This is a genomic window from Flavobacteriales bacterium, from assembly GCA_016699575.1.
Taxonomy (GTDB): Bacteria; Bacteroidota; Bacteroidia; order Flavobacteriales_F; family PHOS-HE28; genus PHOS-HE28.
Genome location: CP064979.1, coordinates 1325100 through 1382770 on the forward strand (window position 1 = coordinate 1325100; position 57671 = coordinate 1382770).

Below are 57671 nucleotides of genomic sequence, written 5' to 3' on the forward strand. Positions count from 1 at the left end.
GTGTACGGGGCAGGGTTCAATGAGAACCCGTTCGGCAGATTCGGGGCCCAGTTGCTCAACGGATTGAACCCGATCAGTTCCGCGTCCGAAATGTCCAAGAGCGTTCCTCGACGCGCCGGGTCGGTGAATAATGGGTTGTCAATCGTCAAGTCCAGAACCGAGTACTCCAAGTCGTACGGTGCCAGCAGGGTCCCTGACTCACTGGAGAAGATGTACCATAGCCCGCAGCGCCCCGGTACAGGATACACCACCACTTCGGTGATGCCTCGGAAAAGCTCGGCAGTGGCACCGCCTCCATTGACGTCCGCCATCAGATATCCGTCCTTATCATAAAGTCTGCCGTCAATGATGAAGAACAGGATCCGACCGAGGTCGTCCATCTCTACGAATTGTGAGTATTCAGCAAGCTGACCTTGGTACTGCAGATCAGGATCCTCATTGGGATCATTTGGCTCCGGAAGTTCGAGCAATGAAAGCTGCGGAGCGCCCGAAGTTGGCTGCACCAGCACTTCGTTACCGATCAACCATGCTGGGCTTTGCGCATGTAAGGTTGGGGCCAGCAACATCAGGACCACAACACACTTTACCAAGCGCACAACGACCATTCTGTTCAACCGCGCATTAGCTTCCATTGGTCTTGGGGTATATGGCGAACGTAGTCATTCTGCTTGGCAAGAAATTAGCATACCGCCGGCCTTTGTCTACCAGTCCGGTCGACCCAGGCTCGCTACTTTATACACCAGCGGGGGCCTTGGCCCCCGCTGCTGCTTTATGACGAAGCGAGAAGTGCCTTACGCCCTGAACGGCTCCTGGTAGTGCACCAGGTCGTAGTAGCGGTCCCACACGCCCAGCACCAGTTCATCGTTGAGGGAGGCCACCACGTTGGTGGCGTGCAGGGGGCCGGTGCCCAAGGGCTCCATAATGTGGTTGTTGTTGCGCAGCAGGAAGCGGCCCGCCAGCGCGATGGGGTTGCGCTGCCCCTCGGTGGTGCGCATGCAGTGTTCCCACAGCTCGGCGCCGAAGTGGTGGGCGGTGCCGCCGTCCAGTGAAAGGAGCAAGGCGTTCTGCCGTTGGTCCATGCGGCGGTAACGCAGCAACCCGGCCACGTGCAGGCCGTCGGCATCGCGGTGCACCAGGAAGGTCCACGGGTTGCCGATGGCGCTGGTGAGGGGCAGCAGCATTTCGTTGCCTATCGCACACGGGTGCGCAGCCAGGTGCGCATGCACGGCGGGCAGCAGCTGGGCCACATCGTGGTGGGCCTGCTCCAGCACCTCGGCGGGGGTCATGGTGGGCACCAGGCAACGCGGGGCTTTGCGCAAGCGGCCCACCACACGGCGGGTGCGGGTGCGCAGCTTGGCCAGGTGCGAAAGGTCCGGCTGGGGGTTGTTGTTGGTCATGGTCAATGTGCGTTGTGCGGTGGCTTGGAACGGACGACCAGACGCAATGGTTACGCGGTTCACGGTTCGTGCATGCCGTATGCTGTTTTGGCAGTCATGGGTATTACTATCGTGCATGTCGTACATTGAGCATGCCGGATGACATTTTGGCACCGGTATTCGACCAAGCTATGCGACCTTATGATGCATGACCACGGGTGCTTGATGCATCAGCGGTGTTCCTCGACTACTTGCCTCTACCTTTTGATGAATGAACGGGGGTCTGCGGTATCGAAGAGTGCTGATGAATGACCACGGAACACCGATGCGCGATAAAGCGCCAACGCTTTGTTATCAACGGTTGCGGCGCATTGAGCGAGTATTGCCACCCCGCGACCGCGCAGCACGGACCTTTCATCAAGCCGTGGCGCTGAGCAGTGCCGCAAGCGGCCGCATTGGTCGCCGAACCGGACCGATGTGTCAAAGAACATCGGCAATGGGTCGGGTTGGTTGACGCACGCCAAGCATATACCCAGCAGGCGTTGTGCTGCTCTTACCATGGGCATATTACCAGCCTGGCGCCGTCGTACGGAAGACGTGTATAGAATGCGTATTATATGGACGTGACGAACGGTTATTGACACTCTCAAGCGTAGTAGAGCAAGCTAAAGATAAGTCCGTGGCAGCATATCGGTTTATGATGCTGACATACTATCAACAGAATAATGAACCAACAACGTAACCCTGTGCCATCGTGCAGCGTTGAAGCACCGTCAAACACAACGAGCCATGCTCACAACGAACCTCCGCTACGCCACCCAGTGCAGCTACCCCGCACCATGCGGCCCCTGCACTTCCGAAATTCTACGCTAAAGCCATGGCAATCTTGAAAGCAGGCATCAGCGGTTTGAAGGACGGAGCCTTGATAGCTAAGTCACGCAACGTTGTGGCACAGCTCACGGCGCACGTAGCCACTTTCGCTGCTCCCAACCCCGCCTTGGCGGACGTTACGGTAGTGATCAGTGCGCTGGAGAGCGCCAAGAGAGATGCCGAAACGGGCAGCCACCTCGCCTATGGTGAGGTGCGCGCCACGCGGACTGCCTTGAAGGGTATGATGAACCAGCTTGCCGAGTACGTTGCGAACGTTGCGGCCGGCGATGAGACCATCATGCTCCAGGCCGGATTCGAGGCGCGCAAGAAGCCGGAGCGTCAGCCCCTGCCCGAAGCACCCACCTCGCTCGTTGCGATGGTGAGCGCTTACCAGGGCGCGGTGGACCTCCAGTGGGTCAGCGCGTCTTACCGTAGCTACGTGGTGATGATGGCCTCCACCGACCCGGCGCAAGCCGGTACCGAGTGGCAGGCTGTTGCCACCACCACCAAGCGCCGCCATACGGTCGATCAGCTCGAATCCGGTAAGATGTACTGGTTCCAGGTGAAGGCCGTGAACGCGGCCGGTGAAGGCCCCGCCTCCGAATACGGTATGAGCCGCGCCGCTTACTGAGCGCGCCGCCCATGCTCTGCGCCCCGGCCCACCGGGACGACCACGCCTCAGAGAACACCCCCGCAGGACGCTGCGGGGGTGTTTTGTTTTCATGGGGCGCCGAGGTGTGCTGAAAGCCCTCGACTAATGGCCACACGACATCCGCAAGCCCTCCTATCGCACATTGCCGACACCAGACCCTGCGTAATGTTGAGCCCAAGCTTGGCCCAGAACACACCCGAAAGACAAGGCCCCAACATTTTGTGGGGCCTTGTTCCAAGCGCGCTACTGAAATCGTCACACAGTTCAAGTCGTCGCCGCCGAAAGCCTTGTAAGCAAGTCGGCAAAGCGTCGTTTGTGTTGGACAGAATCGCGAAACCCATTCATTACCATGAAGTTCCTCTGACCTTCGAGAATCTCACCCAGCACATCGTCACCTTGTTTGCATATACGAGCTTCCAAGGCTATCGAAGCGAATTCACTCAGGTTACCGTAAAGGTAGTCAATGACCTCGTCAATCATTGGACCTAGAATCTCGGAGGCAGGTAAGTTGGTTCCCGGAACTCTGGGTGGAGGCGGTGTTGTTGTTGGGTGCTTCTTGATATGGCTCATGGTCGCTTGCTTTAGACTGTGAGACGTTGAGCCGTAAGAGCCTTTGCCTGCGCAGCAACCTTGGAATCCTTACCTACAAAGGACAAGGTTACATAGGTGTCACCTTGAGCGGAGCATGTGTCCTTCCGGTTTCCATTGCTTGAATCCAAATGGATGCCACAGCATTTCCCTCGGAGCACATTGAGCCCGCCGGATGCAGAATATCTTAGTTCGGCTGTCGTATTAGTTGTGCCAGGGTACTTCCCAATCTCACCGATAAACAGACCTTCAGGCCTGTCCACGGATCCCATTCCAGTGCTGCAGAGCAGTGGCTGGGCATTAAAGGTTAATCCCCAGTCGCCATCTTGGGACAACCAGTTCTCGCCGTGGGCCGAGGTGATCTCGCCGGTTTGGGCGAAAGCTGCAGAGCTCATAAGCGCTGCGGTGAACAGTACGGTCTTTCTCATGTTGAACGTTTTGGTTTGACGTGTTCTGACTTTGTTCCGGTTTTGGACTTCTCCTGGTGCGTTTCACCATTAACTGCGCAACTTGTGCCTTAACTTAGTCGATATCTGAAGCGAGGGGAGAGTAATATTGCTCTTGCAGCATTATATGCCCGACACTTCACTGTTTGGTAACTCTGCACTGAGGTATAGCCAAGAAATAGGGCAGCTTCGTCATCACTTGCATTGGCATTGTCAAGCTGGAACTGCAGTATTCGCGAGTACGACTTCCGCACCAGCCCGATTACCTTGTAAATGACGTCAGCCGGAGTTTCTTCGGGCTGGTTGAAGGGTTCAAGTTTCGAAACCGATTCAAGAATACCAGGGTCATCAATTGAAACGAATTGCATATTGCCCACCCTGCGCAGCATTCCAAGTACCGCGTTGCGCAGTATGATATAGAGATAGCCTTCGACATTTGACGGGTTAGCTTGGAGTGTGCCACGTTCAGCGCTTCGAATCATGCTTGCCTGAGCTTCAACCAGCACGTCCTGGACTCGATGGTCATCTAGTGCGAGCACCGGAAATTGTGCCATCAATCGACTGAGAATGCGTGGGTTCAGTCCGTGCAATAGTCGATGCGATGTTTCCAATGAAGGTGCCAAATGGAAGTCCAGATACAGCTTTTCAGTCGAGGTTGTTGAGGGGGTAACGTGCTTCATCTTTGGTTCGGTTGAACGTTCGAGGACTGATGCCAACACTATGGTGAGAGGGTGCCGAGGGGGATCGATCATTTTCTTCGAGCACTTGTCAACAGACCTGAGCGACCCCTGCCTTGGGGTGGACGCTAACGTTGCAATAGGTTGCCACATTCTAAGGGAACACAACAGATACTCGTGGAATCCCAACGTGGCAGTTGTTCTACCTACACAGGAGTTTGGTCGCTACAGTAAGCAACCCTTCAACAAAGAGTACCGATAGGACGTTTGCGAGGAAGCTCACCCACATAAGGATGCACAACCCCAAATCATATGGTCGATGCATCCATTCGAGGATGAAACCAATGACGTAAAGGCATATTGGTAGCATGATAGAAATGCCTAATACATAGGGTCTAAGTGCCTTGGTGCCAAACTCCGTCGAGGCGCCCAATGCTACGTATGCGCGCAGGCCTACCGAAGCAACGAGCTGGACTGTGAGGCCAATAGCTGTTTCGAGTTCCAACCACTTAAAGAAGGCTACGGTTGTGTGGGCTATTGCAAGAAGCGCAAGAGTTAGTGCTATACCAGCTAGTACCTTCTTCATCTGGACCAATGTTGATTTCGTGACGTGCTTCACTCTCTGAAGTGAGCCCAGTAGATATCGGATTGATCACTTTCTTTTGAGATAGTGCTTGCGTACACCACTCTTCGCATCGTCTCAGGCGCGGCGCGTCGCCCGCGCTGACTCGCCTTTAGCTAAGCGTTGTGTTCTGGGCAGCTTGACCAGTAATCCGGACAAACAAAGGATCACGACTAAGATCGTTGCGCTGCTGAACAGGCAACCCAACACAAGGTCCAACCACCTCTATTATCGGCACAGTCGTTCAACAGGTGTTTCCACCGCCAATCAATCGAAGAGGTAAACATGATGCGGCTAGTGTTGGCGTCGAAGACAAGAAAGGCCATGTGGGCCATGCCCTCAAACCGTTCTATCCGGTCCTCCCCGCTTCTGCTTCGCCTTCCTCTGCGCCCTTAGCTGGATCACCACCGGGGCCGTGGCCAGGATGATCATCCACAGCACGATCCAACCCAGGTAATCGAGGATCCACGGGTAGCGCGAGCCCAGGTAGTAGCCCGCCGAGTAAATGGTGCCCACCCAGAGCACCATGCCCACGAAGTTGTAGAGCGTGAACTTGCCCAATGGCATGTGGATGATGCCCGCCACGATGGGCGCGAACGTGCGCACGATGGGCACGAAGCGCCCGATGATGAGCGTCTTGCCGCCGTACTTCTGGTAGTATTCCTCGGCCAGCACCATGTGCTTCTTGCGGAACCAGAACGTGTCCGGCCGGTTCTTCATGGCCTCGCCCGTGCGGCGGCCCGTCCACCAACCGAACTGGTAGCCGCCCATGCCCGCGGCGAACATGCTGAGCACCACCGTAACCACATGGTAGTCGAGAACGCCCGTGGCGGTGAGCAGCCCTGCGGTGAACATCAACGAATCGCCCGGCAGGAAGAAACCGAAGAAGGCACCGTTCTCCAGGAAGAGCACCAAGAGCAACAGGCCCAGGCCACCGTAGTGGATGATGCTCTCCGGGTTGAAAAGCGCTTTGATGAACTCCCAGGTATCCACAGTGGCAAGGTGGTGGCGGTGAAGATGGGGATCCTTTACCACAGAGGCACAGAGCCGCTGAGAAGAAATCCTTGCGGGTCAATGTGCACGCAATGTGCCGGGTAGCGAGCGCGCCAACGCAATGAACAGACCCGCACAACATCATTCTCCCAGTGGCCTCTGTGGCTCCGTGCCTCGGTGGTAAAAAAAACCGTTCACTCCAACGCGACGTGGTAACCGCTGTGGTTGCGCACGTTGAAGACCCGGCCGTCGTCCCACAACAGGTATTGGCCCTTTATACCGCACAGGGTCCCGCTGATGACCGGCACCTTCTCCAGCCCCACGCTCGTGACTTTCGGCGGGTGGGCCAGCACGGGGTACTGGATGGTCAGCGGTTCTTCGCTGTCCAAGGCATACGCACCGAGCTGCACGGCCATTGCCTGCATCGCTTTGGTGCGCAGGTCATCCATCACCGTGCGGTCCGGTGCCACGGCCGTGAGCATCGTACGCCAGTTCGTCTTGTCGGCGAAGTGCTTCTTCAGCTCCACCTCGATGAGCCCGGCCAGTTGCCGGTAAGGCGTGCGGGCAATGATGACGGCCTGCACAGCGCCTTGGTCGATCCACCGCGTGGGGATCTGCGTGGCGCGCGTGACACCCACTTTGAACCCACCGCTCTGGCTGAGGTAAACGAAGTGTTCCGTGTTGTGGTGGTCGTTCTCCCACTGCGGATCGCGGCCCTCGCCCAGGTGCGCACGGCACAGCTCGGGACGCACGATGCACTCCGATGCTTCGGGGGCGGTCTGCAAGCAGTTCCAGCAGAAGCCCTGCCCGTAGAACTTCTTCACCCGGCTGTTGCAGTTGATGCAGGACAATTCACCGGTGAAGCGCACCGTCAACGGCCGACCGATCAGCGCGTTCATGTCCACGGCATCAGCGCCCAGGTGCATGGTGTAGTGCACGCGACCTTCCTCCAACCTCGCCGACATTTTCACCAACTGACCTTGCGCCATGCGAACTGTTTTTACCTTCAGTGCCGAAGATAGCCGGACACCCCCCGCCGATGCCCGTCAACGCGCTCTTCTCCTTTCTGATCAAGAAGCGGTTGCAACAGATCGACCTGTTCCGCACGCACCCGCACCAGGCACAGCTGGAAGTGTTCCACCAACTGCTGCGCCAGGCACGCTACACGGAGTGGGGCCGTTTGCACGGGTACGAGGACATCAAGACCGTGGACACGTTCCGCGAGCGGGTACCCCTACAGGACTATGAGCAGGTGAAGCCTTGGGTGGCACGGTTGCGCGCGGGCGAACAGAACCTGCTGTGGCCGACGGACACCAAGTGGTTCGCCAAAAGCAGTGGAACCACGAGCGACCGTAGCAAGTTCATCCCAGTGACGCGGGAGAGCTTGGAGGATTGCCATTACAGAGGAGGCAAGGACCTCATTGCGCTGCACTACAGCATGAACCCCGCGAGCAAGCTCTTCATGGGGATGAACCTGACCGTGGGCGGCAGCAGCAGCATTGAACAATGGCGGCCCGATGCCTACAGCGGCGACCTGAGCGCCATCATCATCCGCAACCTGCCGTTCTGGGTGGAGATGCGCCGCACGCCGAGCATTGAAGTGGCCCTGCTCGAGAACTGGGAAGAGAAGATCGAGAAGATGGCCCGCGCCACCCTGCGCGAGGATGTCAGCTGCATAGCCGGAGTGCCGTCATGGACGCTGATCATCCTGCGTCGGATACTTGAGCTCACAGGCAAGAAGAACATCATGGAGGTGTGGCCGAACATGGAGCTCTTCATGCACGGCGGCGTCAGTTTCAAACCTTACCGCGCACAATACGTGGAGCTCTTCCCCGGCAACTCCGTGAATTACCTGGAGAGCTACAACGCCAGCGAGGGCTTCTTCGGCATCACCGATGAAAAAGGGAGCAACGACCTCCTCCTGATGCTCGACTATGGCATCTTCTTCGAGTTCCTCCCGGTGGAAGAACTGCACCGTGAACAACCACGCACCGTGCTGCTGCACGAAGTGGAACTGGGGCGCCAGTACGCCATCGTCATCAGTACCAACGCCGGGCTCTGGCGTTACATGCCCGGCGACACGGTTCGTTTCACCAGCACATCGCCATACCGCATCCAGGTGAGCGGCCGCACCCGCAGCTTCATCAATGCCTTCGGGGAAGAGCTCATCGTGGAGAACGCAGATCATGCGGTTGCAGCTGCCTGCCAAGCCACGGGCGCGGTGGTGAGCGAGTACACCGCCGGGCCCGTGTACATGGACCTGACCGGTCACGGTGCGCACGAATGGGCGATCGAGTTCGAACACGCGCCGCTGGACCTCAATATGTTCGTGGATGTGCTGGACGAAAAGCTCCGCCAACAGAACAGCGACTACGATGCCAAGCGACATGGCGACCGCGTACTGGCCCGGCCGGTGGTGCATGCTGTGGAGCCCGGCACCTTCCACCAGTGGATGAAGGAGCGGAATAAGCTTGGCGGCCAGAACAAGGTGCCACGCTTGGCCAACGATCGCACTTGGCTGGACCAATTGTTGCCAGTGGTGCATCTCTGATGCGGACGCTGTTCCTCTTCGTTGTGCTCTTCTCCGGGATCTTCCGCTCTATGGGGCAGACCGGAGCGACGGAAGTGGTCATCCCCGGCACGTTCGACACCTTCACCACCGATGAACTGGGCAACGTGTACGCCTTGCGCGGCGACGTGCTCGAACTCTACAACCCGAAAGGCCAGCTCCTGCAGCGCAACAGCCTGAAGACCTTCGGCCGCATCGGCGCCATCGATGCGTTCTACTCGCTGAAGCCGATGGTCTTCGCGCAAGAGCAAGGGCAACTGGCCGTGCTCGACAATACGCTCGCCGTGCAGGGCAGCGTCATCGATCTGCCGAGCAACGGCTACCCGCAGGTGACCATGGTGTGCGCGAGCGTGCAGAACAGCTTCTGGTTCTTCGATCAAAGGGAGCTGGAACTGGTGCGCGTGGATGCGCAGCTGCGCCCGCTCGCCCGCACCGGTCGGCTGGACCAGCTCATCGGTTTTGCACCTGTCCCTGCGCAGATGCTGGAACTGGACAACTGGCTTTACGTGAACGACCCGAAGCGCGGGATCATCGTCTTCGATGTCTTCGGCACGTACGTGAAGACGATCCCGATCATCGGTGCGCTGAGCTTCGAGGTGCGTGGCAAGAAGTTGTTCTACTTCCACGAGGAGGGATTCCATGCGTTGGACCTGATGACGCTTGAGACCACGCAGTTCGCGAATGCGCACGACGCAGGTGCGATCGACGTGCGCACTGAAACAGGTCTCATCTACACGCGATACACCGACCGGCTTTCGATCGCACCTGCGCGGTGACTTCCGTCGCGCGATGCACTACTTTTCCACAGTGCCCACCGCGCGGTTGCGCCTCGGGTACATTCGCCAACCCCAACCAATAGAAGTACCATGCACATCGCGGTGGCCGGCAACATAGGCAGCGGAAAAACCACGCTGACCAAACTCCTTTCCAAGCACTACAAGTGGGAGCTCCTCCAGGAAGAGGTGGACAACAACCCCTACCTGTTCGATTTCTACAAGGACATGTCGCGCTGGTCCTTCAACCTGCAGATCTTCTTCCTCAACAGCCGCTTCGAGCAACTGCTTGAAGTGCGGAGCGAAGGCCGCAACGTCATCCAGGACCGCAGCATCTACGAGGACGCGCACATTTTCGCGCCGAACCTGCACGCGATGGGGCTGATGACAACGCGCGACTTCGAGAACTACCAGCGCCTCTTCGCCAACATGGAGCGGCACATCACGCCACCGGACCTGCTGATCTACCTGCGCGCCCCCGTCGGCAACCTGGCCAGCCAGATCGCCGAGCGCGGCCGCGATTATGAAACCACGTTGAACGTTGAGTACCTCAAGCGCCTCAACGAACGCTACGAGGCGTGGATACAGACCTACGACCGCAGCAAGCTGATGATCGTGGACGTGGAGGACAACTCGTTCCACAAGAAGCCGGAAGACCTCGGCCGGATCATCAACAACATCGACGCCGAACTGCACGGCTTGTTCCCTGTGGAAGCGCCGGTGATGAAGACAGTGGCCAAAACAGCAGCGAAACCCGCAGCAAAGGCACCCGTGAAAGCAACCGCGAAGAGCAGCGCAAAAGCACCGGCCAAGGTGTTGGCGAAGAAGCGCTGAGCGCAGAACATTGTTCAGCGAAGAGGCCCCGACAAGTCGGGGCCTCTTCCGTTTTGTCGGAGCGCGTTTGCAACGCGCTCCTCATGGGATGGGCGCTTGTAGCGCCCTACAAGATCAGCTCCACCTCCACCAACCCCTTCTCTCCAGCATAGTCAAGGGCAGAACTGAACAGATAGTGCCGCGGTTCCGTTACCCACATGGCCCGCACCGGGTTGTTGTGGATGTAGTCCAGCTTCTGTCGCTTGAACTCCGCGGACCAGCAGTCCATGGCATGGCTGCCGTCCTGCCATAGCTTGAACTCATCGGCCCGAGCGGTCTTGCGGGCGTTGAATGCCATCAGGTCCAGCATCCATCGGCTGCGGCTCTCAGGGATCCCTTCATAGCCTTCGCGATCGCCTTCGACGTGTACTTCTTGGAGTCGCGCAGCACATCAGTGAGCCGAAAGCCCTCCCGTACCCGTGCGATCATATGCAGATGATTGCTCATCAGCACCCACGCATGGACCACAAGGCCCTTGTTCTTGATGCAGTGGTTCAGGCTGTCCACAACGATCAGCTTGAAATCCTTCCGCGTGAACACATCGATCCACTCAACGGTGGTCCACGTCAGGAAATATGTCGCTTGCTGATCACGAACGGGGTATTGGTCTGACACGTCGTGAAGCTAGGGACGGCTTTCGGTCGTGGCGTCACAGACGCCTCTCTCGATCGAGCGCGTTGCAAACGCGCTCGGGCGTCAACGAAGAAGCCCCGACATGTCGGGGCTTCTTCGTTGATGATGCCAAATGATCAGTCGGCGTGCTGCTCAATGGTCTGCTCCACTGCAGCGGGCTGTGCTCCATGCACACCAACAGCATCGGTTTTCGGCTCGTTGATGTGCGGCGCGATGATCAGCGCAACAATGCTCGTGAGCTTGATAAGGATGTTCATGCTCGGACCGCTGGTGTCCTTGAACGGATCGCCCACGGTGTCGCCCGTTACTGCCGCTTGGTGGGGCGGCGAAGGCTTGTCGGCTTTGTGCTTGTAGTACATCACGCCGTCGATGTCCACGCCCTTCTCGAAGCTCTTCTTGGCATTGTCCCACGCGCCACCGGCATTGTTCTGGAACATGCCCATGAGCACACCGCTCACGGTGATGCCCGCGAGAAGGCCGCCCAAGGCTTCCGGGCCTACTAGGAAACCAACGAGGATCGGCGAGATCAACGCAAGTGCGCCCGGCGCGATCATCTCGCGGATGGATGCCTTGGTACTGATGGCCACGCACTTCTCGTACTCGGGTTTGCCCTTTCCTTCCATGATGCCGGGGATCTCGCGGAACTGGCGACGCACCTCCTTCACCATGTCCATGGCGGCTTTGCCCACCGCGCTGATGGCGAGACTGCTGAAGAAGAAGGGGATCATGCCCCCCACGAACAGCATCGCAAGCACGTCGGCCTTGTAGATGTCGATGCCCGTGATGCCCGACATGCCAACGTACGCAGCGAACAAGGCGAGCGCGGTCAAGGCTGCCGACGCGATCGCGAAGCCTTTGCCAGTGGCGGCGGTGGTGTTGCCCACAGCATCCAGATTGTCGGTGCGCTCACGCACTTCTTTCGGCAGTCCGCTCATCTCAGCGATACCGCCCGCGTTGTCGGCGATGGGCCCGAAAGCATCGATGGCCAATTGCATGGCCGTGGTGGCCATCATGCCAGCTGCTGCGATGGCCACGCCGTACATACCAGCCAGAGCGAACGAACCCCAGATACCGGCTGCCAGGAGAAGAATGGGGAGCACCGTGCTCTCCATGCCCATGGCCAAACCACCGATCACGTTCGTGCCGTGGCCCGTTCCGCTCTTGCGCACAATGCTCAGCACCGGGCGACGGCCCATGCTGGTGTAGTACTCCGTGACCATGCTCATAAGCGTGCCCACGACGAGTCCCAGAATGATGGCCCAGAAAACGTTCATGCTGGTGATCGGTGTGGAAACACCGCCACGAACGAACTCCATCGTCGGCGGAAGCATCCACTGCACCAGCGGATAGCTGCTGATGGCCACAAGGATCATAGCGCCCCAGTTGCCTTTGTTCAGGGCCGCCATCACGCTGTCGCTGTCCTTGCTGATGCGCACGAAGAAGGTGCCGATGATGGAGAACAAAACACCAAGACCTGCGATGACCATGGGCAGTAGGATCGGGGCCATGCCACCAAAATTGTCAGCGCTCACCACCTCACGACCGAGCACCATGGTGGCCAGCATCGTAGCCACGTAACTGCCGAAAAGGTCGGCGCCCATACCAGCCACATCACCCACGTTGTCGCCAACGTTGTCGGCGATGGTTGCAGGGTTGCGCGCGTCATCCTCAGGGATACCGGCTTCCACCTTGCCCACCAGGTCGGCACCGACGTCTGCGGCCTTGGTATAGATGCCACCGCCCACGCGTGCGAAGAGCGCGATGCTTTCAGCACCGAGCGAGAAGCCTGCCAGCACTTCGAGGCACTTCATCATCTCCTCGCCGTTCGCTCCGGCATCGCCCACGTACATCCGCAGGAACACAATGAACAGAGTGCTCAGGCCCACCACGGCGAGACCAGCAACGCCGAGCCCCATAACGGTGCCGCCGTTAAAGCTCACCTGAAGGCCCTTGGCCAAGCTGGTACGCGCTGCTTGCGTAGTGCGAACGTTTGCCTTCGTGGCGATGCTCATGCCGATCCAACCGGCGAAGGCACTGAAGAACGCTCCGATGATGAAGGCGATGGCAATGACCCAGTCGCTGTGCGGATGAAGCGTGCCGCTCCATGCAAGGAGAACAGCGGCGATGACGGCGAACACCCCGAGCACCTTCCATTCAGCCTTCAAAAAGGCGCTGGCACCCCGGGCGATGTAGCCCGCGAGCTCCTTCATACTGGCGTCGCCCGCATCCTGCTTGTTCACCCACATCGCCTTGGCGACCATCACCACAAGGCCCACCACACCCATCAGGGGGATGTAGTACATCAGTTCACTTCCCATGTCTTCGTCTTTGTTGTTCTCGTTGTCCCTCAGGGGGTACCCCCCAGGAAAGGGCGGCGAAAATAACCAAGCGCTTGAATGCGCTATTCGCTCATGGCTTTTGGCCTTTGGCCGGGCAGTGCAGTCCGCCAAGTTGTACTCAACGCAGGTGCTGGGGTTGGGCAATGAAGGGACCTCAGTGACCCACTGCCCGGCCAAAGGCCAAAAGCCAACAGCAATCGGCTAGCGCTGACTACTTCACCACGTACATCACCTCTTTCACCGCATTCACCACGCGGGCCACGTTGGGCAGGGAGGCCTCGATGAGCGGAATGCTGAAGGGCAACGGCGTGTCTGCCTGGTTGATGCGCACCACCGGGGCGTCCAGGTAGTCGAAGGCATCCTTCTGCACACGGTACGCCAGTTCACTGGCAATGGAAGCCATGGGCCAGCACTCGTCCACAACAACCAAGCGGTTGGTCTTCTTCACGCTGTTCACGATGGTGGGCACGTCGAATGGGCGGATCGTGCGCAGGTCGATGACTTCGGCGCTGATTCCCTCCTTCTGTAGTTCCTCCGCAGCGCCCAAGGCCACCTTCATCATCTTGCCGAAGCTCACGATGGTGACTTGGGCGCCCTTGCGCTTCACATCGGCCACACCGATGGGCAGCAGGTACTCGCCATCGGGCACCTCGCCCTTGTCGCCGTACATCTTCTCGCTCTCGAGGAAAAGCACCGGATCGTCGTCGCGGATGGCGCTCTTCAGAAGGCCCTTCGCATCGTATGGATTGCTCACGGTGATGACCTTCAGGCCGGGGATGTTGGCGTAGAAGGCCTCGTAGCTCTGGCTGTGCGTGGCGGCCAGCTGGCCCGCGCTGCCATTGCCCCCGCGGAACACGATGGGCACGTGGAACTGCCCGCCGCTCATCTGCAGCATTTTGGCCGCGTGGTTGATGATCTGGTCGCTGGCGAGCACGGCGAAGTTCCAGGTCATGAACTCCACGATGGGGCGTAGGCCGTTCATGGCGGCGCCCACGGCAATGCCCGTAAAGCCCAACTCGCTGATCGGTGTATCGATGATCCGCTTCGCCCCGAACTCAGCCAGCATGCCCTTGCTCACTTTGTAGGCGCCATCGTACTCGGCCACCTCCTCGCCCATGAGGAAGACGTTCGGGTCGCGGCGCATCTCTTCGGACATTGCCTCGTTGAGGGCCTCACGGAATTGGATGGTGCGCATGGGTTGGAACGTCGGGGGGCCGAAAGTAGAAGCCAACGCCCACGCCTCGTCGCATCCGGCCCTGCTCCGGGCCGTGCTCAGCAACCTGTCCTCGTCAAAGGGTCTCCACCTGCCTCTGCGGTGTCCGCAACGTAGCATCCTTTCCGATCAAAGCGTGTCCGGTGAACGTCTTGGTCTCTCCAGCTCCGGTTGCGTTGTCCAACAGGGTCGCCGTGCCACGGATGCCGTCACCGAGGAGGATGATCTCCCAGCGGACCTCCACGGCGGCCCCCCCCTTCATCTCCGCACCAACCCTCAAGCTATCAACGCCGCTGCAGGTGTAGGGGAACGCACCCAGGCCTGAGCCGATGGGACCTACTGCCTCGAAACGGTCACTGGCGAAGATGAGCGTGTCGGTTGCCGGAGGACCATCCTGCAACGAGATCGCGTACGAGCGGCCGTTCATTGTGGCACAGCTCAGCGGCTCTGGTTCATTGTATTCGGATTGCGCGTCCGGCGGTGGTCCACCGGGAGTGGCATCCACTCCGCATGAGGCGGCGACACACAGTAGCCCGAAAGCTGGGAGAACCTTGCAGTAGGTGAGCATGGTAAAGGTGTTTTGCCGCTCATGCACCGATCGTGTGCCGCAGCCTATCCACCTACATCGCCAAGCACCGAAAATTGTTCGAACGCAGTAGGAACGCCCCATCGCGGGGAAAGAGCTCCCCGGTCAGCGGGCAAGAACAAGCGGAAGGCTTCGCAGCACATCCCCCTTTCGGACAACTACCAGGTATTGGCCGTTCGGCAGGCCCGTCAGTGGCATCTCCCATCGGGCACCGACCACGGTCCCAGTCCGCACAGTGCGACCGATGGCGTCCGTGAGCATGAGCACGGCACCGGGTGCATCAGCTACCACAACCCTGTCGTTCACCGCATCCAACCATACATGGAACGGTGCGTTGTTGGACTCGTCAATGCCCACACCCACCACCGTGTAGCAGGCACTGGTGTCCGTGCACCCGTTCTGCGTCACCTCCACGGCATAGCTACCGTCCAAGCTGGGCGTGAACTGCGTGCCCGTGGCGCCGGGGATCTCCGTGAAGCCGTTGTCGCAGTCGAGCCACTGGAGCTGCGCACCGCTGGCATCGGCGAAGAGGTTGATGTTGAGCGGGGTGACACCTACATCAACTGGTGTGACGGTGAGGTTGACAATGCTGTTCGTACTACAGCCGAGCGAATTGGTGATGGTGCCTGTGTAAGTGCCCGGCGCGCTCACCTGCTGCCCGTCAACGATGATGTGACCGCCCTGGCAGATGGTGATGGACTGGATGATCCCGCCCACGAACCCGTCAACGAAGTTGGAGGTCTGGCCGGTGAAAGCGAAGTTGTTCGGCGTGCCGTTGATGTTGCCCATAAGATCTTCAATGCTGGTGGTACCCGTGTTGTTGCCATTGGCAATGCCCTCCTCGAAACCGAACGCCAGTTGCAGGCCGGTCGTGTCAGCCACATCGCCATAGGCCAGGCATTCCACCTCCGTTGCGCTGACAGCCCGACTGAAGAGCGCCACCTCATCCAGGCGGCCGTCCAAGTAGAAGTGCTCCAACTGGAAGAGCAGATCGCCCAAGAGGAAATCAACGGAGGTGTTCGTGATGGTGCCGTTGGCCGGGACCGAGGCGGTCAATGAACCGTTCATGTACAACTTCAACGCCGCTCCGTCGAAGACGAGCGCCGCATGTTGCCATTGGTTCACCATCACGCTCGTGCTCGAAACGGTGAAGGCCGCACCCGCACTATTGCGCAGACGGCCCTCCAAGGTGTTTGCCGGCGAGATCTGCAGCAGGTAGAAGTCGCAATCGAACTCGTTGCGCATACCGGCCAGGCAGTCGAAGTCGGGGTAGAACGGAGCCGTGTTGCGCGGGTAGAAGCGGCAGGCCAGCGTTAGGCCGGGCGCATTGGCGATGAGCGCCGAGGCTGTCGGCACCACAACGTTGTCGTCGATGCCATCGAAGTCGAGTGCCGTGTTCTGGGCGGAGGAATTGAGGGTCGCAATAAGGATGAATACGGCGGAAGCGTAGCGTGGGGCCATGGTCTTGGGTTCAGTGGGTCGTGAAAGTAGATGCTGGCTAAGTTTGCCGCCCCTTCCAGCGGACATGAAATTCCTTGTTCTCATCAGCCAGGTGCCGGACACCACTGCGCGCATAGCCTTCACCAACAACGACACACAGTACGACGGCAACGGCGTAACGTGGATCGTGAACCCTTACGACGAGTGGTACGCCTTGGTGCGCGCGCTCGAACTGAAGGAAGCGGCCGGCAGCGGCACGGTGACCACCATCACGGTGGGCGGCGCCGACAATGAGGCCACCATCCGCAAGGCGCTGGCCATCGGGGCTGATGATGCCGTGCGCATCGACGCACAACCCGCCGATGCCTACGGCGTAGCTGCACAGATCGCAGCTTGGGCCAAGGACAAGGGCTTCGATCTGGTGCTGGCCGGAAAAGAAACGATCGACCACAACGGCAGCCAGGTGGGCGCCATGGTGGCCGAACTGCTGGATATGCCGTACGTGCCGTTGGCCAGCAAGCTGGACCTCGCGGGCAACACCGCCACCATCGAACGCGATGTGCCCGGTGGTGTGGAAGTGCTGGAAGTGAACACTCCTTTCGTGCTAAGCGCCGCTAAAGGGATGGCCGAGCAGCGGATCCCCAACATGCGTGGCATCATGGCGGCGCGCACCAAGCCATTGACCGTGGTCCCCGCCGTTGCGGTGGACACGCTCTCGGCCAACGTGAAGTTCGAGCTGCCCCCGGCCAAGAAGGCCGTGAAGATGATCCCGGCGGACCAGGCCGGGCAGCTGATCGAGCTGCTGCATACAGAAGCCAAGGTGATCTAGAAGGAAAGTGGAAAGCTGAAAGTGGAAAGCTGAAAGGAGAAAGCTGAAACAGGAAATCAGGAAAGACGGACCCATGAGCGTACTTGTATTCGTTGACACCCGCGGCGAAAAACTGCCGAAGGCCACGCAGGAAGCCATTACCTACGGCAAGCACATCGCGGCCAAGCTCGGTGGCACGGTCACGGCCGTCACCTTCGGCGATGCCGCCAACCTGGAAGCGCTAGGCGCGTTCGGTGCCAGCAACGTGGTGGTAGCCCGTGGTGTTAAATCCGTGGACAGCCAGCAGCTGACCACGCTTGTTGCCGAAACGGCCAAGGCCACCAACGCGCAGGTGGTTGTGTGCGTGCACGATGGAACAGGCAAAGCCGTGGCGCCGCGTGTTGCGGCGCGCTTGAAGGCCGGTCACGTCGCTGGTGCCATCGCGCTGCCGAACATGGACGGCGGCTTCACCGTGAAGCGCAACGTGTTCAGCGGGAAGGCACAGGCCATCGTGTCCATCACCAGCCCGGTGAAAGTCGTGAGCATTATGGCGAACAGCATTCCCATCGAGAACACCGGCGGCACGGCCATGGTGAGCGATTTCAGCGGCGATGTGGGCCCGGCCCGTGTAACGGTGAAAGAAGTGCGCAAGAGCGGCGGCGGCACACCCCTGCCCGAGGCGGAGATCGTGGTGAGCGCCGGACGCGGCATGAAAGGCCCCGAGAACTGGGCCCCAGTGGAAGAACTGGCCCGCGAACTGAAGGCCGCCACGGCCTGCAGCCGCCCGGTGGCTGACATGCACTGGCGCCCGCACCACGAGCATGTGGGCCAAACCGGCGTGGCCATACGCCCGAACTGCTACATCGCCATCGGCATCAGTGGCGCCATCCAGCACCTGGCCGGGGTGAACCAGAGCAAGGTGATCGCGGTGATCAACAAAGATCCCGAAGCGCCCTTCTTCAAGGCCGCCGACTACGGCATCGTGGGCGATGCTGCGGAAGTGCTGCCACAGCTCATTGCGGCCGCCAAGAAGTTGAACGCGGAGCGCTGATCCACACGGACCCGCGGGTTATCTTCACGGCCCCTGATGGACAAGGTCGCTCTGCGCTTTCTGCGCATCACATACAGCCATACGCACGCAGGGGCCTACGCCCTCATCCTCACCGAAGTGGAAGGCGACCGCCGCCTGCCGATCATCATCGGCGGCGTGGAGGCCCAAGCCATTGCCATCCAGGTGGAGAACATCAAACCGGCGCGGCCCCTCACGCACGATCTCTTCAAAAGCCTCGGCGACCGTTTGGGCATCACCCTGAAGGAGGTCATCATCAACGACCTGGTCGAAGGCATCTTCCATGCGAAGCTGATCATGGAACAGAACGGCAAGGTGGCCGAGGTGGATGCGCGCAGCAGCGACGCCATTGCACTGGCCCTACGGTTCGACTGCCCCATCAATACCTACGAGTTCATCCTGAGCGCTGCCGGCTTGAAAGTGGAAGAGGGAGAAGAAGAGGAAGGCAAGGAGCAGAAAAAGCCTGCTCGTGCCGGCAAGGCCAAAACGGCCGAGAAGCCCATCACGGTGCAGAGCATGGATGAGCTTCAGCAACAGCTAAAGGAAGCGTTGGCCAACGAGGACTACGAGGCCGCCACCAAGCTGCGCGACGAGATCAAGCGCAGGGAGACGACGAACTGATCGCTCGAGCCCTGCGGCTTCAAGCGATCAGTTCGTGCGTGCCTTACTTCACCGCGACTTGCGCCGCACCCTTCAACCGCCAGGCTTGCAATGGCCCGTTGTTATTGGCAACCACCAACAGGGGTTGCTTGCTTGCACCTAGTCGCACCTGCACCACACCGCGCGCGTTCTCCCATGCGAAGAGACCGCTTTGTACTGGTGTCATCGGCTTGAAATGGCCTGTGCCATCGCCCAGTAGCACGCAGCCCGTGCTGCCGTCGTAGCGGACGGTTTCCACCTCAGCTCCCCAATTGTTGCCCACGGCCACGATGTCCATGTTGCCATCGCCGTTCACATCGAGCACCGCACTGCCGTTGATGGGCCCGGCCTGCGCCATGCCCGGTAGATCGCGCAGTTCCCAACGACCGCCTCCCAGATTGATGACGACGGCGCTGCGCATGTGCTTTGCCTGCAGGTGCAAGGCCTGGCCCAGCTTCTCTTCGCCATAGATCTGTCCCAAGCTGGCGTTGGCAAAGGCATCATAGGTCTCGAACTTGTTCAGGATCATGGGGCACTGCTCGCTGCTGCATTCACGGCCGCGCACCGGCACGCTCTTGCCTTTGTAGTCCTTGGCCAGCACGATATCGGCGTGCCCATTGCCGTCGAAGTCGTTCCAATAGACATCGAGCGGGTGCTCCGGTGTGGCGTGGAACTTCGAGTTCCAGCCGATGTTGCCGCACACCATGTCGCGGTCGCCATCACCATCAAGGTCGGCCAAGGTGAGGCTGCTCCACCAGCCCTCGGTGTTCGCAAGACCGCTCTTGCCATTGGCCAGTGTGAAACGCCCGCCATCGTTCTCGAAGAAACTTATCGGCATCCATTCGCCCAAGCAAATGAGGTCAGGGTCGCCATCGCCATCGTAATCATCGAACGCGGCGCCGCTCACCATTCCCATGCGCACCATGCCCGGTGCATTGCTTTCGGTAACGTCCACGAAGGTGCCTCCACCATCGTTCAAGAGGAGGTAGCTCGGCGGTGTGTTGGGATATTGACCCGGGATGTTCCTGCCCCCAACGAACAGGTCGAGGTCCTTGTCGCCGTCGATGTCGGCCGTGCAGATCGGCATGGCGCTGGTCTGCATACCGGGCAGTGATGTCGGGTCGTAATGGAAGGAACCCTTACCGTTGTTCCGATAGAGCCGGTTGGTGTAGTTCTGTGGGGGCTGATCCACCTCGTTGCTCCCGCTTGTCACCAACAGGTCCAAGTCGTTATCCCCGTCCGCGTCGAAAAAGAGCGCCCCCACATCCTCCGCCGCAGCAGCATCGGCCCATGGGGAGCCGGGTCCTTTGGTGAAGGTGCCGTTGGTGTTCTGGAAGAACAAGGCCCCGCTCTGGTTACGTGCGCCGCCAACGTACAGGTCGTCGAGGCCATCACCATTGGCATCGCCCACGGCCAGTCCGGGACCCAGTTCGCTCTGTTTGTGGGGCAACAAGCGTTCTCGTGAGAAATCGTCGTACTCGTTCTCCTGATGGTTGAACGACAAGCCGCTCGGCAAACCAGCCACCAACATTGCGTTCGACTTGGCGCGTGCTGCAGCTGGCTTGGCTGTTGAGCGCTCCACGGTGAGCAATTGATCCGCCTTCACGCCGTTCAGGACGCTCTCCATGCCGTCGGGCCAACGCACATGGACCTGGTCCACGGTGGTGGCATTGCCCAGGCCGAAATGAAGGACACGGTCCACACCGCCTTGGTAGCCGCGCGTTGGCATCAATTCCTGGAACTGTTGGCCTTGCGGCGTGGTGAGCGTGACTTTCGCCAGATAGGCCTTACCTCCATCGCCTTCCAGCTTCACGCGAAGCCAATGGCCCTTGCCCTGCTGAACAGCCGTGTTCTCGTACAGTTCAGCAGTTGCGTCAATGTTGTTGATGAGCAGATCGAGGTCGCCGTCATTGTCCAGGTCGGCGTACGCAGCGCCATTGCTATTGGCCGCATCGGTGAACCCCCATTCCTCGCTCATGTTCTCGAATCCGAGGCTTGGCATTCCGCTTTCGTCCGCGCCTTTGTTCCGGTAGGCATAGTCGCGGATGCGGTTGGTGGGGACAAGCTGCATGAGCTGTTGAAGGCTCACCTGCTTTTGCCCTTTCAGCTTGTCGCTGGCCATCTCGTAATCACGGTCCCGCATGTCACGCTTGTAGCCATTGGTGATGATCAGGTCCTTCCAGCCATCGTTGTCCAGGTCGCAGAAGAGCGGCGCCCAGCTCCAATCCGTCTTGCTCACTCCGCCCAGTTGCGCCACTTCACTGAAGGTGCCATTGCCGTTGTTGAGCTGCAACGTGTTGAACATGTACTGGTAGTGGTAACCCACCTTCACGGTGCCCCAGAATTTCGAACTGCTCATGCCGGCCATGTTCTTCTTGCTGCGCACATGGTCTTCGCTCACCATGTCCACCACCAGGATGTCCGGGAGCCCGTCATTGTTGTAATCGGCCGCGTCGCACCCCATGCCGAAATTGCTGATGTGCCGCGTGGTTTCCTTGATGCGTTCCGCGAACTTGCCGTTGCCTTGGTTGATGTACATATAGTCAGGGGCGATGTAGTCGTTGGCCACGTACACATCGGGCCTGTCGTCACCATTAAGATCGCTTACCACCAAGCCCAATCCGTAGGCCATGTTCTGGATACCGGCCTGTTTGCTGATATCGGTGAACTTGCCACCGTCGTTGCGGTAGAGGCGGTCGGTGGGGGCCTTGCCGCTCGAAATGAGCTGCTCCACTTCCAAAGAATTCAGGGTGCGCTTCGCCTGCAATGGTGTGTTCATCACATAGAGGTCCAGATCGCCATCCCCGTCCATATCGAAAAAGGCGCTCTGGGTGCTCCGGCCGGTGTCGGCTACTCCGAACGCGGCGGCGCTTTCTTCGAAGGCGGGAATGCCACCGGTTTCTGCCCCCTTGTTGATGTAGAGGAGGTTGCTGCGCAAAGCACCATCCTCGTACCAACCACTGCGGCAGACATAGATATCGAGCCAACCGTCGTCATTCACGTCGGCCATGGTCACTCCGTTGTGCCAGCCCTGGTGCTTGTTGGTCAGCACTTTATTGGACACATCCTCGAACTTCAACGCCCCCTTGTTGAGATAGATCTTGTCCGCGTTCATGGTCCCCGTGAAGTACACGTCAGTTAGCCCATCGTTGTTCAGGTCGCCGACAGCAACCCCACCACCGTTGTACAAATACTCGTACTTGAAGTAATTGACCTCTGCGGTCTCAACAATGGGATTGCTGAAGGTGATGCCGGAAGCAGACGACGCAACTTTCCTCAACAACGGCGGTCCGTTCTCCTCAGCATCGGACCGGGCGGCAGGAACATCGGGCTTCGTGCCTTCGGTGCATGCACCAAGGAACAGGGCCAAAGCCAAGCCGACGGTTACGGCATTTTTCATGGAACAGGGGGTGGGTTAGGATCATCGTCGCCATGCCACGTTGTTCAGGAAGTACGTTCCCTCGTACTTCAACAGCACAAGGGTGGCATGGCGCTCTCTGGCAGGGTCTCCAGGAGCAAGGGTCAGGGGCATTCGTGCAGTGTCGCCATTCAGAACAGTGGCGCTATCGATGCGGGCGCTACCGAACCAAATGCGGAACTTGTCTATCTGGTCCATGTCCTCGGTGCTGATGGCGCACATCAGTTTGGCTGGTGAGCCTTGCGTGGCTTCCGGGTGGCAGAACGACCTCAAGCTGTCCAGCGCGTCCGTGGCGATAATGTCTTTGATGGAAGCCAGCACACCCTCCGGAGTGGCACGATCGATCACCGGAGCACGGCCCTTGGCAGAGCGTGGCACCACCACCGCATCAGCGCTGGCCGGGGGTGCAGGCATCCGATCATCTTTCGGGCCGCTGGCGGGTTCACCCGGTGAGCACCCGGCGAACAACATGGCCAACATGGAAAGGAGGTATGCCGAGCAAATCTGAACTGAGGGGCCGGAACGGTTCATCACGCAACGGAACGAAAGTAAACGCTGGAGTGCAGCGCGCAAGAGCAAGGTGGTCATCGTTGGATCTCCCCCCAAAGCCGGATGGCGTCCTCGTGGTTCACGCTGATGCGGGGAATGTCGTCGTACAGGGTCACCACCCCCGTGACGCAAATGACCTTGTTCACCAGCCATGTTTCGGGGTTGTAGCTGAAGTTGGGCCCGTTCACGTCCCACACGGTGGCGTAGAAGTCTTGGTTGGGGTGCACGCGGTCCAGATTGAGGTAAACGGCGTTGGCCTTCTGCGTTCGGCGTGTGCTCACCACGGTACCGCAGATGGTGGCTTCCTTGCCCACTTGGTACTTGGCCTGTATGGTGTTGTAGAGCCCCTTGGGCAAGGGTGCTTGCAAGGGCTTCACCTCGCCCTGGTTGGGGTCGCCCGCGCCGTACCACGGCTTTACATCGGTCATTGCTTCGATCCGTGCTTCAGTAGCCTCGTCCAACGCAGGGAAGAAATCCAGTCCGGTAAGGCGCTCAACGCTGTCCACGCTGACGGCGTAACTGATGGGCGGTCCATCGTTGAAACCGTTCTTCATCACGAACGCGATGGCCTTTGGGTCCTCGCCATCGAGGTCGGCCACCACTTTCCAGTAGAGTTCGGGTATGCTCACCTCGTTCTTGTGACCGGGGTTGGCCATCTTCGGAAGGCCCTCGCGCAGCACGGGACCCGTGAGCACGAAGGCGCGCTCATTGGCGTAGTGCACGTAACGACGGATCCAATCTTCCAGATCAGCCCAGGTTCCGCGGTTCAGTTCGGGCTTTTGCGGAGCCACATTGCTGTACAGGTAGGTGGCGGCCATGGCGTCGTGGCTCCAGCGCATGTCGGCACTGGCCACCATGTGCCCGCGGTCGAAACCGCTGTTCCAGTAATCCTCCACCGTGCTGCTGCCCGTGGCGATGAGCGTATCCATGAGGAAGGTATCGATGCGCGCGAGGTTTCCCTGCACCACATCGGTGGCCACGATGTGCGCCGTCCACTTGGGCAGTTCGTGCGGTTCGCTGTACACGAGCGCATGCGCAGGGTGCACGATCAACTTGTCGTCGGGGTCCAACGCGGGAAGGCCCCAGCGCTGGATATCAGCGCGCAGCACCGCCAGTTTGGCCTTCTCGAGCTTCATCTGAAGTTCTGTGCGCTGCTGGTCCACCAGTTTCCACTGTTGCTCCAAAGCGCGCAGTTCAGTGGCCGGATCCTGTGCCATGCCGACCAACTGGCAACCAACAACAAGCAACCAACAAGCAAGACCTCGCTTCATGGGAGCAATTTACCGGAGTAGTGCGTGCAGCTCATCAAGCGCCTGTTGAAGCAGATCACCCTGGCTAGCAACCGCTCGGCTGCCCGATGCCCTCTCCAGAACACTGGCCGACAAGTCAAGATGCCCTTGTTGCTGCACCACGAAGCGGCCCGTTCGCGTGTGCAGGCGGCCCAAGTACTCCTGTTCCTCCTGGCCAGGTGTCGGCACGACGATGGCGCTGCGGCCCAGTGCGGCCAGGTCCATCAATGTGGTGTAGCCACTGCGCGAAACGATCGCCCGTGCACCAGTAAGCAGTCCTTGCAAAGTGTCCGCATCGGCGTGTGCCATTACCCGCACGTTCCCGATGTGCTCCTCCCCTGCTTCCTGCGCCATGTGCGGCAGACCGCGTACGAGCACATGCTTGCCCGGGAGTACCCTGAGCACACTGATGAGCTCCCGCTCGAACAGGGTGCGCTGCGGTTCGGGGCCACTGATCACCGCCACCACATCATGCGCCGCACAGCTAACGGGGCGCAAGCGGCTCAGCGCACCGACATAGCGCGCGTTCACAGGCATCGCTGACCGTGCATCGGCTACGTGAGACAACTCACCCGCGAGGCCGGGGGCTTGGGGCTCATCCATCACCCAGCAACAATGGAAACGTTCGATGTGGCGCAGGTTCACCTTGCGCAACGCACCTTGGGCAACCGGTGTGAACGGGAACACTTGGTGCGTGATGAGCACGCTCGGCAGGTCCGCGGCACGCACACCGAACCGCTGATCGCTGATGACGGCATCGATGCGCAGCGACCCGCGCAAGCGCTCGAACGCACGCTGCTCGGCCTGCACCTGGCGCACCATGGCGGGGAACTGCAACGCCATGCGCACCAACTGCGAACCGCTCTTGCTGTAGCGGATGGTGATGCCAGGCAAACGCACATGCTCCAGCTCCGGGAACTCGGTCCTGAGCAAGGCCAGCGGTCCGTTGTCCGCTGCAATGACGGGCACAGCGCCGCGATGCAGCAATGCGCTCACCACCGGCACGCAGCGCGCCGCATGGCCCAAGCCCCAATCCAACGGGGCCACAAGGATGCGAGCGCCCTTCATGGAGCGAAGATGATCACGCGGTGACCGACCCGGTGAGGAAGCGCTTGCTGAGGCCCCGCAGCGGAATGCGCGACGCGACGCCCCCGATGACCAACATGGTGCCAGTGATGAGCAGCACGTCCGGCCAATGCACGCTCACCGGATAGAACTCCACCACACTGTCCTGCATGGCCAATAGACCGAAGCGCTGTTGCAACCAGCATACGAGCAGGCCCAGCAACAGCCCTGAAAGCGTGCCCACCACCGTGATGAGCAACCCTTCGATGAAGAAGACGCCACGCACCGTGGTGGGTTCAGCGCCCATGCTGGCCAGCGTGCGCATATCCTTCTGCTTCTCGATCATCAGCATGGTGATGCTAGCGATGAGGTTGAACGCACCGATGAGCGCGATGAAGCAGAGCACGACGAACGTGACCCACTTCTCGGTTTCGTTGGTGCGGTACATCAACTCGTTCTTCTGGTAGCGCGTCTTCACGGTGAAACCATCCCCGACATGCGCGCGCACCTGGGCCGCGACCGTTCCCGCATCGGCGCCTTCGCGCAACTTCATCTCGAACGCGCTCACCTCACCCCCGTAGTGCAACAGACTGTCGGCGAGGTCGATGGGGGCCACGGCATACTTGGTATCGAAACTGATGTTGATGGTGAACGCGCCGCCCATGGCCACACTGCGGTTCTCGAATGCGCCCTGCTTGTACTTGCTCAGCTTGCGGCCACGCACCGGCGCGCTGATCTCCAGGGGCCGGAACACACCGTCCTTCAGCGGCACATCAAGGTCGCTGCGCAGGCCGATGCCCAACAGCGCATACGCACCATCGGGACCGTGCAGCGCGGTGTCACCGGCGTACACGTATTCCGCCATGTTGCTCATAGCGAGGTACTGCGGTTCAACACCCTTCAGGGTGGCCACGGCCTGCTTCTCCCCGCAGCGCAGCAGCACGTTCTCTTCGATGGTCCAGCTGGCGGCTTGCACCTCGGGCAGCGCGCGCAACGCCGCAGCATCCAGGCTGTCCCTTGCGAAGGTCTTGCCGCTGGTCGGCGTTACGGTAATGTCCTGGTCGAACGGGCTGTAGATGGTGTCCACCAGTTCCGCGATCCCGTTCGTTGCGCTCAGCACCACCACCATGGCGGCGGTCACCACGGCGAGCACCAGCACGCTGATGGCCGTGATGATGTTGATGGCGTTGTGGCTCTTCTTCGCGAAGAGGTAGCGGCGGGCGAAGAGGAGGGAGAGGTTCATGTGATCATGTGGCCAGCGCGCGGGTCTCCGCGCTGCATGTGTCCATGTGCTCATGTGGTCCTCTCGCTGACCCACGCCGCATGTGCCCATGAAAAGCCTGCCAAGTGTAACGCTCTGCCGGATCGCACCCAATGGTCACATGAACACATGGGCACATGAACCCATGGCCACATGAACCCATGGTCTCATGATCTACTTCCAAGCCTTCACGATCAACCCTGTTCCCGTCGCGTGCTTCATCGACACGTCGGACCAATTGAGCACATACGCAATGGGGTACGCGATGAGGTAGTAGAACGGCAGGATGATGAAGAACAGCTTGCTCGTGTTGAGCATCATCAGCGGCCACTTCATGCTGAGGCGCCAGCTGATCTTGCCCGGCGTGCCATAGCTGTACCGCGCTTCCACCCTGCTGAAGCCGTTGCGCAAGCACTTCGCGCGGATGTCGTCGATGTTGTAGCCGTCGCGCACGTGCTCTTCGATGAAGGAGCCCTCGCCCTCGTCGTGCACGTCGCTGCCGCCCTGGTCGCTAGGGGTGCTGATGATGAGCATGCCGCCCGGCTTGAGCGAAGTGTTGTAGCACGTCAATGCCGCTTCGTCTTCCAGGATGTGCTCCATCACGTCGATGCATACCACAAGATCGTAGGCGTTCGGCATGCGGTACTTCGTCACGTCGCCCACGGCGAACTTCACACGCTGCCGACCGATGGCGTTGAAGAACGCGTTACAGTCCTCCACCTGCTCTTCCTTTACATCCAAGGCAAGCACATTGGCTTTGGGCAAGCGCGAGGTGAGCCAATAGCTGTACTGGCCGTACCCGGCACCAGCGTCGTAGATGTTGATGTCAGCGGAGCGCAGACCGCGCATCCACACCTTCAACTCCTTGTGCACATGCCAGGCGCGGAGCAGCAACAGGTCCAGCAGACCGTAGAACACTTTGCGCAGGAACGGCGAACGGTTGAAGACGTTGCCGAGACTGCGTTTGACGGGATCGTACTGCATTGTTCAACTTCAAGTGTCAGGGCTCAAGTAGCAAGTGTCAAGTGTCAAGAGCGTCGACGCGATGAACTGCCGCTCTCCGAATTTGGACCTTGTCACTTGACACTTGGACTTTGTCACTTGCCCAACCTTTCATTTTCCTCTCAACAGCTTGTCGATCTCCTCCGTCCTGTCCAGCGAATCATCGAGGTAGAAGATCAGCTCCGGCACCACGCGCATCTGCTTGCCGATGCGGTGGCCGAGCTTGCCGCGCAGCTGGTGCGCATGCTCCTTGATGTTCTCCAGTGCTTGCGGGCGGTCCTTGGGCGGGAAGAGGCTTACGTACACCTTGGCCACGCCCAGATCGGGGCTTACACGCACGGTGGTAACGGTGATGAGGCCGCCGGGGAAGAGCGTGCGGTTCTCCTGTTGGAGCACCTCGGCCATCTCCCGTTGCATCAGGCTGTTCACCTTGTTCTGTCGCAGGCTGTCCATGTCGCGTTCGCCGAAGCTGGAAGCGCAGGCGAAGGGGCCGCGAATGTAGCCCCGGCTCGTTGGCCGGGGTGACAGTGCGCTGGGGCTACTTTCGCCGACCGCCCCGCCATGCGCAACTTCCTACGGCTCCTCCGCTTCGGCAGGCCCTATCGTCACTACGCCGCCCTCAACGCGGTCTTCAACCTGCTCGGCACGCTGTTCCATCTGGCGTCGCTGCTGCTGTTCATCCCCTTCCTGCGCCTTCTGTTGGGACAAGTCGAAGCGGTGCATGTGCGCCCCACCGATCCGTGGACGCGCGAAGGACTGGAGGGCACCTTCAACTGGGGCCTCACGCAGCTCATCGATGCCCGCGGACCCATGGGCGCGCTGCTCGTCATCAGTATCGCCGTGGTGGTGCTCTTCCTGTGCAAGAACGTCTTCCGCTACCTGGCGCTCGTGGCCATCTGCAACTTCCGCAACCGCATCATCAAGGACATCCGCGCCCGCATCTACGACAAGCTGCTGGAGCTGCCCCTGCGCTACCACACCAACGAACGCAAGGGCGATCTGCTCTCGCTCATCACCAACGACATGCAAGTGGTGGAGTACAGCGTGATGTACTACATCGAAATGATCTTCCGCGAGCCCATCGCAGTCATCCTCTTCCTGGCCACCATGCTCACGCTCTCGCCGCAGCTCACGCTCATCTCGTTACTGCTGCTGCCCATCAGCGGGTTGCTCATCGCGCGCATCAGCAAGAGCCTCAAGCGCAAGAGCGCGCGCGTGCAGGAGAAGAGCGCCGACCTTCTGGCCCGCGTGGAGGAAACGCTCTCCGGCATCCGCGTCATAAAGGCGTTCAACGGCGAGGCCGATATGCGACGCCGGTTCGAACGTGAGAACGAACTGCTCACACGCGGCAGCATCGCCATGCTCAACCGGCAGGACATTGCGAGCCCGCTGAGCGAAACGATGGGCGCCGCGGTGATGGCGGCCATCGCGTACATCGGTGGTTCGTTCGTGCTGGGCGAAACACCGTCGCTCACCGGCGACAGCTTCCTCGGCTTCATCATCATCTTCTCGCAATTGCTCGCACCCATCAAGGGCTTCTCGCAGGGCTGGAGCGGCATCACGCGTGGAGGCGCCAGCGGCCAGCGCATCTTCGACCTGCTGGCCGTGGAGAACACCGTGAAGGAGAAGGCCGATGCGCAGCCCATCACCGCCTTCAACGACCGCATCGAGTACCACAACGTCACCTTCGCTTACGAGAGCGCACCGAAGGAAGGACAGCAGCGCCGTGCTCCATCTGCTCCGCTCAGGACAGGTGTTCTGGAGGACATCCACCTCACCATCCCGAAGGGCAAGAGCGTCGCGCTGGTGGGCACCAGCGGCGGCGGCAAAACCACCATGGCCAACCTGCTGCCGCGCTTCTTCGATGTCACCGGCGGTTCATTGCTCATCGATGGCCGCGACATCCGCGATCTGCGCATCACCGACCTGCGCGCCCTCATGGGCATCGTTACGCAGGACAGCATCCTGTTCAATGACACGGTGGCCAACAACATCGCGTTCGGCTCACCGGGCACGAGCCAGGCCGACATTGAACGCGCCGCGCGCATCGCCAACGCGCACGACTTCATCGGCAAGCTGGAGAACGCCTACCAGACCAACATCGGTGACGGCGGCAACCGCCTCAGCGGTGGGCAGAAGCAGCGCGTGAGCATTGCCCGCGCAGTGCTGAAGAACCCGCCCATCCTCATCCTGGACGAGGCCACCAGCGCCTTGGACACCGAGAGCGAGCGGCTGGTGCAGGACGCCCTCATCAAGATGATGGAGGGGCGCACAAGCATCGTCATCGCGCATCGCCTGAGCACCATACAGCACTGTGACGAGATCTGCGTGATGCAGAGCGGCCGCATCATCGAGCGCGGCACCCACGAGCAGTTGTTCGCTGCTGGTGGGCAGTACCGCAAGCTCTGCGACATGCAGGCGTTCGCTTGAGGGGCTATCTCAGAAATTGAACCCGATGCCCAAGTGGATGTTGATGACATCCGTGGTGCTCTCCAACGTGTTGAAGCCCACGGTGCCTTCCGGGCTTACCGTGATGCTTGCGGGGTCCACGTAGGTGAGGCGGCCGCCATCGAGGCGTTGGAAACCGCCTTCGATGTTCACCACGCGGTTCAGTTTCACCATCACGCCCAGGCCCCAGCCGCCGCTGAAGGCCGCGTCGCGGGCGTTGCGTTCGTTGCTCAACGGCTCCAGGTCGTCCACCCGGATCTTGGTGCGTGCGGTGAACGTGCGGAACCCGCCGATAAGGTCGGCGTAGGGGCACACCCTGCCGCGGAACGGCTTCAAGCGCACGAACCCGTGGTAGCTCCACATGTCGGCGTTCACGTCCAGCTCAGCCTCGGTGGCGTCGATGTAATCGAGGTCGATGGGCACGGTGGTCTCGCGGCTGCCCATGCGCTGCCAGGCCAAATCAACACCCCACTCGAAGGGCAGGCGGCGGAAGGGCACGCTGAAGTTGCCGCCAAGGCCGAACATCTCGCGGTCGAACACCCGGTCGAACTCGCCCTCGGGCACACCGATCCGCAGGCCGAAGCTCACCGTGGCCGGGCGCCTGCCGTTGTGGAACTCATCGCGGCGGCCAAAGCCGCTGTTGCGGTCGCCGTTGTTCTGGGCAACCACGGAGGCGGCCATCAGCGAAGCGAACAGGAGGGTGAGCGTTCTCATGGGTCGGCAGGTAGGTGCCGCGCGAAGGCGAACACTGTGCCGATCGTTTCCTTTGGTGCCCATGGGCTTGGAAGGGTTCGACTGGTCGGGCGCAGGATTGCTGGGGTTGTTCCTGGCGAGCTTCCTGGCGGCCACCATCCTGCCCTTCAGCAGCGAGGCCGTGCTTGCGGCGGCGGCCTTCGGGCCGTACGGCTTCTGGACCTTGCTGGCCGTGGCTTCGGCCGGCAACTGGCTGGGCGGCATGAGCACCTATGGCTTGGGTTGGTGGGGCAACGCGGAACGCATCGCGCGATGGTTGCGCACCGATCCCGCCAAGGCAGAACGGTGGCGCGGCCCGGTTTCGCGTTATGGCCTCTGGCTCGCCCTCTTCTGCTGGCTGCCCGTGGTGGGCGATATCATCGCCTTGGCATTGGGCATCTTCAGGGTGAAGCCGGTGCCCGTGGCGGCGCTGATGCTCTTGGGCAAGGCCGCGCGCTACGCCGGGGTGATCTTGGCGATGCGGATGTTCTGACAGGACTGTTAATTCCGTGTGAAGCACACGTCCAGTGCGGCTTCCAGGCTCATTACGACCATTGGCCGCGCACTCCACTTAACGATCCCTTCAACCACCGGTCACGCTGTGGTGGATCGTGAACGGGACGTTTGCGGCCGTGATAGGACAACCCTACCCCATGCGTAACCTTCCCTTCGCTTTCGCTTTGTTCCTGCTCTTCGCCACTAGCGCGTCCGCGCAGAACGGCACCATCAGCGGAACCATCACCGAGCAAGGGGGCAACGGGCTTGTGCCGATGCCCTTTGCCAATGTGTTCGTCGCGGGCACCGCCCTCAACAGCAGCAGCGACATCGATGGCAACTATGCACTGTCCGTGCCCGAAGGAACCTACACCGTGGTCTTCAGCTTCATCGGCTACCAGAGCGACAGCGTAGCGAACGTGCAAGTGACAGCAGGCGCCACCACACGACTGGACCGCACTATGAGCACCGGCGCCAAGGTGATGAAGGAGTTCAAGAAGAAAGGCAAGGTGGACCGTGAGCGCGAGGTGATCCAGATGGCCGAGCGCAAGGAGGCGACAACGATGGTGCAAAACATAGGCGCCGCTGAGATGAAGAAGAAGGGCGCTGGCGACGTGGCCGAGGGCGTGACCAAAATGGTGGGCCTCAGCGTGGTGGGCAACCGCTACGTGGTGGTGCGCGGATTGGGCGACCGCTACAACGCCGCTTACCTCAATGGCATCCCGCTGCCCAGTCCCGATGCCGACAACAAGGTGGCCCCGCTGGACATCTTCCCGACCGATGTGGTGAGCAGCATCGCCGTCACCAAGGGCTTCACACCGGAGCTGTTCGGCGACTTCAGCGGCGGTGTAGTGGACATCCGCACCAAGCGCGCCACGGACAAAGGCACGTTGCGCATCAGCCTCGGCACGTCGATGAACACGCAGAGCACCTTCAAGCCGTTCAGCACCTACAACGGTGGTGGCCGCGACTTCTGGGGCATGGAGGACGGCACGCGCGACCAGCCGGTCGGTCTGCAACGCCCCGGCGCCTTGAGCGGCAACGAGCGCCTGCCCTTCGCCACGAACTGGAATGCCACCTCCACCACCGCAAAGCCCGACATGAACTTCGGTCTTTTCGCTGGCACTGCCATCAAGTTCAGCGAGACCGTGAAGCTGAACCTGCTCGGCACGGCCAACTACCGCAACGAATACCGCTATCGCGATGGTCAGATCCGCATCGCCAACGCATCGAGCGATTTCCTGGTGGACTATGACTTCACCAGCCACCAATACAACACGCAAGGCAGCGCGCTCGCAACGGCAGGTCTTGAGCTGGGCAAGCGCCACAACATCACGCTCACCACGCTCTACGTGAACCTGAGCAGCGATGAGGTGCGCGTGAACGATGGTTACCACTTCGACTACCAGGAGCGCATCCATGCGCGCCGCTTCACCTACCGGCAGAACACCTTGTGGCTCAACCAGGCCAAGGGCGAACACCGCTTCGGCAAGACCGACCGCCTGAAGCTCAACTGGGATGTGGCCTACAGCACCGCCGAAGGCAACGAACCCGATCGCCGCCAGCTCGTGTACCTCTACAATCCCGGCGACGACCGGACGGCGTATACGTTCAACCAGCGCGACCGCATCGAGAACCACCGGTGGTACAGCGGATTGCAGGAGGAGGAATTCGTTGCGCAGGCCGGTGGTGGCTACCGTTTGCTTCAACGCCTCGATGAGAACGATGAAGTGGTGGCCTTGCTCACCGTGCGCGGCGGATGGCAGATGAAGCGCAAGGACCGCACCTTCGGTTTTGACATCTACGCCTATGACCTCAACGGCATGCAAGCCGCCTACCCGCAAGGCGTGGATGCGGACCGGCCCGACCTCTACCTCGACCAGTCGAACTACGAGGCGGGCAACTTCTCGCTCGACGACGTGACCGGTCCGGAAGCCGACCACACCATCAAACAGGATGTGGACGCGTACTGGGGCTTGCTCGAAGCGGACATCATCCCGGGAAAGTTGAAACTGATGGGCGGCGCGCGCTACGAGAGCGGCGACCAGATGATCCGCTACCGCAAGCAGAGCGATTCGTTCTACCAGCCGCTGCGCACTTCGCGCATCCTCAGCGACGACCTGCTGCCGTACGGCGCCGTGAAGTTCGACGTGAGCAAGAAGGACATCGTGCGCGCCACGGTGAGCAAGACCATCAGTCGTCCGGGCTTCCGTGAGATGGCGCCGTTCGAGTACACCGAGGTCTTCGCCGGCACCAAGAACGTGGGCAACCCCGACCTGGTGAACGGCACCAACCTGAACGCCGATGTGCGCTACGAGCGTTTCGCCAACCCGGGCGAGCTCTTCGCCGTGGGCGTGTTCGGCAAGCAGCTGAACGACCCGATCGAGAAAGTGGCGTTGGCCACCGCCAGCGGCCAGCTGATGAGCTTCCGCAATACGGGCACGGCCACGGTGGCGGGCATCGAAGTGGAAGTGGTGAAGAACGTGGGCAGCATCCTCGGTGCCGATAGCAGCGTTTGGAACGACGTGAGCATCGGCGTGAACGGCACGGTGATGATGAGCGAGGTGGACCTGAGCGGCTTGAACAACAACAACGAACAAGCGGACGTGGTGCTCACCAACGAGCGTCGTCCGCTGCAAGGTGCATCGCCGTGGTTGCTCAATGCCGACATCGGTTACACGCGCAAACTGGGCCGCAAGACGAAGGGCACGGCCACGCTGGCCTACAACATCTTCGGTCGCCGCGTGTTCGCAGCGGGCGCCAACGGCCTGGGCGACCAGTACGAACTCCCGGTGGGCACACTGCACCTGATCTTCCGCGCGGATGTGGGCGATCGCTGGCAGGCGAACCTCGGCTTCCGCAACCTGCTCAACCCCGCCTACCGCGTGGAGCAGGAAACCCCCGCAGGCGATGTGGTGCTCAGCACCTACCGCACCGGCACCGGCATCTCGTTCGGGCTTACGTACCGTTTGTTCTGAGCATCGCACTGCACAGGCGCGCCACATGTTGCGGCAGTGTTACCAAGTGCACTGCTGAGCGGCTGCATCATTAAGACATGCTTCACGCAGTGCGCACATCATCGTAATGGGCGGCCATGACTTTTGCCGCCAACAGAAACAACGACAGATGTCAACGAAGAACCTCTTCAACGGCCGCCTCGCGATGATGGGCATCGCAGGCCTGATGGCAGCAGCATCCCTCACCTCGTGCAGCAAGAAGGAAGGCTGCACCGACCCCGCTTCGATCAACTACGACGCCGATGCGGAGGAGGACGACGGCTCGTGCCAGTACGCCAACACAGGCGACCCCACGCAGATCATCAACGGCACCACGTACCATGTGCTGTCGGGGAACATCGGCAGCAGCCGTACCCTCACCAACGACAAGCTGTGGCTCATGAGCGGCGGCGTGTTCGTGAGCAGCGGTTCCACGCTCACCATCCAAGAGGGCACGTTGATCTACGCGGCCGACGACAACACCACGCCTTTTCTGAGCATCCAACGCGGTGGTCGCATCAATGCGATCGGCACGGCAGCGCAGCCCATCGTGTTCAGCACCATCAAGAAGGTAACGGGCACGCCCGCTGCCGGCGACTGGGGCGGTATCGTCCTGAACGGCTATGGTCTGGTGAACATCTGCGGTACACCGGGCTGCACCGCGGAAGGTGAAGGCGGCAGCGGCACCTACGGCGGTAGCGATGACAGCGACAACAGCGGCACGATGAAGTACGTGCGTGTGGAGTACGCCGGCAAGATCCTCGGCACTGACAACGAGCTGAACGGCTTCTCTTTCAACGGCGTGGGCAGCGGCACGGTGCTCGAGCACCTGCAGGCCTACAAGGGCAGCGATGACGGTTTCGAGTTCTTCGGTGGCGCCGCCAACCTAAAGTGGGCCCTGAGCACCGGCAACAGCGACGACAGCTTCGACTGGAGCCACGGCTGGCGCGGCAAAGGCCAATTCTGGGTAGTACAGCAAAGCTCCGCCAGTGGCGATCGCGGCATCGAAGCGGACAACTGGGAGACCGACTACACCGTCACGCCGTTCAGCTCTCCGATGATCAGCAACTTCACTTTGGTGGGTGCTGTTGATGGCAGTGCGAACGATGGCATCCGCCTGCGCCACGGCACCAAGGGCAAGTTGTGGAACGGACTTGTCACGGGCTTCGAGAACGGCATCAAAGTGGGCACCGAGTGCGATCCTCACGTGGCCGCCGCGGAACTCTTCGTGCGCAACAGCGTGGTGTTCGGCAACAACGCCGCCAACTACAGCAACTGCGGCGCCTTCGATCCCGCCAACGAAGCCAGCAACAGCAGCGGCGACCCCGGCGTGCTGAGCGGCTACGTGGGCACGCAGAGCACGGGCGCAGCAGATCCCAGCCTCATCGACGGTTGGTTCACCAGCGTGAGCTTCAAAGGTGCCGTTGAGAGCGGCAACGACTGGACCACCGGCTGGACCGTGGCCCTCTGATCACAACTTGGTTTGACCGGAAGGGGCTGCTTCGGCGGCCCTTTCTGTTTTGTCCTGGAGCTTAACCGTGAATGGACGGGGGTGAACGGAAATGCGACGCGTGCTTTTGCGGCCCTGTGAGTTCATTCACGTCCATTCCCGCCCGTTCATGGATGGGGGCTCTCCACGGCTCAGCGCATCCAAGAGTTCGATCAAGCTAGCGGTCAGCCCTCAACCACACATGGCGCCATTCAAGTCGTGGGCGCTTGAAGTTGATGATGAGCCCGATCTCCAGCCCAGTGCATCGCAAATAGTTCAGCATCTGTCCGATCTCATGATCTCCGATGGCGTCGATGGTCTTGGTATCGATCACAACCGTGTTCAAGGCGATCAGATCGGGTATGAACTCTCCAACCTGAATGCTCCTGTACAGAACGGGGAAGCGCGGCTGCTGTTGGAACGCAATGCCTTCTTTCTTCATTTCCACACAGAGTGCGTTCTCATAGATCTTCTCGTTGAAGCCATGACCCAGGGTGTTCAGCACCCGCATGGCGCAACCGACGATAGGTCGGGTGATCTCTTGGTCGTCCGCGTTCAGGTTGCTCATTGCCTTTTCCACTGCGAAGCCAATGTATGTCCCCGCACCAGTGCCCTCAGCACGAGTTCAGGCCGTTCCTATGAGAGCCCAGGCAGCGGCTCATGATCCGGAGTTGACGGGAATGCGTCATGTGCTTCTGCCATCCTGTGGGTTCATTCACGTCCACCTCCGTTCATTCACGGTTGGGTTTGCATGCCCTGCACTTCCAAGAGGGCGCCAGTGTGTACCTATTACCGCAAACGGACGGGAATGGACGGAAATGCATCGTGCGCTTCTGCAGTCCTGCGGGTTCATTCACGTCCATCCCCGTTCATTCACGGTCGCGTCTTCACACTGCATCCTCGGCAACATATCAACCCCGATCCAGCACGGCTGTGCTAAGTTCACGCCCCATCCCAGCAGCATGAAACAACTTGCCACTTGCCTTGCGATCCTCTCAACCTCGTTCGCTTTCGCCCAACCCCAGATCCTGAACAGCGGTTTCGAGACGTGGCAGAACGTGGGCACGGGCACGGAGGAGCCCGAAGAGTGGAGCTCGATCAAGACGAGCGACGGAGGGAACTTCATCAACAACTTCGCTCCACAGGTCTGTTTCCAGAGCGGCGATGCGCATACCGGTTCGTATTCCGTGAACGTGCGCACGGTGCAGTCGCCCATCGGCGCTGCCAACGGCATTGTCACCTGCGGCCGCGTACATGCCGAGCTGAACCCTGCCAACGGAAGGGTCTTCACCGAAGCAAGCGATGCACAATGGTACCAAGTGATGACCAGTAGACCGGACAGCTTGGTGGGCTGGTACAAGACCACCGTGATGACCGGCGACTACCCGACCGTGGATGCCATCGTGCACACCGGCACGGGTAGTATGCCGGAGAACGGCACATTGGGCAATTGGGTCGGTCAGGCGGGATGGGACGGTGCTTCCGCAACAGTGGGCACATGGACCCGCTTTTCGGTACCGTTCAACTACCTGAACGGGAACACACCAGCCTATGTGCTGATGGTGATGACGAGCGGAGACAGCCTGATCAGCCAAGTGGGCACGCAGAGCTGGTATGATGACATGGCGCTCATCTACAATGTGACGCCCGCTCCGAGCGACAACATCGCGTTCGTCACTGCTGTGCTCGGGTTCCCGATGAGCGTTGACTTCAGTTCGGGCGGTGTGCCCGATGCGGCAACGGACTTCGTTGCGGAACTGAGCGATGCGAACGGCGACTTCAGCAATCCCATCATCATCGGCACGCTGAACACCGCGTCGAATTCCGGCACCATTGTTTGCGAAGTGCCCGCTGGTACGCCGTCAGGCACGGGCTACCTCATCCGGGTCACCAATGCGTCGCCATTCTACGCTCCCCTTACGGCAGGGATCACCGTTGATCTGAGCACTGCCGTCGCGGATAACACCGTGCGTGGATCGCGCGTTTGGTCAACTGCTCACCATTTGATGCTTGACCTATCCGGCATGTCAACCGGCACTGTGCAGTGCGAGGTGTTCGATGCGCGCGGCGCCAGGGTGGCCACTGCAAACCCGGTGGGTGGAACCACCAACGAGCTTTCAATCCCGAACGCGTCCGGGCTTCACGTGGTGAGGCTCACATCGGGCAGCACTGCCGAGGTGCACCGGGTGGTGCTGCGCTAGGGCTAACGATTTCCGTTCTCCAGGAACCACCACTTGGGCGTGTCCTTGCGGCTGCGTGCGCGTTGCCACATCGATACCAAGCGGCCCTGAAGCAACGTGGTGGCTTCATCCACGGTGTCGGCCACGAACACGAATTCCAGTTCCTTGCGGCCTATGGTGCCCTCGGCCACCATACGATCAATCTGCTGGAGCATGGGTGCCCAGTAGTTCTTGCCGTACAGCAATATGGGGAAGTCCTTCACCTTGCCCGTCTGGATGAGCGTAATGGTCTCGAAGAGCTCGTCCACCGTGCCTGCACCACCGGGCATCACAACGAAACAAACGCTGTACTTCACCAACAGCACCTTGCGCACGAAGAACCGGTCGAACGAAAGGCTGACGTCCAGGTACGGATTCGGGTCCTGCTCGTGCGGCAGCACGATGTTGCACCCTACGCTCTTCGCGCCCACATCGCGGGCACCACGGTTCGCCGCTTCCATGAGGCCCGGGCCACCGCCCGTCATGATGGTGAAACCCACACGCCCGATGCGTCGCGCGAGTTCCCGGGTGTCGACGTAATACCGATGGTCTTCCTTGAACCGCGCGCTACCGAAGAAGGTGACGCAGGGGCCCACGAAGTGCAGGTTGCGGAAGCCATAGATGAACTCGCGCGCGATGTTCACCACGCTCTTGAACTCTTTCCACCGCGATCGGGGTCCCTCCAGGAAGCGGAGGTCGATACCACCTCGAGGGGACTGGGGACGGTGTTTTCCGTCGCTGCTCTCTACCGGCACGCCGCGAAACTACCGGTAGCCCTGTGCCATCGCTTGGCGGCGATCCTCGACTGGTCGCCCTTGAACGCCTGTTCACCGTTCGGATCCCAAGACTTGACCCAACCATGACCGGCCCCGGACCGTTGGCCGTGTGACCGACGGCTATTTTCGTCGGCCTTCAACCAGCCCCTTGTTGCCGACGCCCATGCGCCACTACCTGTTTCCTGCCCTGTTGACCGTAGCTACCGTCAACGCCCAACAGGCTCCTTCCATCTATTGCACCACGCACGATGAAGAGCGATTGCACGCTATGCTGGGCCACGACCCGTTGCGGATCGCACAAGCCGAAGCAGCGCAGGCGGAGCTCGAGGCCTTCACGGCGCAGTTCGAAGCACAACGAGCCCAAGGCATTGCCAAGGGCGGTGGAAATCCGGTGATCCCGGTGGTCTTCCACATCATCCACAACAACGGCCCCGAGAACATCAGCAATGAGCAGATCGAGGATGCCATGGTGGTGTTGAACAATGACTTCAACAAGCTGAACGACGACTGGGACAATGTGAACCCGGCGTTCCTGGGCATTGTGGCCGACGTCGGCATCACCTTCAAACTGGCCCAGAAAGACCCCGACGGCAATTGCACCAATGGCATCACACGTACCGTGAGCCCGCTTACGAACGATGGCACGCAGACCATGAAGGACCTGATCCAGTGGCCGCGCGATATGTACCTGAACGTTTGGGTGGCCGCCAGCGCTGACGGTGCCGCGGGCTACACCTACCGCCCCGGCGCGGTGAACAACTGGCCCGAAGGAGATGGCATCGTGCTGCTCCACGATTACGTCGGCACCATAGGTACTGGCGCTGTGAGCCGCAGCCGCACCCTTACCCACGAGGTGGGGCACTGGATCAACCTCAACCACGTGTGGGGGCCCACCAACGAACCGGGCCTTGCCAGCAACTGCAGCGAGACCGATAATGTGAGCGATACCCCGCCCACCGAAGGTTGGCAGAGCTGCAACATCAACGGCAATACCTGCACCGCTCCCGTTGACAACGTGGAGAACTACATGGAGTACAGCTACTGCAGCAAGATGTTCACCGAAGGCCAGAAAACACGCATGCTGGCCGCGCTGAGCAGCGGCACAGCGCAGCGCAACCAACTGACCACTGCGCAGAACCTGGCCGACACAGGCGTGGATCAGCCTGCAGCGCTGTGTGCAGCCGTGTTCACCACGAACACGCGCACGGTTTGCGCCGGCAGCCCCGTCCAGTTCACCGATCTCAGTTTCAACTTCGTGAACAACTGGCAATGGGACATGCCCGGTGCACAACCCAGTTCCAGCTCCGACCAGAACCCCAGCGTCACCTACAATTTGCCCGGCGTTTACGACGTGACCCTCACGGCCGGTGACGGCAACGGCACGGTGAGCGCCACTGAAGCAGGGTACATCGTAGTGTTGCCCGCCCCCGGTACCACGGTCCCTGTGGTAGAAGGTTTCGAGTCCTTGAACGCGTTGCCCGGCAATGAATGGACGGTGATGAACGCCAACGCCGATGAGGCCTTCGAGATCACCACTGCGGCTTCGTACAGCGGGAGCAAGAGTACGCGCCTGCGCAACTACACTTCACAGGCCACCAACCTCGATGAGCTGATCAGCGGCACGTACGACATGAGCAATGCCAGCGATATCATCATAAGCTGGCGTTTTGCGTTCGCCCAGCGCAACAGCGACAACGACGACAAACTGCGCCTGTACGTGAGCAATGACTGCGGTGCCACCTGGAACATGCGCAAGCAACTGCGCGGCACCACCGACCTGGCCACCGTGAACCCCACCAACGCCCAATTCACGCCCACGCAACAAAGCCAGTGGGGCTATGAGGAAGTGACCAACATCCTGAGCAATTATCACGTGGCCGACTTCCGTTTCAAGTTCTGGTTCGAGAGCGACGGCGGCAACAACCTCTACATCGATGACATCAACATCAACGGCCAGCCCGTGGGCATTGAGGACCTGGTGCTCGGCGGTGGTAGCGCACTGGTGGTGCCCGACCCCGTGGACGATGCAGCCGAGCTGCTCGTGAGCATCGAACAGCCGACCGATGTGCGCATTGATGTGGTGGATGCCCTCGGACGCGAGATCGCTCAAGTGTTCAATGGAACCTTGGCTTCCGGCGACCAACGCATTGCCCTGCCCGTGCACCTGCTGGAGAGCGGGATGTACTTCGTGCGCATGAGCGACGGACAGCACCTGAGCACCGTGCGTTTCGCGGTGCGCTGAGCATGCGCAAGGTCGTCGTTATCGCATTGGTCTTGGGCATGCTGAGCGCCTGCGAACGGGCGGGCAATGCGGCAAAGGAGACCATCAGCAAAGGTGGTGAGGTAGCTGGCCAGGCGGCCAGCGAGTTCATCAAGGGCGCCAAGGAGGGCGTGGAGAAAACCATGGCGCTCACCGTGGAACTGGATAGTACGCTCGGCAACAGGGGTGCATCGCTCGGCAAGACCGAAATGAGCGACGACTATTCGGCCTTGCAGGTGTACATCATCCTGGACCGTGACCTGTCCGATACGCTCGTGGCAAAGGCCTACGATGCCGATGGTCTGGAGATGGGCCGTGCCCGGTTCGGTGTGAGCGGCAAGGCCGGCGATGCGGGCTGGCATACCATCACCTTCCCGGAACAGACCGATCTGGAGGCAAAGGGGAAAGTGGTGATCGGGATGCATCCCTGATCGGTCACCCTCGCAGAATGACGAAGGCCGCTCACGCGGCCTTCGTGCTGAACAGGATAACCCAGCTCAGGACTTCTTGTAGCCCATCAGGATGGTGACGCAGCCCACCGGCACCAGGTCATTGGCGCTTTTGCGATCGGGCACGTACACCAGCACTTTCAGTTGCGTGGTGCTTTCCACCTTCAGGTCGAAGGTGTGCTTGGGCTCATCGGCCAGGCTTTCGAAAATGGTGCGGTTGCCCGCGTCCACCAGCTTCCAGTTCACTTCGCCCAACGACGGGTGCGTGCAAACCAGCAGGCGGTAATCCTGACCGCTGTAGAAGGTCATGCTCACCTCCGCTTCTTCGCCTGGGGAAAGCTGGGCAGCGTTGAAGGTCTCGTTGAAGGTGTACGGCTCCAACTGCGGGATGCACTTGTTCTTGGCGAAGCTGCGGCACTGGGCATCGGCCACGTTCGGTGCGATGCAGGCGGCAATGAGGGCGGCAGTGGCCGCGATCGAGCGTAGTGTGATCATGGCCATGGTCACTGGATATAAGCGTTACGGATGCTGGCTGCTTTGTCGCGCAATGCTTTGAGCTGGTCATCGGTCAGCGTAGCGGGTGTTCCCCCTCCGATCACGGTAACGCCGCTCGCGTTGGTGCTGGTGGTGGTGGCCGCTGCTCCCGTGTTCACTCCCTCGAAAAGGGTTTGCAGCGCCTTCATGTCGGCGATGACGCCTTGCACGGCCTGATCGTCCGGATGATCGCCCAACAAACTGATGATGTCGCCCAGTGAGAGCTTCTGCTCGGCGATGCGTTGGCGCAGCGCGTCGTTCGGCTTGGTGGCCGCCACTTGGGTGGCGATGTACAGGCCTTCCGTCCATCCAGCGGCGATCATCAGCGCGCTGAGATGGCTGCGGCCCTCCTCTTTCAGGTAACCGTCCATGTCCCAATAGGTGGTGGTCACGATGTCAATGAGCTTGTCGCGGTCCTCCTTGGCGTCCTGCAATGCTTGCAGCGTGCTGTCGCTGAAGGCGCTGCTGATACCGAGGTTCTTGGCCAGGTTCTGGGCCGCGGCGGTGAAGAGCATGCTCTCCTGCGTTTGGTTGAAGATGCTGGCGTAGCTGAGATCCGCGCCGTAAACACCCAAGTTGATGGCCTGCTTGCTCGCCGTGGTGTAGTTGCGCCAGGTATTGGGATCGCTCAGGATATCAGTATCGTACTCGGCCCCGGCATCCTGCAGCAGGCTGGCCGTCTGCATGGGCGACGGGATGGTGCGGAAGATCTTCTTGGTCTTCTGCTTCAGCGCCTCGGAGGTGCTGTCGGCACCGTCTGTGACGAGCTGGTCGCCGGTTTGCTGACCGCCGCCACAGGCCATGGCCAGCATAGCGATCGGTAGCAGTCGGATGAGTTTCTTCATGGTAAGGGAGGACACGTTCGTGGTCGCGCCAAAGATGCCCGTGGAAGCCCCGACCCTAGTGGGCTTCCAGCCAGTTTTTCCCCACCGCCATGTCAACAAGGAGCGGTACGTTCAGTTGCATGGCTCCCTCCATCCGGCCCCGCACCATCGCTTTCAGGTCCTCCACCTCCGCCCGATGGGCGTCGAACACCAGTTCATCGTGCACCTGGAGGAGCAGCTTGCTGCGCATGCGGCGCTGCTGCATTTCCCGATGGATGCTCACCATGGCCACCTTGATGATGTCAGCAGCCGTGCCCTGCATGGGCGCGTTGATGGCGATGCGTTCGGCTTGTGCGCGCACCGTGTTGTTGGCGCTGGTGATGTCCGGCAGGTAGCGTCGGCGGCCCATCAGGGTCTTGATGTAGCCGTGCGTGCGGCAGAAGCCGATCATCTCATCCATGTAGTTGCGCACACCGGGGAATTGCGCGAAGTAGTCGTCGATGATCTGTTTCGCCTCAGCCCGCGGGATCCCCAGGTTCTGTGAAAGTCCGAAGGCCCCTTGTCCGTATGCGATGCCGAAGTTGACGGCCTTGGCGCGGCTCCGCTGGTCGCGGGTAACGGCGGCGATGTCCACGTTGAACACTTTGGCTGCCGTGGCCGCGTGGATGTCGAGCCCGTGGCGGAAAGCCTCCTGCATATTGTGGTCGCCGCTCATGTGGGCAATGATGCGCAGCTCGATCTGGCTGTAGTCAGCGCTGAGCAATTGGTATTCTTCGTTGCGTGGCACGAAGGCTTTCCGGATCTCGCGGCCTTTCTCCGTGCGTATGGGGATGTTCTGCAGGTTGGGATCGTTGCTGGCCAGGCGGCCCGTGGCGGCCACGGTCTGGAGGTAGCTGGTGTGCACGCGGTGCGTCACGGGATCAGCAGCTTCCGGCAACGTGTCCACGTAGGTGCCCTTCAGCTTGCGCAAGCTGCGATAGTCCAGGATGAGCGGCACCACTGGATGCGCGTTGCTGAGTTCCTGCAGGATGTCCTCGCTGGTCTGGTACTGGCCCGTCTTGGCGGTCTTCTTCACTTTATCCCCTCCGATCTTGAGGGTCTCAAAGAGCACGTCGCCGAGCTGCTTCGGACTGTCGATGTTGAAGGGCACGCCACAGGCTTTGTGGATCTCTTCCTGCAAGCGCAGCAGGTCCGTGCCGAGTTCCTCGCTGAACTGTTTGAGGGCCGGGATGTCGATGCGGATGCCCTCGGTTTCCATGTCCGCGAGCACGTGCACCAACGGCATCTCCACATCGTTGAAGAGCTTGGTCACCTCGTCCTCTTCGAGCAGCGGCGCGAACTTCTCGCCGAGCTGCCACGTGATGTCGGCGTCTTCGGCGCTGTACTCCTTCACCGCGTTCACATCGGCGTCGCGCATGCTCTTCTGCGTCTTGCCGCGCTCCTTCGGACCGATGAGCGTTTCGATGCTCACCGGGCGATAACCGAGGTACACCTCGCTCAGGTAGTCCATCCCGTGTTTCTGCTGATCGGGTTTGAGCAGGTAGTGCGCGACCATCGTATCGAAGAGCGGGCCTTTCACCTCTACCCCGTAGTTCTTCAACACGCGGATGTCGTACTTGGCGTTCTGGGCCACTTTGCCGATGGCCTCGTTCTCCAGCATCGGCTTGAAGATGTCAACGATGCGCTGTGCTCCTTCGCGATCCGCGGGTACTGGCACGTAGTAGCCTTCGTGCGCTTTCCAACTGAAGGCGAGACCGACCAGCTCAGCGGTGCGCTCATCCGTTCCCGTGGTCTCGGTATCAAAGCAGAACCGCGGTTGCTTCTTCAACTGGGCCGCGAGCATGTACATCTTCTCGTTCGTGTCCTCCAGGAAATAGCGGTGCGGCACCGTGTCGATGTTGGCGAACTCTTTCAGTTCGACATCCCCGTCCGCGTCCACGCTCGTTCCGAACAGATCGACTTGTCCGCCTTGACCCTCTCCGGCTCCCCCGGCGGGGGAGAGCCGCGAGCTGCTCCCCTTGGAGGTTAGGCCACCCACTTGGGCACTTGCCTGATCAGCTGGTGCAAGCACACGCGCCGTCAGGTTCTTGAATTCAAGTTCGCTGAAGACCTCCAGCACTTTGGCTGCATCCGGCGGGTCCAAGTGCAGCGCATCGTGGTCCAGTTCCACGGGAGCATTGATGTTGATGGTGGCCAACATCTTGCTCATGCGCCCCTGTTCCGCGAAGGCGATCACGTTCTCCTTCTGCTTGCCTTTCAATTGCTCGGCCCCGTCGATCACGCCCTCCAGCGATCCGAACTGCTGCACGAGCTTCATCGCGGTCTTCTCGCCGATACCGGGAATACCCGGGATGTTATCCACCGCATCACCCATCAGGCCAAGGATGTCCTTCACCTGCTCCGGACTGGTCAATCCTCCCCAGCGCTCGCAGATCTCTTTGGGCCCGAGCTTCTCCGGCGGATCACCACCGCGGCCGGGTTTGTACATGACGATCCTGTCGCTCACCAATTGCCCGAAGTCCTTGTCCGGCGTTATCATAAAAGTGGTGTAGCCTTCCAACTCGGCCTTCTTCGCCAACGTGCCGATCACATCATCCGCTTCGTAGCCGTCACTCTCGAGGATGGGGATGTTCATCGCCTCGATGATGCGGCGGATGTACGGCAAGTTGGTGCGGATGTCGTCCGGCATCTCTTCGCGGTTCGCCTTGTAGTCGAGCAGTGTTTCGTGGCGCTCCGTGGGTGCCGACGTATCGAAGACCACGGCCAGGTGCGTTGGTTTCTCGCGCTTGATCAGATCGAGCAATGTGGTGGTGAAACCGAAGGCAGCGCTGGTGTTAAAGCCCTTGCTGTTCACGCGTGGCGCGCGGATGAAACTGAAGTAGGCGCGGTAGATGAGCGCGAAGGCGTCGAGGAGGAAGAGGCGCTTGTCGTCGCCGTTGGTCTGTTCGGACATGGCGGCAAGGTAGAAGCGTGGAAGAACGAATCGTAGTTAGCGGAAGCCAAGCCGGGTCATTGGGCCGAAGCACCGCGCGCCAACTGCGCAACACCAATCATCGGTGCAGTCAGTGCACGATCATCAAACGCGACCGGTACAAGCCAGCAGGGCTGAACAACAAAGCGGTATATGTCCCCACAGCCCATCGCGACACGTCGAGTTCAACGACCGATCGCTGCACTGCGCTCTGCGAAGCGATCAAACGACCGATCTCGTCGTACACCAACAAGTTGCCACCCATCACGCCCGTATTCACACCAATGGTCACCACATCGGATGCCGGATTTGGGTGTACATAAACCCGCGGCACGCCGTGTTGCTCCTCCACCCCCACATGCACCACCTCAATGCATGTATCGGGCACCACCGCATCAAGGTCCAAGCGGCCGATGAATTCTTGGTAGAGCTCGGCGTGCGTTGAGGGCATGGCGAAGTACAGATCATCCTGGAAGATGGTCATTTTCTGACCACCACCTACGGTGGGTCCGCCAAGGGCGCAGAGCTGATGGCCATCGTAGCGCCAGATGTCGTAAATGGTGGTATCGCCCACCAGGTGTCCTGCACCGGCGATGTACAGATCGCCCTCATGCACGAGCATGTCCCACACATGATTCACGAAGGTGATCCCGTTGGGCGCGAACTGCAACCAGTCAGAACCATCCCACACACGAATGTGGTCACTGAGCCCTGGCTCCTGCAACCAACCGCCCACGAACAGCGAATCGCCATAGCCTTGGATAGAGGCGATGAAGTAGAAGCCAGGCACTCCTCCGTCCAAGCCACACCACTGGTCCACGCCATCGAAGGCCACGATCTTGCGCGAGCCGAGCGCCTCGAAGATGCCGCCGAAGTAGTACACCCCATTGTGGTAGTGCGCTTCGTACACCGCGCTGGGTGCTGGGATCGGATTGTTGGGCAACGGCTGCCAAGCACCACCGATCCACTCGTTGGGGCTGGGCATGCTGGTGCCGTACACCGAATCGGCCAGGCCGCCCCGGAACAAACGGCCGTTCACCTCGTGGAGCCACGCAGGTGCGTTCGGTTGGCCGCAGGGCAGCCAGGTGGTGTCGGCTAGCATGGCTATGTAGGCTAAAGAGGTGTCGTATCGCCACCCTCCTGTGTAGGGTGCGACGAACAACGTGTCATGGAATAGCGCGATGCTCGGCAGCGTATGGTATTGGCAACCGAAAAGCGTATCAGCCCCTCCGCCCGCGAACCCTGTATCGCTCCACTGGATTCCGTCCCAGCGCACTAAATGGTGCGCTGCAAGCGAATCAACATTGGTTGTGCAGAATGCGCCCCCAACAATCAGTTGGGTGCTGTCGTTGGTGTGCTCGAATGCCCCGACAAAAAAGTCCAGGCCACCATTGAGACTCTGCCATTGAGCTGGTGCACCGCATGCTGTGATCGCGAGAGCGATCATCACGATCAACCTTTTCATCGCACCGTCGTGAAACGGACGTGCAACGGGCCCTCAGGGCTGTCGGCGACTACGGTGTAAGTCCCGGATGGCCAACCGGCAATATCGATCTGAACGCTTGCACGATGTTGCGCGTGTTCCGAGGCCACAGTGCGGCCCAACTCGTCGTACACCACCACGTTGCCTTCCAGCACCCCCCCGTCGAGCCCAACGTTCACCATGCTCGACGCAGGGTTGGGATAACACCACAGCCCTGCGTGTTGCGTGGCCGTAGGTCCGGTCACGGCATCCACCAGATCGTACCTGATCTGCGCTATGTAACCATCGTAAGCGGTAGCGCCCAGCGGCACGAGGTCGCAATAGGGCTGGTAGCCCGGCAAATTGGGGCATGATACGGGGAAGGCTTGGGTGCTGCGACTGCTGCCCGCTATGTACACCCGTGTGTCGTTGGCCGTTATGCCCCCGCACAGATCGATCCCCTGGCCCCCGAAATAGCTGGCGCCGAGCAGTGCACCAGCGCTGGAGAACTTGGCCACATAGGCATCGGTGGTGGCCTGATCCCCATCGTTGTGGTGTTCTTCGAAGTAGATGCCCGTGGGTTGGTTCCACGGCAGTATGGGCTGGTCGGTGCCGAAGGTCCACCCGCTGGCGGTGTTGCCGAACAGGAGCACATTGTCCTGCCCGTCGCATGTAACGCGCGGCCGGGCGCGCTCGGGCAACGGGCCTACCACACCGAAGGTGATCAGCGCATCCTCCTCCTGCGGCCCGCCCACCTTGGTGCTCCAAAGTAGCTGGGTGCCTGCGCTGAATTTGGCGATGAAGTTCTCATAGAAACCCATGGAGGGTTGGCCCTCGAAGTAGCCCCCGTTGTCGCAGCAAGGGAAATAGTGTTCGGTGGGAGAGCCTTGGCAGGTCACGAAATTGCATCCGCCTGTATTGGTGATGCCTGCGACGAAGACCTCCCCGAGGTCGTTGGTGGTAACACTGGTGATGAACTCCCACTCGCCTTGGCCGCCGAAATACGTGCTCCACTCCAGCGCCAGTGTAACGGCATTGAACCGGGCGATGAACCCGTCGGAATGGCCCAGGCCGAAGTTGCCATCGCCGTTGAGCCCGTTCTGGAAATAGCCACCGGCGTTGCACAGCGGGAATTGGAAGACCTGGGGCGTGCAGTTCTGGGCGCCCGTGCGCGGCGATATCGTTGAACCGACCACGTACACCTTGTCGTTGGGCCGGTCGATGTGCAGGTCGTACACCACCTCATCCTCCGGGCCACCGAAGGTGGTGCCCCAAAGCAGGTTGCACTGCGGATCGAACTTGTTGATGAAACCGGTGTGGAACAGCGGTCCGTTCTCCGGGCCGACGCCGGTCCAATAGTCGGTGGCACCCGCCAGGTCCGGTATGTCATCCGGGCCAATGCCCGTACCCGTCACAAAGAAGTTGCCGTCCTTATCGAAGTCGATGGCCGCGCAGGAGACGAGGTTGTTCTGGATACGCGTGAAGTATTGGACCTGTCCATTCAACGCATTGAATAAGCCAACGGAACCAGTGCCGGATCCTTGGAAGCTGTTTGGGTTTCCTAAGAGTGGCACACCGGGCATACTCTCCGTCGCCCCGCACACCCCCACCCGATCGAACACCGGGTCGTAGGCAATGGAACGGCTATCGTTCGTGTCGCCATTGCCGTAGTATGTGAACCAAGTTCCGGGCACCTCGATCTCGTAGTGCTCGTTGAACCGGCCAAGGATCATGTCGCCGCTGCCTGCGTAAGAGAACAAACCACCGGTACCCGGGAGCCCTAGCGCACTACTGGACGTCCCCGTGAAATAGACATAGCCCTCATCGTCGTGGGTAAGGTCGGCCATGAAGTCGTTGGCGGTACCGTTCATGAAAGAGCACCACTCGGGCAAGGGGTTGCCGCCACCGCCCATGCCACCAGCGCCGGAGAAAGGTGTGATAACTATGACCAAGGGCAACGATGGATCGTACGCCCCGAACTCGAAGGTCACAATGTCGCTGCCGGGTGTGTGCTCATACTCCGGCGTCCATGGCACATAGTTGATGGTGTTGCCGTCCTGCTGAAAGGCAAAGCCCTCGTTGAGCACCAAGTAGCGGTTGCCGATCCATGCTTTCAGGAAACCCATCGGATCGATGTGCAGTTCATCGTGCCCCTCGAAGAGGAGCATGATGTCGGCCGGATCGCCACCGGGCCGCATGACGATGTACCACTTGGGCCCGTATTGGTTGCTCAGCACATGCAGATCGATGTAAGGGGCTACGTCCTCGAAGACCAGATGCTTCGAGCCGTCCACACCGGTTACACCTTGCGGGCAGTGCTCCAGGTAGAAGTTGTAGTGGCAATCGACATGGGCGGCATCCACCGGAAGGCTCGCTTGGTTCACTTCGGAGAGGATGGAGAAGTCGATCTCGGCGATGGAATCGTTGGTTTCGTTGGTGAGCGTAATGCCCACCTTGCCGCCTTCGTACACCCAAACACCAACCGGCCCCATGATGGAGTGGTTGGCGATCTCGGGCCTCAGTGCGCCCGTGATGTCCGCTGCTTGGCCACGGTTGAAGAGATAGGTCCAACTGCTGCCAAAAGGCTCTTCCAGCGGATCATGAGGAATGAACAACTGCGCCTTGGCAACCAAAAGCAGGACAACAGCACACACGGTGGAAACGGATCGCTTTTTCATGGGCAGGGGCAAAAAAGGTTGGCTGAACGAAGGTGCGCAACTTCGATCGAACAACCAAATGGCAGCGGAGCCGTCCCTCACCGCTCCTTCCACACCACCTCCAGCACCGTCTGGCCCACGGCCTTCAGCGTTGTGGGATCAATGACGTCCATGTTGTCGTCGTGGGTGTGCCAGCTGGGGTGAAAGCCGTTGTTTGCAGTATTGTGCTCGATGATGTCGATGGTGGGGATGCGCAAACGCTCGTTCACCGGCACGTGGTCGTCGATGCCCACGTAGTACTTCGTTTCATCCAGGAAGCGGTCGCCGTAGCCGAGCTGGGCGGCGGTGCCCCACACACGATTGACGATCTGCGGAGCGAACTTCATGCTGAAGGCCTCCTTGGGGAACCGGGCATCGCGCGCACCGCACATGTCGAGCAGGATGCCGAAGCGCGCCGTGTAATCCTTCACGTGCGGGTTCTTCGCCCAGTATTGCGCACCGAGCGCCCACGTGTCCGTGCTATTGCCCGACTCCGTCATGGAGCCCCCCGGTTCGCCGTAGTCCTCCACATCGGTGAAGAAGAGATCCACACCGATCTCCGACGGGTGCGCCTTCAGGTGGCGCGCGATCTCCAGCAGGATGCCCACACCACTTCCACCATCGTTCGCTCCGAGGATCGGTTCGCTCATGCGCTCATCGTCCTTGTCGGCAAAGGGCCGCGTGTCCCAATGCGCCATGAGCAGCACACGGTGCTTCAGCTCCGGTTTCCAACTGGCGATGATGTTGCGCAACGGCATCTGCTGCTTGTTGAACACCGTGACTTTCCCCTGCTGCTCAATGACCGTGTCGGCATACTGGCGCAGGAAAGCCACCATCCAATCACCGCACGCCTGATGCTGCTTCGTGCCCGGAACCCGCGGACCGAAATCCACCTGGCGCTTCACATAGGCAAAGGCACTGTCGGCCTGGAACTGCGGCGTGGGCGGCAGAACGGGCTGCTCCACTTTGGTGGTGGGCTGCGTCGGCACGGTGCCACCATTGTCCGGTGCGCAGGAGCGAAGGAGCACCAGTGCAACAAGCAACGCCAGAAACCCGAGGGCGATGATCCGGTTACGCATGGCTCCAGGTGGTTCCTTCTTTCGTGTCCTTGATGGTGATGCCGATCGCGGCCAGCGTGTCGCGGATGCGGTCACTGGTGGCGAAGTCCTTGTTGGCCTTGGCATCGGCGCGCATGGCCAGCAGCACGTTCATCAGTTCGTTGCTCAGGCCGTCGTCCTTCTTCACCTCTTCATCGCGGATGCCCAGCACGTCCTGCATCATGGTGCGGTAGAGGACCTTCAAACGTTCGATGCTTGCGGCCGTCAGCTGTGCCTTGCCATCGTTGGCCGAGTTGATGGTGCGCACGCCGTCGAACAACTGCGCGATCATCACCGGCGTGTTCAGGTCGTCGTTCATCGCAGCGTAGCACGCGTCTTCCAACGCCGTCACGTCCAGGTCGTCCGTCGCACCGGGCTTCACCTTGTCCAGGACTGCAACGGCCGCGCGCAACTTCTCCAGTCCCTTCTCCGAGGCCTGCATGGCCGCGTTGCTGAAATCGAGGGTGCTGGCGTAGTGCGTTTGCAGCATGAAGAAGCGCACCGTCATGGGCGAGTAGCCACGCTCCAGCAATTTGTGGTTGCCGGTGATGAGCTCTTCCGGCGTGAATCCGTTGCCCTCGCTCTTGGCCATCTTCCGGCCGTTGACGGTGAGCATGTTGCCGTGCATCCAGTAGCGCACGGGCGCTTGCCCATCGGCAGCCACGCTCTGTGCGATCTCGCACTCGTGGTGCGGGAACTTCAGGTCCATGCCACCGCCGTGGATGTCGAACGTGCGGCCCAGGTACTTGGTGCTCATGGCGCTGCATTCCAGGTGCCAACCGGGGAAGCCTTGGCCCCAGGGGCTCGGCCAATGCATCAGGTGGTTCGGCTCGGCCTTCTTCCAAATGGCGAAATCGAGCGGGTTCCGTTTTTCGTCCTGGCCCTCGGTATCGCGCGTGTTCGTGATCAGCTCGTCGATCTTCCGTCCGCTCAGTTCGCCGTAAGCGTGCGCCTTCGCGAACTTCTCCACGTCGAAGTACACGCTGCCGTTCACCTCGTACGCGTAGCCGTTGGCCACGATGCGTTCCACCATGCCGATCTGCTCGATCAAGTGACCGGTGGCGGTGGGCTCGATGCTGGGCGACTGGATGTTGAACAGCCGCATCACGTCGTGGAACCCGTTCGTGTACTTCTGCACGATCTCCATCGGCTCCAACCGTTCGAGCCGCGCGCGCTTGGCGATCTTGTCCTCACCGGCATCCACATCGTCCACCAAGTGGCCCACATCGGTGATGTTGCGCACGTAGCGCACGGAGTAACCGATGTGCTTGAGCCAGCGGAACAGGATGTCGAACGTGAGGAAGGTGCGCACGTTGCCGAGGTGCACATCGCTGTACACGGTGGGACCGCATACATAGAGGCCTACGTGCCCAGGGTTGTGCGGCGTGAACAGCTCTTTCTTGCGCGTGAGCGTGTTCGAGATGACGAATTGCGAACGGTCCTTGTCTGCCATGGCTGTGCCTTGGAGACCGGGCTCGCAAAGGCAGCGCGAATGTAGAAGCGCCCCAGCAGCCGGGCCGTTAAGTCATTGCTTGTCCTCGGCGGTGAGGGGCGTATCGCCGATGTACCGGCCACCCTCGTACACCTCGATGCGCTGCAGCTCGCCGCTCTTCGCGTAGCGGTAGCGCTTGCCGTTCCACAACTGGCCGTTGCGGAACTCGCCCACCTGGGTGATGCGCTTGTGCTGGTCGTACAGGGTATTGAAGCCGTTCTCATTGAAGCGGTCGGCCGGATTCACGGCCTCGCTGGCACTGACTGCCGGTGCAGCCTTGGTCGGTTCCTCCTTGGGCAGGTCGGTGGCGGGCTTGCTTACAGGGCGCAGGAACTTGTTGTTCCCGGCGTTGACCACGCCGTTGTTGAACGTGGCCGTTTGGTGCAGGTCACCGTTGGCGTAATAACGCTTCAGGGTGCCGTCCTCCTTGCCTTCGTTGATGTTCACTTCCACGGCCAGTTGGCCGTTCTCGTGGTAGTACTTCTGCACGCCGTCGCGCACCCCGTAATCGTTGAAGACGAAATCCTGCTGAGGCTCACCGTTGGGGTGCCAGCGCCTGAAGTTGCCGGTGTTGCGGTCAAGGTCCCAGTTGCCTTCTTCCTCCAACTGGCCGTTCTCGTACCACACTTTGTACTCGCCGCGCGGACGGCCCATGTCGTACGTGATCTCGCTCATGAGCTTACCACTGGGCCAATAGCGGTGCCAGGTGCCCGTGCGTTTGTTGCTGGTGTAGCGGCCTTCCTCTATCAAAGCACCGTCGGCATAGCCGGGCTTGGAGGGTATGGGGGCGGTGATGCGCCAATGGCCCTGTTTGCGGCCTTCGGCATCCACCCGGTTCAGGGTGTCTTCCTGGGTCTGGTGGAACATGACCCCGTCACCGGCGAAGGCCATGACGGGCAGGGCGCACTGGGCAACCAGTGTGAGCGTACGGAGGAGCGGGGAGCGCATCTGTCGGGCGGAAAAACGCCCGTCGATACGGAAGGCCGGCCTCAGGGGTTACCGGACAGCATGGGCTTCAGGTGCTTCGTCATCTCGTCCACCATGGCGCGGAGGTCGAACTGCGGTTTCCAACCCCAATCCGCGCGTGCAGCGCTGTCATCGATGCTGCGCGGCCCCCTATCGGCGATGGCCTGGCGGTGGTCCGGGGCATAGCTCATCTTGAACCCTGGGATGTGCCGTGCGACTTCCTCCGCGATGGGAGCGTTGCCCATGTGCTGGATGTTCATCGGAAGCCTCGCTGCGGCCCAGCTCGCCACCCCTGCTTTGCTTGTCCGACTGGCCGCGCCACAGGCAATGTCACCGGGGATGCAAATCCCGGAGCGACGATCTCCAAAACAGGACACTTCTTCAGGCAAGCTAAGTTCGGACGCTTCTGCACCATACGGTGGAAATGCTCACGACCAGGAATGCTCCATTCTCGCGCTTGGCCATTGTGGCCGTGATGACGATCGTAGTGACCTGGACCTGCCTCAAGGCACAGCCATGGCAGGATATCATCTCGTGGGACGCGTTCGGCTACTATCTGTACCTACCTGCGGGTCTTCTGCACCATGACATCGCACTGATGGACATGTCGTGGTTCGAAGATGTGTTCCGGACCTACGAGCCATCTGGCACGGTTTATCAGATCAACGCCGTCGAGGATGGTGGCCATGCCATAAAGTACTCGATGGGTCTGGCGATCCTATGGGCTCCCTTCTTCGCCTTGGGTCATCTGATGGCACAGTTCACGGGGTACCCCGCCGACGGTTTTTCCAGGCCTTACGAGATTGCGATGTTGTTCGCCACCTGGAGCTACCTCCTCCTCGGGCTGATCTGGTCCCGCTTAGCGCTCTTGAATTTCTTCAACGACCGGTCGATCGCACTGACGATCTGCCTGCTGGTTCTGGGCACCAACGTGTTCGACCAGTCGGTTTTCCACATGATGATGCCGCACATATTCCTGTTCACACTTTTCGCCGGCATACTTCATTACACGATACGGTGGGAGCGCGACGGGCGGACACGCCATCTTATTGTGATCGCACTGCTCATCGGTCTGTCCGCTCTGGTCCGGCCAACCGCCATCGTGGTCGTGGTGATCCCGCTGTTCTGGGGGTGGAGCACCGACAAAGTCCCGATGGTGATCGAACTCCTACGCAAGCATCCACTGCGACTTCTGATTGCCTGCGTGGTGATCGGCGTCGTCTGCCTGCCGCAGCTGCTCTATTGGAAGAAGGTCACCGGCGGCTTCTTCTACATGGGCTACAGGAATCCAGGGGAGGGTTTCGATCTCGGGAGCCCGCACATTGGCCAGGTGTTGTTCAGTTTCCGCAAGGGGTGGCTGCTGTACACTCCCCTCATGGTCTGCGCTCTCCTGGGTTTTGCACTGCTCCGGGGGCATGCGGCACGCGGATTTCGCGCCATTGTGGTCTTCTGTTTGGTACATCTGTACATCGTGTCCAGTTGGTCATGCTGGTGGTATGCAGACAGCTTCGGGCACCGGGCTATGCTGGAATCATACGCGTTCCTGTTGATGCCCCTATGCGCCTTCGTGTCCAGATCGCTGGTCGCGCGTATGGAGATCAAGTGTGCGGCGTTGGTCGGTTTCGGGGCGTTCGTGGTGCTCAACCTGTTCCAGACCTGGCAGTGCTCGGAGGGCATTCTGCACTCCTCCCGAATGACCCGGAAGGCGTATACGATGGTCTTCGGAGAACGGGAGAAGCCTCCTGGGCTGGAGGAGGCACTGCTGGTGCAGCGCGCCTATGATGGCAGCATGGATCCGCCGGACCTGTCGCGCTACATCGCCCTGCCGGTCGTGGTCAAGAACTATGACGCACCTGAAGGCAACATTCCGGCTGACCAGCTCACGGATACGGTCAAACACGGCGGCGCTCGTTCGTTGTTCATCGATCCGAAGGTCGGCTGGTCGCCGAGCGTCGCAATGACATACTCCGACCTCACCTCAAGGGACCATCTATGGGTGCGGTTCACCTTGCACGTATACGTTCCACCGGGCAGTCCGCCCGTCGATTGCGCCTTGGCGGTTTGCATGGAACATCGTGCACAGAAGTATGGGGACCGGGTGAGACCCATTGCACCGGAAGAACTGGTCCCGGGTCAGTGGAACGAGGTGTCCATGTGGTTCCTTACCCCTGCGGTCCGCAACGGCGATGACCTACTGTACGGCTACCTCTGGTTGCGCGACACGCTCCCTGTATGGATCGATGATGCGCGAATCGAGCCGTTCGAGCGCAAGGAATAGAAAAGCGACCTCAGTGCCAGTGATCACTGTGCATCTGCCCCGCGGGAATGTGGGACACGCCCTTCAGGCACTGGTGGAAGCATCCACCCGCAACATGGGCTTCAGATGTTCCATCATCTCATCCACCATGGCGCGGAGGTCGAACTGCGGTTTCCAACCCCAATCCGCGCGTGCGGCGCTGTCATCGATGCTGCGCGGCCAGCTGTCCGCAATGGCCTGGCGGTGGTCCGGGGCATAGCTCATCTTGAACCCTGGGATGTGCCGTGCGACTTCCTCCGCGATCTGCTTCGGGCTGAAGCTGAACCCGGCCAGGTTGTACCCGCTGCGGATCTTCACCTTTTCGGGCGGGGCTTCCATCAGGTCGATGGTGGCGCGGATGGCATCGGGCATGTACATCATCGGCAGGGTGGTTTCCGGCCCGAGGAAGCTGGTGTACGCACCGGTCTTGATGGCCTCGTGGAAGATGTGCACGGCATAGTCCGTGGTGCCCCCGCCGGGTGCGCTCTTCCAACCGATGAGGCCGGGATAGCGGATGCTGCGGACATCAACACCGTATCGCCTGTGGTAATACGCGCACCACTGTTCACCGGCCTGCTTGCTGATGCCGTACACCGTGCTCGGCTCCGCAATGGTGTGCTGGGGCGTGGCGTCTTTGGGGGTGGTGGGCCCGAACACGGCGATGCTGCTGGGCCAATAGACCTTCTTGATCTTGCCTTCGCGCGCCAGTTCCAGCACAATGAACAGGCTCTCCATGTTGAGCTTCCATGCAAAGGCCGGGTCCTTCTCGGCCGTGGCGCTCAGCAGAGCGGCGAGCAGATAGACTTCCGTGATCCCGTGCTTGTCGATGACGCGCTCGATCCCGCGGCGGTCCATGGCATCCACCATGGCGAACGGGCCGGCCTGCTTGGCCCCGCCGTCGCGGGATGGGGACACTTGCGGCTCTTTGATGTCGCTGGCCACCACGTTGTCCGTGCCGAAACGGGCGCGCAGGCCCTCCACGAGTTCGGTACCGATCTGGCCGCTGGAGCCGATGACGAGGATCTTCTTCATCGCTGGAAGTTGGTGCGGCCAAAGCTAAACGGGGCCTCAGGCCAGCATCGGCCCTGCCCTACTTTCGCAGCGAATGGACGGCCCGGACACCCATCACCTGCGCAACCTGCTGGCACCCGAACTGCTTCGGAAGCGGCTGGAGAGCGAGACCGCCCCGCGCACCACGCTGTCGTTCTACCGGTACGTGCGGCTCCGCGAAGTGGAGGCGCTCCGGCACCACCTCTACATGGAATGGGAACGCCTGGGTGTGCTCGGCCGCATCTACTTGGCGCCCGAGGGGATCAACGCGCAAGTAAGCGTTCCCTCGCACCGGCTCCAGGACTTCCGCAAGGCCCTTGACGTGCGTCCGGAATTCGCCGGAGTCCCTTGGAAGATCGCTGTGGAAGATGACGGCAAGAGCTTCCTGAAGCTGGCCATCAAGGTGAAGAAGAAGATCGTGGCGGACGGCCTGGCCGATGACGACTTCGACGTGACCAACGTGGGTGCCCATCTCGACGCCGCCACCTTCAACCGGAAGATGGCCGAGGGCGCGGTGGTCATCGACATGCGCAACAACTACGAGTGCGCGATCGGCCACTTCGAGGGGGCGTACTTGCCCAAGGCGGACAATTTCCGTGGCGCGATCGATGAGGTGGTGGATATGCTCCGCTCAAGGGAACCGCAAGCATCGGATCAGGGCACCCGTAC

Annotated in this window: 50 protein-coding genes (2 of these 50 cut by a window edge); 16 read left to right on the top strand and 34 right to left on the bottom strand. The window is 60.5% G+C overall.

Annotated features, from left to right (window positions below; all coding sequences use genetic code 11):
- Together IPJ76_05450 and IPJ76_05455 are read right to left on the bottom strand one after the other, a co-directional pair.
- Nucleotides 1–566, bottom strand: the 5' end (the start) of a protein-coding gene (locus IPJ76_05450; GenBank protein QQR87672.1) for a hypothetical protein. The gene continues 3400 nt to the left of window position 1, outside the view; 566 of the gene's 3966 nt are visible here — the first part of the coding sequence; its start codon is at nucleotides 564–566; its stop codon lies beyond the left edge, outside the window.
- A 225-nt stretch (nucleotides 567–791) separates the two neighbouring features.
- Entirely contained in the window at nucleotides 792–1460 is a 669-nt protein-coding gene (locus tag IPJ76_05455) for a hypothetical protein (GenBank protein ID QQR87673.1), read from the bottom strand.
- Nucleotides 1461–2253: 793 nt separating this feature from the next.
- Here IPJ76_05455 and IPJ76_05460 point away from each other — a divergent pair.
- Nucleotides 2254–2877, top strand: a complete 624-nt coding sequence (locus IPJ76_05460) for a fibronectin type III domain-containing protein (GenBank protein ID QQR87674.1) — start codon at nucleotides 2254–2256, stop codon at nucleotides 2875–2877.
- Nucleotides 2878–3162: 285 nt separating this feature from the next.
- On the opposite strand, the gene IPJ76_05465 is transcribed toward IPJ76_05460, so the two are convergent.
- The 6 genes from IPJ76_05465 to IPJ76_05490 form a co-directional block, all read right to left on the bottom strand.
- Nucleotides 3163–3468: a hypothetical protein gene (locus tag IPJ76_05465; GenBank protein QQR87675.1), complete on the bottom strand. Its 306-nt coding sequence runs from the start codon at nucleotides 3466–3468 to the stop codon at nucleotides 3163–3165.
- Between the two features lie 11 nt (nucleotides 3469–3479).
- Nucleotides 3480–3914, bottom strand: coding sequence for a hypothetical protein (locus IPJ76_05470; GenBank protein ID QQR87676.1), 435 nt, complete (start codon nucleotides 3912–3914; stop codon nucleotides 3480–3482).
- Nucleotides 3915–4003: 89 nt separating this feature from the next.
- Nucleotides 4004–4612: a hypothetical protein gene (locus tag IPJ76_05475; protein QQR87677.1), complete on the bottom strand. Its 609-nt coding sequence runs from the start codon at nucleotides 4610–4612 to the stop codon at nucleotides 4004–4006.
- Nucleotides 4613–4811: 199 nt separating this feature from the next.
- Entirely contained in the window at nucleotides 4812–5195 is a 384-nt protein-coding gene (locus tag IPJ76_05480) for a hypothetical protein (protein QQR87678.1), read from the bottom strand.
- Between the two features lie 375 nt (nucleotides 5196–5570).
- On the bottom strand, nucleotides 5571–6224 hold the full coding sequence (locus tag IPJ76_05485) for a DedA family protein (GenBank protein ID QQR87679.1): 654 nt from the start codon (nucleotides 6222–6224) through the stop codon (nucleotides 5571–5573).
- 194 nt (nucleotides 6225–6418) lie between these two features.
- Entirely contained in the window at nucleotides 6419–7213 is a 795-nt protein-coding gene (locus IPJ76_05490) for a DUF2797 domain-containing protein (protein ID QQR87680.1), read from the bottom strand.
- Nucleotides 7214–7263: 50 nt separating this feature from the next.
- Between IPJ76_05490 and IPJ76_05495 the strand changes: the two genes are divergently transcribed.
- The 3 genes from IPJ76_05495 to IPJ76_05505 all read left to right on the top strand — a co-directional run bounded on the left by IPJ76_05495 (nucleotide 7264) and on the right by IPJ76_05505 (nucleotide 10400).
- The gene (locus IPJ76_05495) at nucleotides 7264–8775 is read left to right on the top strand and encodes a GH3 auxin-responsive promoter family protein (protein ID QQR87681.1); all 1512 of its coding nucleotides are present in this window, start codon (nucleotides 7264–7266) and stop codon (nucleotides 8773–8775) included.
- Nucleotides 8775–9569, top strand: coding sequence for a hypothetical protein (locus IPJ76_05500; protein QQR87682.1), 795 nt, complete (start codon nucleotides 8775–8777; stop codon nucleotides 9567–9569). The genes IPJ76_05495 and IPJ76_05500 overlap by 1 nt, the downstream gene beginning before the upstream one ends.
- A gap of 90 nt (nucleotides 9570–9659) precedes the next feature.
- Entirely contained in the window at nucleotides 9660–10400 is a 741-nt protein-coding gene (locus IPJ76_05505; protein QQR87683.1) for a deoxynucleoside kinase, read from the top strand.
- Between the two features lie 106 nt (nucleotides 10401–10506).
- Here IPJ76_05505 and IPJ76_05510 read toward each other — a convergent pair whose 3' ends face one another.
- The 6 genes from IPJ76_05510 to IPJ76_05535 all read right to left on the bottom strand — a co-directional run bounded on the left by IPJ76_05510 (nucleotide 10507) and on the right by IPJ76_05535 (nucleotide 16671).
- Nucleotides 10507–10737, bottom strand: a complete 231-nt coding sequence (locus IPJ76_05510) for a hypothetical protein (GenBank protein QQR87684.1) — start codon at nucleotides 10735–10737, stop codon at nucleotides 10507–10509.
- The gene (locus tag IPJ76_05515; GenBank protein ID QQR87685.1) at nucleotides 10737–11054 is read right to left on the bottom strand and encodes a transposase; all 318 of its coding nucleotides are present in this window, start codon (nucleotides 11052–11054) and stop codon (nucleotides 10737–10739) included. The genes IPJ76_05510 and IPJ76_05515 overlap by 1 nt, the downstream gene beginning before the upstream one ends.
- Nucleotides 11055–11188: 134 nt before the next feature.
- Complete coding sequence (locus IPJ76_05520; protein QQR87686.1) at nucleotides 11189–13390, bottom strand: sodium-translocating pyrophosphatase; 2202 nt, start codon at nucleotides 13388–13390, stop codon at nucleotides 11189–11191.
- Nucleotides 13391–13622: 232 nt separating this feature from the next.
- Nucleotides 13623–14744: a pyruvate dehydrogenase complex E1 component subunit beta gene (locus tag IPJ76_05525; GenBank protein QQR87687.1), complete on the bottom strand. Its 1122-nt coding sequence runs from the start codon at nucleotides 14742–14744 to the stop codon at nucleotides 13623–13625.
- Nucleotides 14701–15051: a hypothetical protein gene (locus tag IPJ76_05530; GenBank protein QQR87688.1), complete on the bottom strand. Its 351-nt coding sequence runs from the start codon at nucleotides 15049–15051 to the stop codon at nucleotides 14701–14703. Before IPJ76_05530 ends, IPJ76_05525 begins: the two co-directional genes overlap by 44 nt.
- Nucleotides 15052–15315: 264 nt before the next feature.
- Nucleotides 15316–16671, bottom strand: a complete 1356-nt coding sequence (locus tag IPJ76_05535) for a LamG domain-containing protein (protein QQR87689.1) — start codon at nucleotides 16669–16671, stop codon at nucleotides 15316–15318.
- A gap of 64 nt (nucleotides 16672–16735) precedes the next feature.
- Between IPJ76_05535 and IPJ76_05540 the strand changes: the two genes are divergently transcribed.
- The 3 genes from IPJ76_05540 to IPJ76_05550 all read left to right on the top strand — a co-directional run bounded on the left by IPJ76_05540 (nucleotide 16736) and on the right by IPJ76_05550 (nucleotide 19148).
- Nucleotides 16736–17479, top strand: a complete 744-nt coding sequence (locus tag IPJ76_05540; protein QQR87690.1) for an electron transfer flavoprotein subunit beta/FixA family protein — start codon at nucleotides 16736–16738, stop codon at nucleotides 17477–17479.
- 73 nt (nucleotides 17480–17552) lie between these two features.
- Complete coding sequence (locus IPJ76_05545) at nucleotides 17553–18509, top strand: electron transfer flavoprotein subunit alpha/FixB family protein (protein QQR87691.1); 957 nt, start codon at nucleotides 17553–17555, stop codon at nucleotides 18507–18509.
- Between the two features lie 36 nt (nucleotides 18510–18545).
- A complete protein-coding gene (locus IPJ76_05550; GenBank protein QQR87692.1) occupies nucleotides 18546–19148 on the top strand; it encodes a bifunctional nuclease family protein in 603 nt (200 codons plus the stop codon).
- Nucleotides 19149–19191: 43 nt separating this feature from the next.
- Here IPJ76_05550 and IPJ76_05555 read toward each other — a convergent pair whose 3' ends face one another.
- The 7 genes from IPJ76_05555 to rbfA form a co-directional block, all read right to left on the bottom strand.
- Nucleotides 19192–22566, bottom strand: coding sequence for a VCBS repeat-containing protein (locus IPJ76_05555; protein QQR87693.1), 3375 nt, complete (start codon nucleotides 22564–22566; stop codon nucleotides 19192–19194).
- A 21-nt stretch (nucleotides 22567–22587) separates the two neighbouring features.
- Nucleotides 22588–22998: a hypothetical protein gene (locus IPJ76_05560; protein QQR87694.1), complete on the bottom strand. Its 411-nt coding sequence runs from the start codon at nucleotides 22996–22998 to the stop codon at nucleotides 22588–22590.
- 170 nt (nucleotides 22999–23168) lie between these two features.
- Nucleotides 23169–24404 (bottom strand): DNA/RNA non-specific endonuclease, encoded by a 1236-nt coding sequence (locus IPJ76_05565; GenBank protein QQR87695.1) that lies wholly within the window; start codon nucleotides 24402–24404, stop codon nucleotides 23169–23171.
- Between the two features lie 9 nt (nucleotides 24405–24413).
- On the bottom strand, nucleotides 24414–25490 hold the full coding sequence (locus IPJ76_05570) for a glycosyl transferase family 28 (protein ID QQR87696.1): 1077 nt from the start codon (nucleotides 25488–25490) through the stop codon (nucleotides 24414–24416).
- 13 nt (nucleotides 25491–25503) lie between these two features.
- Nucleotides 25504–26730, bottom strand: coding sequence for an ABC transporter permease (locus IPJ76_05575; GenBank protein ID QQR87697.1), 1227 nt, complete (start codon nucleotides 26728–26730; stop codon nucleotides 25504–25506).
- Between the two features lie 192 nt (nucleotides 26731–26922).
- Nucleotides 26923–27732 carry a class I SAM-dependent methyltransferase gene (locus tag IPJ76_05580; protein ID QQR87698.1) on the bottom strand — a complete coding sequence of 270 codons (810 nt, stop codon included), beginning with the start codon at nucleotides 27730–27732 and terminating at the stop codon, nucleotides 26923–26925.
- A gap of 129 nt (nucleotides 27733–27861) precedes the next feature.
- Nucleotides 27862–28203, bottom strand: a complete 342-nt coding sequence (gene rbfA, locus IPJ76_05585) for a 30S ribosome-binding factor RbfA (protein ID QQR87699.1) — start codon at nucleotides 28201–28203, stop codon at nucleotides 27862–27864.
- A 108-nt stretch (nucleotides 28204–28311) separates the two neighbouring features.
- On the opposite strand from rbfA, the gene IPJ76_05590 reads away from it, so the two are divergent.
- Nucleotides 28312–30180, top strand: coding sequence for an ABC transporter ATP-binding protein (locus tag IPJ76_05590; protein QQR87700.1), 1869 nt, complete (start codon nucleotides 28312–28314; stop codon nucleotides 30178–30180).
- 9 nt (nucleotides 30181–30189) lie between these two features.
- On the opposite strand, the gene IPJ76_05595 is transcribed toward IPJ76_05590, so the two are convergent.
- A complete protein-coding gene (locus IPJ76_05595) occupies nucleotides 30190–30912 on the bottom strand; it encodes a hypothetical protein (protein QQR87701.1) in 723 nt (240 codons plus the stop codon).
- A 61-nt stretch (nucleotides 30913–30973) separates the two neighbouring features.
- Between IPJ76_05595 and IPJ76_05600 the strand changes: the two genes are divergently transcribed.
- The 3 genes from IPJ76_05600 (at nucleotide 30974) to IPJ76_05610 (ending at nucleotide 35892) form a co-directional block, all read left to right on the top strand.
- Nucleotides 30974–31423, top strand: a complete 450-nt coding sequence (locus IPJ76_05600; protein QQR87702.1) for a DedA family protein — start codon at nucleotides 30974–30976, stop codon at nucleotides 31421–31423.
- A 160-nt stretch (nucleotides 31424–31583) separates the two neighbouring features.
- Nucleotides 31584–34403, top strand: a complete 2820-nt coding sequence (locus tag IPJ76_05605; protein QQR87703.1) for a TonB-dependent receptor — start codon at nucleotides 31584–31586, stop codon at nucleotides 34401–34403.
- 148 nt (nucleotides 34404–34551) lie between these two features.
- Complete coding sequence (locus IPJ76_05610; GenBank protein QQR87704.1) at nucleotides 34552–35892, top strand: hypothetical protein; 1341 nt, start codon at nucleotides 34552–34554, stop codon at nucleotides 35890–35892.
- A 196-nt stretch (nucleotides 35893–36088) separates the two neighbouring features.
- Here IPJ76_05610 and IPJ76_05615 read toward each other — a convergent pair whose 3' ends face one another.
- Nucleotides 36089–36478: a GxxExxY protein gene (locus IPJ76_05615; protein QQR87705.1), complete on the bottom strand. Its 390-nt coding sequence runs from the start codon at nucleotides 36476–36478 to the stop codon at nucleotides 36089–36091.
- A gap of 394 nt (nucleotides 36479–36872) precedes the next feature.
- On the opposite strand from IPJ76_05615, the gene IPJ76_05620 reads away from it, so the two are divergent.
- Nucleotides 36873–38111 carry a hypothetical protein gene (locus IPJ76_05620; protein ID QQR87706.1) on the top strand — a complete coding sequence of 413 codons (1239 nt, stop codon included), beginning with the start codon at nucleotides 36873–36875 and terminating at the stop codon, nucleotides 38109–38111.
- Nucleotides 38112–38113: 2 nt separating this feature from the next.
- Here the strand turns inward: IPJ76_05620 and IPJ76_05625 are convergent, their stop codons facing one another.
- Nucleotides 38114–38830, bottom strand: coding sequence for a TIGR00730 family Rossman fold protein (locus tag IPJ76_05625; GenBank protein QQR88400.1), 717 nt, complete (start codon nucleotides 38828–38830; stop codon nucleotides 38114–38116).
- Between the two features lie 238 nt (nucleotides 38831–39068).
- Between IPJ76_05625 and IPJ76_05630 the strand changes: the two genes are divergently transcribed.
- The gene (locus tag IPJ76_05630) at nucleotides 39069–41147 is read left to right on the top strand and encodes a T9SS type A sorting domain-containing protein (GenBank protein QQR87707.1); all 2079 of its coding nucleotides are present in this window, start codon (nucleotides 39069–39071) and stop codon (nucleotides 41145–41147) included.
- Nucleotides 41148–41149: 2 nt separating this feature from the next.
- Nucleotides 41150–41596, top strand: a complete 447-nt coding sequence (locus IPJ76_05635) for a hypothetical protein (GenBank protein QQR87708.1) — start codon at nucleotides 41150–41152, stop codon at nucleotides 41594–41596.
- Between the two features lie 66 nt (nucleotides 41597–41662).
- On the opposite strand, the gene IPJ76_05640 is transcribed toward IPJ76_05635, so the two are convergent.
- The 9 genes from IPJ76_05640 to IPJ76_05680 form a co-directional block, all read right to left on the bottom strand.
- A complete protein-coding gene (locus IPJ76_05640; GenBank protein ID QQR87709.1) occupies nucleotides 41663–42109 on the bottom strand; it encodes a hypothetical protein in 447 nt (148 codons plus the stop codon).
- An 8-nt stretch (nucleotides 42110–42117) separates the two neighbouring features.
- Nucleotides 42118–42993 (bottom strand): hypothetical protein, encoded by an 876-nt coding sequence (locus tag IPJ76_05645; GenBank protein QQR87710.1) that lies wholly within the window; start codon nucleotides 42991–42993, stop codon nucleotides 42118–42120.
- Nucleotides 42994–43048: 55 nt separating this feature from the next.
- The gene (gene polA / locus IPJ76_05650) at nucleotides 43049–45925 is read right to left on the bottom strand and encodes a DNA polymerase I (GenBank protein ID QQR87711.1); all 2877 of its coding nucleotides are present in this window, start codon (nucleotides 45923–45925) and stop codon (nucleotides 43049–43051) included.
- 109 nt (nucleotides 45926–46034) lie between these two features.
- On the bottom strand, nucleotides 46035–47390 hold the full coding sequence (locus tag IPJ76_05655) for a T9SS type A sorting domain-containing protein (GenBank protein QQR87712.1): 1356 nt from the start codon (nucleotides 47388–47390) through the stop codon (nucleotides 46035–46037).
- A 14-nt stretch (nucleotides 47391–47404) separates the two neighbouring features.
- Complete coding sequence (locus tag IPJ76_05660; protein QQR87713.1) at nucleotides 47405–50083, bottom strand: T9SS type A sorting domain-containing protein; 2679 nt, start codon at nucleotides 50081–50083, stop codon at nucleotides 47405–47407.
- 77 nt (nucleotides 50084–50160) lie between these two features.
- Nucleotides 50161–51180, bottom strand: coding sequence for a M28 family peptidase (locus IPJ76_05665; protein ID QQR87714.1), 1020 nt, complete (start codon nucleotides 51178–51180; stop codon nucleotides 50161–50163).
- Nucleotides 51173–52651: a cysteine--tRNA ligase gene (locus IPJ76_05670; protein ID QQR87715.1), complete on the bottom strand. Its 1479-nt coding sequence runs from the start codon at nucleotides 52649–52651 to the stop codon at nucleotides 51173–51175. Before IPJ76_05670 ends, IPJ76_05665 begins: the two co-directional genes overlap by 8 nt.
- A gap of 72 nt (nucleotides 52652–52723) precedes the next feature.
- Nucleotides 52724–53638 carry a toxin-antitoxin system YwqK family antitoxin gene (locus tag IPJ76_05675; GenBank protein ID QQR87716.1) on the bottom strand — a complete coding sequence of 305 codons (915 nt, stop codon included), beginning with the start codon at nucleotides 53636–53638 and terminating at the stop codon, nucleotides 52724–52726.
- A gap of 41 nt (nucleotides 53639–53679) precedes the next feature.
- On the bottom strand, nucleotides 53680–53901 hold the full coding sequence (locus IPJ76_05680) for a hypothetical protein (GenBank protein ID QQR87717.1): 222 nt from the start codon (nucleotides 53899–53901) through the stop codon (nucleotides 53680–53682).
- Between the two features lie 179 nt (nucleotides 53902–54080).
- Between IPJ76_05680 and IPJ76_05685 the strand changes: the two genes are divergently transcribed.
- Entirely contained in the window at nucleotides 54081–55934 is a 1854-nt protein-coding gene (locus IPJ76_05685; GenBank protein QQR87718.1) for a hypothetical protein, read from the top strand.
- 63 nt (nucleotides 55935–55997) lie between these two features.
- Here IPJ76_05685 and IPJ76_05690 read toward each other — a convergent pair whose 3' ends face one another.
- Nucleotides 55998–56984, bottom strand: a complete 987-nt coding sequence (locus IPJ76_05690) for an NAD-dependent epimerase/dehydratase family protein (protein QQR87719.1) — start codon at nucleotides 56982–56984, stop codon at nucleotides 55998–56000.
- 73 nt (nucleotides 56985–57057) lie between these two features.
- On the opposite strand from IPJ76_05690, the gene IPJ76_05695 reads away from it, so the two are divergent.
- On the top strand, nucleotides 57058–57671 hold the 5' portion of the coding sequence (locus tag IPJ76_05695) for a rhodanese domain-containing protein (GenBank protein QQR87720.1). It continues 595 nt past the right edge of the window; 614 of the gene's 1209 nt are visible here — the first part of the coding sequence; it begins with the start codon at nucleotides 57058–57060; its stop codon lies beyond the right edge, outside the window.

Excerpts from the sequence above, each read along its gene's own strand:
- IPJ76_05580 (QQR87698.1), bottom strand. The coding sequence starts at position 27,732 with ATGCAGTACGATCCCGTCAAACGCAGTCTCGGCAACGTCTTCAACCGT.
- IPJ76_05565 (QQR87695.1), bottom strand. The coding sequence starts at position 24,404 with ATGAAGCGAGGTCTTGCTTGTTGGTTGCTTGTTGTTGGTTGCCAGTTG.
- IPJ76_05685 (QQR87718.1), top strand. The coding sequence starts at position 54,081 with ATGCTCACGACCAGGAATGCTCCATTCTCGCGCTTGGCCATTGTGGCC.
- IPJ76_05600 (QQR87702.1), top strand. The coding sequence starts at position 30,974 with ATGGGCTTGGAAGGGTTCGACTGGTCGGGCGCAGGATTGCTGGGGTTG.
- IPJ76_05550 (QQR87692.1), top strand. The coding sequence starts at position 18,546 with ATGGACAAGGTCGCTCTGCGCTTTCTGCGCATCACATACAGCCATACG.
- IPJ76_05645 (QQR87710.1), bottom strand. The coding sequence starts at position 42,993 with ATGAAGAAACTCATCCGACTGCTACCGATCGCTATGCTGGCCATGGCC.
- rbfA (QQR87699.1), bottom strand. The coding sequence starts at position 28,203 with ATGGACAGCCTGCGACAGAACAAGGTGAACAGCCTGATGCAACGGGAG.
- IPJ76_05660 (QQR87713.1), bottom strand. The coding sequence starts at position 50,083 with ATGAAAAAGCGATCCGTTTCCACCGTGTGTGCTGTTGTCCTGCTTTTG.
- IPJ76_05555 (QQR87693.1), bottom strand. The coding sequence starts at position 22,566 with ATGAAAAATGCCGTAACCGTCGGCTTGGCTTTGGCCCTGTTCCTTGGT.
- IPJ76_05640 (QQR87709.1), bottom strand. The coding sequence starts at position 42,109 with ATGATCACACTACGCTCGATCGCGGCCACTGCCGCCCTCATTGCCGCC.
- IPJ76_05520 (QQR87686.1), bottom strand. The coding sequence starts at position 13,390 with ATGGGAAGTGAACTGATGTACTACATCCCCCTGATGGGTGTGGTGGGC.
- IPJ76_05500 (QQR87682.1), top strand. The coding sequence starts at position 8,775 with ATGCGGACGCTGTTCCTCTTCGTTGTGCTCTTCTCCGGGATCTTCCGC.
- IPJ76_05525 (QQR87687.1), bottom strand. The coding sequence starts at position 14,744 with ATGCTACGTTGCGGACACCGCAGAGGCAGGTGGAGACCCTTTGACGAG.
- IPJ76_05495 (QQR87681.1), top strand. The coding sequence starts at position 7,264 with ATGCCCGTCAACGCGCTCTTCTCCTTTCTGATCAAGAAGCGGTTGCAA.
- IPJ76_05690 (QQR87719.1), bottom strand. The coding sequence starts at position 56,984 with ATGAAGAAGATCCTCGTCATCGGCTCCAGCGGCCAGATCGGTACCGAA.
- IPJ76_05595 (QQR87701.1), bottom strand. The coding sequence starts at position 30,912 with ATGAGAACGCTCACCCTCCTGTTCGCTTCGCTGATGGCCGCCTCCGTG.
- IPJ76_05615 (QQR87705.1), bottom strand. The coding sequence starts at position 36,478 with ATGAGCAACCTGAACGCGGACGACCAAGAGATCACCCGACCTATCGTC.
- IPJ76_05510 (QQR87684.1), bottom strand. The coding sequence starts at position 10,737 with ATGGCATTCAACGCCCGCAAGACCGCTCGGGCCGATGAGTTCAAGCTA.
- IPJ76_05490 (QQR87680.1), bottom strand. The coding sequence starts at position 7,213 with ATGGCGCAAGGTCAGTTGGTGAAAATGTCGGCGAGGTTGGAGGAAGGT.
- IPJ76_05460 (QQR87674.1), top strand. The coding sequence starts at position 2,254 with ATGGCAATCTTGAAAGCAGGCATCAGCGGTTTGAAGGACGGAGCCTTG.
- IPJ76_05475 (QQR87677.1), bottom strand. The coding sequence starts at position 4,612 with ATGAAGCACGTTACCCCCTCAACAACCTCGACTGAAAAGCTGTATCTG.
- IPJ76_05605 (QQR87703.1), top strand. The coding sequence starts at position 31,584 with ATGCGTAACCTTCCCTTCGCTTTCGCTTTGTTCCTGCTCTTCGCCACT.
- IPJ76_05680 (QQR87717.1), bottom strand. The coding sequence starts at position 53,901 with ATGGGCAACGCTCCCATCGCGGAGGAAGTCGCACGGCACATCCCAGGG.
- IPJ76_05560 (QQR87694.1), bottom strand. The coding sequence starts at position 22,998 with ATGCCTGCACCCCCGGCCAGCGCTGATGCGGTGGTGGTGCCACGCTCT.
- IPJ76_05465 (QQR87675.1), bottom strand. The coding sequence starts at position 3,468 with ATGAGCCATATCAAGAAGCACCCAACAACAACACCGCCTCCACCCAGA.
- IPJ76_05480 (QQR87678.1), bottom strand. The coding sequence starts at position 5,195 with ATGAAGAAGGTACTAGCTGGTATAGCACTAACTCTTGCGCTTCTTGCA.
- IPJ76_05665 (QQR87714.1), bottom strand. The coding sequence starts at position 51,180 with ATGCGTAACCGGATCATCGCCCTCGGGTTTCTGGCGTTGCTTGTTGCA.
- IPJ76_05675 (QQR87716.1), bottom strand. The coding sequence starts at position 53,638 with ATGCGCTCCCCGCTCCTCCGTACGCTCACACTGGTTGCCCAGTGCGCC.
- IPJ76_05470 (QQR87676.1), bottom strand. The coding sequence starts at position 3,914 with ATGAGAAAGACCGTACTGTTCACCGCAGCGCTTATGAGCTCTGCAGCT.
- IPJ76_05620 (QQR87706.1), top strand. The coding sequence starts at position 36,873 with ATGAAACAACTTGCCACTTGCCTTGCGATCCTCTCAACCTCGTTCGCT.
- IPJ76_05670 (QQR87715.1), bottom strand. The coding sequence starts at position 52,651 with ATGGCAGACAAGGACCGTTCGCAATTCGTCATCTCGAACACGCTCACG.
- IPJ76_05630 (QQR87707.1), top strand. The coding sequence starts at position 39,069 with ATGCGCCACTACCTGTTTCCTGCCCTGTTGACCGTAGCTACCGTCAAC.
- IPJ76_05570 (QQR87696.1), bottom strand. The coding sequence starts at position 25,490 with ATGAAGGGCGCTCGCATCCTTGTGGCCCCGTTGGATTGGGGCTTGGGC.
- IPJ76_05530 (QQR87688.1), bottom strand. The coding sequence starts at position 15,051 with ATGAACGGCCGCTCGTACGCGATCTCGTTGCAGGATGGTCCTCCGGCA.
- IPJ76_05590 (QQR87700.1), top strand. The coding sequence starts at position 28,312 with ATGCGCAACTTCCTACGGCTCCTCCGCTTCGGCAGGCCCTATCGTCAC.
- IPJ76_05635 (QQR87708.1), top strand. The coding sequence starts at position 41,150 with ATGCGCAAGGTCGTCGTTATCGCATTGGTCTTGGGCATGCTGAGCGCC.
- IPJ76_05545 (QQR87691.1), top strand. The coding sequence starts at position 17,553 with ATGAGCGTACTTGTATTCGTTGACACCCGCGGCGAAAAACTGCCGAAG.
- IPJ76_05655 (QQR87712.1), bottom strand. The coding sequence starts at position 47,390 with ATGATCGCTCTCGCGATCACAGCATGCGGTGCACCAGCTCAATGGCAG.
- IPJ76_05610 (QQR87704.1), top strand. The coding sequence starts at position 34,552 with ATGTCAACGAAGAACCTCTTCAACGGCCGCCTCGCGATGATGGGCATC.
- IPJ76_05575 (QQR87697.1), bottom strand. The coding sequence starts at position 26,730 with ATGAACCTCTCCCTCCTCTTCGCCCGCCGCTACCTCTTCGCGAAGAAG.
- IPJ76_05540 (QQR87690.1), top strand. The coding sequence starts at position 16,736 with ATGAAATTCCTTGTTCTCATCAGCCAGGTGCCGGACACCACTGCGCGC.
- polA (QQR87711.1), bottom strand. The coding sequence starts at position 45,925 with ATGTCCGAACAGACCAACGGCGACGACAAGCGCCTCTTCCTCCTCGAC.
- IPJ76_05535 (QQR87689.1), bottom strand. The coding sequence starts at position 16,671 with ATGGCCCCACGCTACGCTTCCGCCGTATTCATCCTTATTGCGACCCTC.
- IPJ76_05505 (QQR87683.1), top strand. The coding sequence starts at position 9,660 with ATGCACATCGCGGTGGCCGGCAACATAGGCAGCGGAAAAACCACGCTG.